Consider the following 57,434-nt stretch of genomic DNA (forward strand, 5'->3'; position numbering starts at 1 on the left):
GGTGCGCGCCCAGTGGTCGACCGCCCGTACCGCCACGGCCCCGCCGAGCAGCATCAGGACGACGGCGAGGGCTTCCCGCAGATGGGCGACGGACAGCTCGGGGAGGAACTGCGCGACGGCCAGACCGCCGGCGACCAGGGCCAGGGCGGTACGGATCCAGGCCAGGAAGGTCCGTTCGTTGGCCAGCGAGAACCGGTAGTCCGGCGCGGTACCCACCCGCCGGGTCTGGCTGGGATCGAACCATTGGCGCAGCGCACTCCACACCTGGCTGATTATCGACGACTAGACTCACCGACTGTGGCGGAGCTGACCGATGACGAGCGCAGCACTCTGAAGACCGGGGCCTTCGGCGCGGTCTACCTGGTGTCGAACGCCGATCCGGGGATCTTTTCGATGGTCCGGGAGAGCTTCGCCGCCTCGGACGCCTTCGCTGGCGCCAGCGGTCTGGTCAAGGACGTACTGACCAGTGGTGAGCTGCCGAAACTGCCCCGCGAAACGCCGGCGGCGGTGGAGGAGCTGGTGTTGCCGTTGCTGCGGCGCTCGGTGGCCATCCTCATCGCGAAGTCCCCGCACGACCTGGACGAGTACCGGTCGACGGTGCTCGGCGCGGTGGACCGGGTGGCGCAGGCCGCCTCCGGGGTCGACCCGGCGGAGCAGACGATGATCGACAGGATCACCCAGGCGTTGGCCGACCCCTCCTGACCTGTCCTCCGGCCCGGTCGGTGGTGCCGTTTCGCCCTTGGCTACTAGCGGGTAACATAGCTCGTGGGACATTCCACACCGCTGCTCGGTTGACCGATCGTTAAGGTAAGCGGCAGGCTGCGCCGAGAGCGGCAAACAGCACCACCTACAGGAGGGGTGTCGAAGCGCGATGAACATCGTCGTACTCGTCAAGCAGGTGCCCGATTCCGGCGCGGAACGCGCCCTACGTGGTGACGACAACACCGTCGACCGCGGCTCGGCCAACAACGTGATCAATGAGATGGACGAGTACGCGATCGAGGAGGCGCTGCGGCTGCGGGAGGCCAACGGTGGCGAGGTGACCATCCTCACCATGGGTCCGGACCGGGCGGCCGAGTCGATCCGCAAGGCGCTGTCGATGGGCCCGGACAAGGCGGTGCACGTCGTCGACGACGCACTCCACGGCTCCTGCGCTGTCGCCACGTCGAAGGTGCTCGCCGCCGCGCTGGCCAGCCTGAACGCCGACCTGATCCTCTGCGGCGCGGAGTCCACCGACGGGCGGGTGCAGGTCATGCCGCACATGCTCGCCGAGCGGCTAGGGATCGCCGCGCTCACCGGCGCCCGCAAACTGACCGTCGACGGCGGCACCCTCACCGTCGAGCGGCAGAGCGAGGAGGGCTACGAGGTGGTCCGCGCCGCCACCCCGGCGGTGGTGTCGGTCTGGGACACCATCAACGAGCCCCGTTACCCCTCGTTCAAGGGGATCATGGCCGCCAAGAAGAAGCCGGTACAGACCCTGTCCCTGGCCGATCTCGGCGTCGCCGCTAGCGAGGTCGGCTTCGACGGCGCCACCAGTGCGGTGGTCGACCACCACAAGCGTCCGCCGCGTTCGGCGGGGGAGAAGCTCGTCGACGACGGCGACGGCGGCGTACGGCTGGTCCAGTTCCTGGCGTCCGAGAAGTTCGTGTGAGCGGGGTGGATGAAATGGCAGAGGTTCTCGTCGTCGTCGAGGCCACCGGCGAATTCGGCGTCAAGAAGGTCACCCTCGAACTGCTGACCCTCGCCCGCCGACTCGGCGGTGAGGTCGCCGCAGTGGTGCTCGGCGGGCCCGGCGCGGCCGCCGCGATGACCGACAAACTCGGCGAGTACGGCGCCACCACGGTGTACGCCGCCGAGAGCGAGGAGATCGACGGCTACCTGGTCGCACCGAAGGTGACAGTGCTGGCCGAGCTGATCGGTCGGGTACAGCCGGCCGCCGTACTGCTCGCCTCCTCCCAGGAGGGCAAGGAGATCGCCGGGCGGCTCGCCGTACGGCTGGACAACGGCCTGCTGACCGACGTGGTCGACCTGGCGGCCGACGGCACCGCGACCCAGGTCGCGTTCGCCGGCTCCACCATCGTGACCTCGCGGGTGACCCGGGGGCTGCCGCTGGTGACGTTGCGGCCCAACTCGGTCGCCCCCGAGCCGGCCCCGACCACCCCGCAGGTCGAGCAGCTCACGGTGCAGGTCCCCGAGACCGACAAGCTCGCCACGGTCGTCGAGCGGGTCGCCGAGCAGTCCGGTTCCCGTCCGGAGCTCACCGAGGCGTCGGTGGTGGTCTCCGGCGGTCGCGGCGTCGGCAGCGGTGACAACTTCAAACTGGTCGAGGAGCTGGCCGACCTGCTCGGCGGCGCGGTGGGCGCCTCCCGGGCCGCGGTCGACTCCGGCTACTACCCGCACCAGTTCCAGGTGGGGCAGACCGGCAAGACGGTCTCCCCGCAGCTCTACGTCGCGCTCGGCATCTCCGGGGCGATCCAGCACCGGGCCGGCATGCAGACGTCGAAGACCATCGTCGCGGTCAACAAGGACGCCGAGGCACCGATCTTCGAACTCGCCGACTTCGGCGTGGTGGGCGACCTCAACAAGGTGGTCCCGCAGGCCGCCGAGGAGATCCGCAAGCGCAAGTGACACCGACGGTGCACACCGGGCCGGGACCCTCCTACAGGGTCCCGGCCCGGCCCGCGTACCCGGTTGCTCAGCCGGACAACGTGCCGCGCAGCAGGCTCTGCCCGGAGTGCGACGGATCGTTGTCGTACTCCTCGGCCGACACGTCGACCAGCCGGTAGGCGTCGAGATCGACGTTGGTCGGCAGCGGCATCAGCACGTCGGCGGCGTCGGCCAGCGTGCCGACCGGGAACATCTGCATCGTGTCCGGGTCGATCAGCCAGACCTGGTAGTAGCCGGCCGGCCGGGGCAGGCCGGCGACGTGCAGGTGCAGCCGGCCGTCGTCGAACACCCGGGCCTCACCGGCGGCGTCGGCCGGTGCGTCGCCGAACGCGGCGAGCGCGGCGCTGGCCACCACGTCGGACCCGGCCGGTGGCGGGGAGGCCAGCCGGACCACGGCCACCGTACCGACGACCCCGGCGATCGCGGCGGCGATCGCGGTGACGACCGGCAGCCACCGACGCGGCCAGCGCCGCGACCGGCGGCCGGTCCGCAACGGTACGACCGGTGCCGGTGCCGGTGCCGGTGCCGGTGCCGCTGCCGGTGCCGGTGTCGGTCCGGCGGGCGACTCGTGCACTTCCGATGTTGCCGGATCGCGGCCGGTCGCCGGCCCGTCGAGCTCCGCCACGATGCGCCGCCAGACGTGGTCGGCCGGTTCGGGCAGGTCGGCCAGGTCCTGGGCCTCCGCGCCGATCTGGCCGACGTAGCGGATCGTCTCCAGTTCCGTACGGCAGCGCGGGCAGTCGGAGAGGTGACCGGACTCGCCGGCGTCCGCCTCGGTCTCACCGAGTGCCAGAAAGACCAGCCGGTCGTGTTCCAGGTGCGGCACCGTCCACCTCCCAACGTCGTCGCAGAACCGCCATGCCACGGCGGATGTGGCTCTTGACCGTACCGAGCGGGACCCCGGTGACCGCCGCGATCTGCTGGTGGGTCAGGTCGTCGAAGAACGCCAGCTCGAGCATTCGGCGTTGCTCGGCGGGCAACCGTGCCAACTCGTCGGCGATCACCAGCCGGTCCACCACCCGCGCCGGATCCGGGCTGACTGCCGGCGTGACGGCGCTGGCCTGCCGGACCGAGTCGGTCACCCGGTTCTCGCGAGTCAACGCCCGGATCCGGTCGACCACCTTGCGCCGGGCGATACCGAGCAACCAGCCGAGCAGCGACCCCCGGGCCGGGTCGAACCCGTCACGCCCCAGCCAGGCGGCCACGAACGTGGCCTGCACCACGTCCTCCGCGTCGGCCCGGGCGGCCAGGGTGGCCGTCGCCAGGTGCAGCACCGCCCGGCCGTACCGGTCGTAGACCTGCCGCAACGCCTTCTCGTCGCCGGCAGCGAACCGCTGTGCCAGCAGTTCGTCGTCACCGACATCGGGTGGCGCCGGGTGACGGTCGGCACGGCGACCGCCGTCGGTGTCCCCGCTCACCCGGGACATCGCCATCTGTGGGGCATGCCTGACTGTAACTCCCACCGTTCTCGCTCCGACCGTGCCGCCCTGCCGGGAAATCCAGGTCACCACAGGGTTCGGCCGTCGGCCGTCGAACGGATGCACCCGGCCGATCCGGACCGCTCGTCCGGGGGCCCGGCGCGGTACGGCGGAAAAAGAATCCGGCCGTGCTGCATCCGGCTGCCCGAGCCCGGTCGAATCCCTCATCGCAAGGCCGACCGCCGAGGGCCCCGGCGCCGGAGCAGAGCTGCCAATCGTTTCCGAGGAGGAGAAATGCGCGCTACGTACTCTCGCCGGGCCGCTGCCGGCGCGGCTGCCGCCCTCGCCACGTTCGTCGGGCTCAGCGCCGTGACCGCCACTCCGGCGTTCGCCGCGACGTCCGACGTCTCGGTGGTGCACGGCATCCCGGGCACCCCGGTCGACGTGTACGTCAACGGTGAGCGGACCCTGGAGAACTTCCAGCCCGGTGACGTCGCCGGACCCCTCGAACTGCCGGAAGGGTCGTACGACCTGGCGCTGACCCGTCCCGGTGAGCCGGTCGCGGACGCGATCCTGACCGCCGACGACGCCGCCGTCCCCGGTGGCGCGAACATCAGCATCGTCGCCCACCTGGGTGCCGACGGCGCGCCGACGATCACCCCGTTCGTCAACGACGTCTCGGCGACCGACGCCGGGCAGGCCCGGCTGATCGTCCGGCACACGGCGGCGGCCCCCGGGGTCGACGTACGGGCCGGTGGTGAGCCGGTGTTCCGGAACCTGACCAACCCCAACGAGGAGTCGGCCGACCTGCCGGCCGGCACCGTCGCTGCGGACGTCGTGCTGACCGGTACCGACACGGTGGTGCTCGGCCCGACCGACCTGAACCTCAACGAAGGCACCGCGACGATCGTCTACGCCATCGGCTCGGCCGAGGAGGAGACCCTGAACGTGGTCGCCCAGACCATCTCCGGGCTGCACTCGGCGCCGGACGGGGTGCCCAGCGGCACCGGTGGCCTGGCCGACACCGGGTCGAACACCGCCTGGTACCTGGCCGCCACGGTCGGCGTCCTGCTCCTGGCCGGCGGCGGGCTGTTCGCGGTCCGTCGGCGGGCGGTGGCCGGGCCGGCAGCGCGTCGGTGACGGTTTCCACCAGAGGGGCGCTGGCGGCCGTGGCCGCCAGCGCCGCCGCCCTGCTGAGCGTCACGTTGGCCGCCTGCGGCACCGACTCCACCGTCGGTGCCGACGAGGTACGGCAGCTGGCCAGCCCGTCGACGTCGGCCACGGCACCGGCGTCGACCGCGACCGTACCGGTACGCCCCGGCGCGTTGCCCGACCCGGTCGCCGCGCTCGCCCCGACCCGACTGGCGATCCCGGCGATCGGTGTCGTCGCCCGGGTCGACCCGGTCGGCGTGGCCGACGACACCGGCGAGTTCGACGTGCCGCCCAGCGTCGACGAGGTCGGCTGGTACCGGTTCGGCCCCGGGCTGGAGGCGCGGTCCGGTTCGGTGGTGATCGCCGGGCACGTCGACGGCGCCGGTCAGGGACCGGGTGCCTTCTTCCGGCTGCGCGAGCTCGACGCCGGTGACCGGATCGAGGTGGCCGCCGGCGACCAGGTGCGCGAGTTCCGGGTGGTGGGCCGGGAGGAGTACGACAAGTCGGTGATCCCACTGGAGCGGTACTTCGCCCGCGACGGCGAGGTACGGCTGACCCTGATCACCTGCGGCGGGCCGTTCGACGAGGCGGCCCGGCGGTACCGCAACAACGTCGTGGTCACCGCCGTACCGGTCTGACCGCCACGCGTCACGGACCGGCACCGGTACGGCCGCCGCCGCTGCCGCGTCCGAACCGACGGATAGGCTTGTCGACGATGGCCTACCTCGACCACGCCGCGACCACGCCGATGCTCGACGAGGCGGTGGAGACCTACGTCGCCACCGCCCGTCGGGTCGGTAACGCGTCCTCGCTGCACGCCGCCGGTCGGGCGGCCCGGCGGACGGTCGAGGAGGCCCGGGAGCGGGTCGCCGCCGCGCTCGGCGCGCGACCGTCGGAAGTGATCTTCACAGCCGGTGGCACCGAGAGCGACAACCTCGCGGTCAAGGGCATCTTCTGGGCCCGGATCGCGGCCGCGCCACAGCGCCGCCGAATCCTGGCCAGCGCCGTCGAGCACCACGCCGTCCTCGACGCCGTACAGTGGCTCGCCACGCACGAACACGCGGAGGTGACCTGGCTCGCGGTCGACGCCGACGGGCGGGTCGCCGTCGACACCCTGCAGGCCGCCCTCGACACGGCTGCCGACACCACGGCGCTGGTCAGCGTCATGTGGGCGAACAACGAGGTGGGCACGGTCCAGCCGGTGGCTTCGTTCGCGGCACTGGCCGCCCGGTCCGGCGTACCACTGCACACCGACGCCGTCCAGGCGGTCGGTCAACTGCCGGTCGACTTCGCCGCCAGCGGCGCGGCCGCGCTCACCGTCAGCGGGCACAAGGTCGGTGGCCCGGCCGGTGTCGGCGCGTTGCTGCTCGGCCGCGACGTCGCCTGCACTCCGCTGCTGCACGGCGGCGGCCAGGAGCGCGACGTGCGTTCCGGCACCCTCGACACGGCCGGTATCGCCGCGTTCTCCGTCGCGGTCGAGGTCGCGGTGAAGCGGCAGGCCGAGCACGCGGCGCGGGTCGGCGCGCTCCGCGACGACCTGGTGGACCGGGTACGTGCGGTGGTGCCGGACGCGGTCTACAACGGTGACCCGGTCGACCGGCTGCCGGGGAACGCCCACTTCTCCTTCCCCGGGTGCGAGGGCGACGCGTTGCTGCTGCTGCTCGACGCGCAGGGCATCGCCTGCTCGACCGGCTCGGCCTGCTCAGCCGGCGTGGCCCAGCCGTCACACGTTCTGCTGGCGATGGCAGCCGACGACGACCGGGCCCGGTCGTCGCTGCGGTTCAGCCTGGGCCACGACTCGACCTCGGCCGAGGTGGACGCGCTGCTGGCGGCGTTGCCGGGCGCGGTGGACCGGGCCCGGCGGGCCGGCGCGGTCCGGGGCAGCCGATCGGTCACCGGCTAGGCTCGACAGCGAAGCGACAGCGGGCAGGAGTGGGTACGGTGCGGGTGCTGGCGGCGATGTCCGGCGGGGTCGATTCGGCGGTGGCCGCCGCGCGTGCGGCCGAGGCCGGGCACGATGTGACCGGGGTGCACCTGGCGTTGGCCCGCAACCCGCAGACGTACCGCACCGGGGCCCGGGGCTGCTGCACCGTCGAGGATGCCCGGGACGCCCGTCGGGCCGCCGACGTGATCGGCATTCCGTTCTACGTATGGGACATGGCCGACCAGTTCCACGCCGACGTGGTGGACGACTTCGTCGCCGAGTACGCCGCCGGGCGTACCCCGAATCCGTGCCTGCGCTGCAACGAGAAGATCAAGTTCGCGGCGGTGCTGGACCGGGCCGTGGCGCTGGGCTTCGACGCGGTGGTGACGGGCCACCACGCCCGGCTGGGCCCCGACGGTCTGCTGCGCCGCAGCGTCGACGCCGCCAAGGACCAGTCGTACGTGCTCGCGGTGCTGGACCGGGCGCAGCTGGACCGGGCGATGTTCCCGCTCGGCGACTCGACCAAGGCGCAGGTGCGCGTCGAGGCCGCTGAGCGTGGCCTGGCGGTGGCCGACAAGCCGGATTCGCACGACATCTGCTTCATCGCCGACGGCGACACCCGTCGGTTCCTCACCGAGCGGCTCGGCAGCGCCCCCGGTGACGTGGTCGACGCGGTCACCGGGGCGGTCGTCGGCGGCCACGACGGGGCCTACGGCTTCACCGTCGGGCAGCGCCGTGGCCTCGGCCTCGGTGCGCCGGCGCCGGACGGGCGGCCCCGCTACGTGCTGTCGATCACACCGGTCAGCAACACGGTGACCGTCGGCCCGGCCGAGGCCCTGGACGTCAGCACGGTGACCGGCGAGCGTCCGGTGTGGATCGGGGGACCCCGCCCCGACGGTCCGGTCGAGGCGATGCTGCAGGTCCGGGCGCACGGTTCGGTGGTGCCGGCGGTGGTCGAGGTGAGCGCCGACGGGATGCGGGCCGAGCTACGTCGACCGCTGCGGGCAGTCGCCGCCGGGCAGGCAATGGTCGTCTACCGGCCGGACCCGGCCGGTGACGTGGTGCTCGGCTCGGCCACCATCACCGGGTGACCTGCCCGCCGTTCTCACTTTTTCCCGACGATCTTGCAGTTATCGAGAGCATTCGCCCGAATTGTCAATCGATAAGTGCAAGATCGTCGGGATGTTGGGCGGTGGGCGGGCGTGAGTGGGTAGAGTTCGTGGCCGTGACCGATCCGAGTGCGCCGTGACCGATCCAAGTACGCAGAGCGAGCCCCGGCAGAGCGAGCTCGGTGCGCGGGGCGAGCTCGGTGCGCGGGGCGAGCTCAGTGGGTCCTGGCCGTGGCCGGCGGGTGCCGCCACCGGCATCGGCTCACTGCCCGGCACCGACGTCGCCGAAGCCCAGCGGATCGTGCTGGGTGAACTGCCGCAGCTGCCGCACCTGGCGGAGCTGCCGGCCAGGGGCCCAGGGGCCGAGCTGATCGGGCGCGGCGCGGCCTTCCTGGTCGACCTGCCGATCGAGCTGTACGCCGGCCGCTGGCGGGTCGCGGCCCGGCCGGGCCGCGATCTGCGACACGCCCTCGACCTGCGGGAACGCGACCTCGACCAGTTGACCGAGCAGGCCGACGGGTACGTCGGGCCGGTCAAACTGCAGGCCGCCGGGGTGTGGACACTCGCCGCCAACCTCGACGTCGGGCTTGGCGGTCGGCTGGTCCGCGACCACGGTGCGGTCCGTGACCTGGCCGCCTCCCTCGCTGAGGGGCTGCGGGCCCACGTCGCCGACGTGACCCGCCGGGTGCCCGGCGCGAAGGTGCTGCTGCAGCTCGACGAACCAGCGCTGCCCGCCGTACTGGCCGGAGCGGTGCGCACCGACAGCGGACTGCACACCTACCGGGCGGTGGCCGCCAGCGTCGCCCGGGACCTGCTCGCCGAGGTGATCGCCACGGTCGGCGTACCGGTGGTGGTGCACTGCTGCGCGCCAGCCGTGCCGCTGGCGTTGCTGCGGGCCGCCGGCGCGGTGGCGGTCGCCGTCGACCTCGACCTGGTCACCGACCTGGATCCGCTCGGTGAGGCGATCGACGCCGGGCTCGGACTGTTCGCCGGCGCCGTGCCGGGTACACCCCGGCAGCCGGGTGCCGCGCCGACCTCGGCGCAGGCGGCCGACGCCGTGCGTACCCTCTGGTCGAAGCTCGGTTTCCCGGCGCAGCGGGCCGCCGCGCAGGTCGTGGTGACGCCGGCCTGCGGGCTGGCCGGCGCGACCCCGGCGTACGCGCGGACCGCGCTCGCCGCCTGCCGCGACGCCGGCCGACGCCTCGCCGAGATGTAACGGCACCGAGGGAGCACCGGCGGATCGTCGCGCGTGGTCACTGCAGCGGTTACGGTTGGTGGTGATGAGCTATCACGATGACGGCATCGACGGCCCGCCGGAGCGCCCCGGCTGGTGGACGATGTACCGCGGGCTGATCGTCGCCATCGTCGCCGTGGTGTTCGTGCTCTGCTTCCTGTGGTGCGCCGGCGTGGCCGTGTTCAGCCTGGTGCAGGGCCGGTGACCGGGCGGTAGCCGGGCCTGGAGTGCCGAGCCGTGGACGGCTTCGGCGCCGGGCGGTGGTCGGACTTGTCGGTGCCGACCGATACGGTGCGCAGATAGATCCGATCACGGAGGTCAGCCGGTGTCCGAGGAAGCCGTCCCGCAGCAGGTCAGCGCCGCCCAGCAGGCGCAGGCGGGCCAGGAGCCAGACGCGGTGGCGCGGGAGCGGCACGCCACCCTGGCCGAGGAGATCGACCGGCACCAGTTCCGCTACCACGTGCTCGACTCCCCGGAGATCTCCGACGGCCAGTACGACCAGCTGATCCGCGAGCTGAACCAGCTGGAGGAGCGGTACCCGTCGCTGCGTACCCCGGATTCGCCCAGCCAGCGGGTCGGCTACGCCTACGCCGACCAGTTCGCGCCGGTGACCCACGCCGAGCGGATGATGAGCCTGGACAACGCCTTCGACGACGACGAGCTGTCGGCCTGGGCGGAGCGGGTCGAGCGCGACGCCGGCGGCCCGGTCAGCTACCTCTGCGAGTTGAAGGTCGACGGTCTGGCGGTCAACCTCACCTACGAGCGCGGCGTGCTGGTGCGGGCGGCGACCCGCGGCGACGGCCGGGTCGGCGAGGACATCACCCCGAACGTCCGGACCATCCGGCAGATCCCGGAGCGCCTGGCCGGCGAGGCCCCCGAGCTGCTCGAGGTGCGCGGCGAGATCTACTTCCCGGTGGCCGCGTTCGCCGAGCTCAACGCCAGCCTGGTCGCCCAGGAGAAGGCGCCGTTCGCCAACCCGCGCAACGCCGCCGCCGGCTCGCTGCGGCAGAAGGACCCGAGGATCACCGCCGGGCGCGGGCTGCGGATGGTCGTGCACGGCATCGGTGCCCGGCAGGGCTTCGAGGCGGTACGCCAGTCCGAGGCGTACCAGCGGCTGGCCGCCTGGGGGCTGCCGATCAGCCAGCGCTGGCAGGTGGTCGACGACCTGGCCGGGGTGCGAGAGGTCGTCGCCTACTTCGCCGCCCACCGGCACGAGGTCGAGCACGAGATCGACGGGGTGGTCGTCAAGGTCGACGAGGTGGCCATCCAGCGCCGGCTCGGCTCGACCAGCCGGGCCCCCCGCTGGGCGATCGCCTACAAGTACCCGCCGGAGGAGGTCAACACCCGGCTGCTCGACATCAAGGTCAACGTCGGGCGGACCGGCCGGGTCACCCCGTACGCGGTGCTCGACCCGGTCAAGGTCGCCGGGTCGACGGTCGGCTTCGCCACCCTGCACAACGCCGGCGAGGTGGCCCGCAAAGGGGTCCTGATCGGCGACATGGTGGTGATCCGCAAGGCCGGCGACGTGATCCCCGAGGTGGTCAGTCCCGTGGTCGATCTGCGGACCGGTGCCGAGCGGGAGTTCGTGATGCCGACCGACTGCCCGGAGTGCGGCACCGAGCTGCGGTACGAGAAGGAGGGCGACGCCGACATCCGGTGCCCGAATCTGGACTGCCCGGCACAGTTGACCCGAAAGCTCGAGTACATCGCCGGCCGTAGCGTGCTCGACATCGAGGCACTTGGCGAGCGGTCGGCGATCGCGCTGGTCGATTCCGGTGCGGTCACCAGCATCGGTGGCCTTTTCGAGTTGAACGCCGACCGGTTGTCGGCGGTGGAGTTCTTCCGTAATCAGAGCGGGGAGCTGACCGAGAACGCGAAGAAACTGCTGGCCAACCTCGACGAGGCCAAGCAACGTCCGCTGTGGCGGATCATCGTGGCGTTCTCCATCCGGCACGTCGGCCCGGTCGCCGCCCAGGCGCTGGCCCGTGAGTTCCGGTCGATCGACGCCATCGCCGCGGCTACCCGCGAGCAGTTGGTCGACGTCGACGGTGTCGGCCCGGTCATCGCTGCGGCCGCCGCCGACTGGTTCGCCGCCCCGCACGCCCAGGAGGTGGTGCGCCGCTGGCGCGACGCCGGGGTACGGATGGCCGACGACGCCGCCGACGACACGGCCCCGCGCCCCCTGGCCGGAGTGACCGTGGTCGTCACCGGATCGCTCGCCGGCTACTCCCGTGACGAGGCCGCCGAGGCGGTCCAGTCCCGGGGCGGCAAGATCAGCGGCTCGGTGTCCAAGAAGACCGGGTTCGTGGTGGTCGGCGACAACCCTGGCTCGAAGTACGACAAAGCGGTGTCGCTCGGCGTACCGGTCCTCGACGAGGAGGGCTTCGGTGTTCTGCTCGCCGACGGTCCGGCGGCGGCCGGGGCGCTCGCCCGCCCCGCGCCCGAGCCCGCCGAGCCGGCCGAGGGCGCCGTCTCCGAGCCCGCCGGGACGACCGCGCCCGAGCCCGCCGGGACGACCGCGCCCGAGCCCGCCGAGACCGCACCGCAGTGACAGCGGCGCCGTGAGCGGACCGGCCAGGGCGAATATCGTGCGCCGGCAACAATTGGTCTACGCCATTGCCGCCCGGACCGCAGTATTTCCCACCGGAAGCCGCTGACCGCGTCTCAAATCAATCACGACCGCGCTTCGGTCCTGACCCGGTCGCCGGGCGTCCCTAAGGTGTATGGCGTCGGCGCGATGCCCGACCGGGCGAGCCGGCAACGGCCGGCCAAGCGCGACGGGAGGGGCAGATGGAGGCCGCGGCACTGCGGAACTCCGTACCTCCGGAGCGTGCGCCCCTGTTCTTCGGATACGTCGGCGGGGTCACCGCGGCTGCGGTCGCTGTCTGCGCCGCACCGCTGATCACGCTGCCGGCGCAGGTCCCGCAGCTGCCGGCCGCGTTCTGGCTGATGGCCGCGCTCGCGGTGGTCGGCGACGCCCGGCCGTTCACCCCGCCGGGCCGCCGGCGGCGCTCCGAGGTCTTCCCGTCGGTCTGTTTCACCTTCGCGATCCTGCTCGCCTGGGGGCTCGGCCCGGCCGTCGCGGTGCAGGCGGTCGCGGTGACGGTCTTCGCCTGGCGGGCCCGGCACGTGCCGTGGCGGGCGCTGTTCAACAGCTCGCAGTACGCGCTGGCGCTCGCCGCCGCCGCGCTGGTCGCCGGGCTGGCCGGGCCGGGTGCCTTCGCCGGCACCACCGACCTGGGCTGGAGTGACGTGGCGGTGGCGGTCGGCGCGGCCGCCGCCTGGTCGGCGGTCAACTACAGCACCGTCACCCTGGCGATCCGACTGCGCTTCGGCGGCCGGTGGTGGCGGGCGGCGCAGCGCGGTGTCGGGTTCGAACTGCTCTCCACCGGGTCGTTGCTGCTGCTCGGGCCGGTCCTGGTGGTGGCCGCACAGGCCGATCCGGCATTGATCCCGCTGGTCCTGGTGCCGCTGTACGCGGTGTACCGGATGGCCGCGCTCGCCAGTGAGCAGGAACGCTCGGCCCGGCTGGACCCGCTGACCGGGCTGGCCAACCGCAAGGCGCTGATCGTCGAGATCGCCGACCAGGTGCCGGTGCACGCCGAGGCACGTCGACGTGGCGCCACCGACGCGCAGATGGCACTGCTGCTTCTCGACCTGGACCGCTTCAAACACGTCAACGACGCACTGGGCCATCTGGTCGGGGACCGGTTGCTCGTCGAGGTGGGGCTGCGGCTGGCGATGGTGGTCCGGCCGCAGGACCTGGTGGTACGCCTCGGCGGTGACGAGTTCGCGATTCTCGCCACCCGGCTGACTGGCGCCGACCAGGCCCGCGACATCGCCGACCAGGTGGTGACCGCCCTGGCGGAGCCGGTCGCCCTTGACGGGTTGCCACTGGACGTGGGCGGCTCGGTCGGCATCGCCCTCTACCCGGAGCACGGCGAGGACTTCGCCACCCTGCTGCAGCACGCCGACGTGGCCATGTACGACGCGAAGGACACCGGCGACGGCACCGCCGTCTACGCCGCCGAGTCCGACCACAACTCCCCGGAACGGCTCAGCCTGCTGGCCGACCTGCGCCGGGTGCTCGACGTCAACGGCGCGCACGCCGCCGACCCCGGCCGGGAGGTCGACGACGTCGGTGAGATCACGATGTACTACCAGCCACAGGTGGAGGTCGCCACCGGCGAGGTGGTCGGGGTCGAGGCGCTGCTGCGCTGGCGGCACCCCCGCCGGGGCATGGTCGACCCCGAGGAGCTGATCAAGGTGGCCGAGCAGAGCGCGGTGATGCGTCTGCTCACCCGCCGGGTCGTCGACGACGTCGTCGAGCAGGTCGCCAAATGGGCGGCGACCGGGATCTCGCTGCGCGCCGCAGTCAACGTCAGCGTCCGCGACCTGCACACCGGGGAGATCGCCGACCAGATCGCCGACCGGTTGACCCGCTACAACCTCCCGCCCGACCAGTTGCAGCTGGAGATCACCGAAGGGGCGTTGATGGCCGACCCACGTCGGGTGCTGGCCACCATCTCCCGGCTCGACGCCATCGGGGTGGCGATCGCGCTGGACGACTTCGGCACCGGCTACTCGTCGATGCAGCACCTGCGCCGGCTGCCGCTGTCGGAGGTCAAGGTGGACCGGTCGTTCGTACTCGGGATGTCGACCGACACCGACGACGCGGCGATCGTCCAGTCGGTGATCGAGCTGGCCCGCGCACTGGGACTGCGGGTGGTCGCCGAAGGCGTGGAGGACGAGGCGTCCTGGCGACGGTTGCACGCCCTCGGCTGCCACGTCGCCCAGGGCTGGTTCTACGCCCGGCCGATGCCGGCCGACGAACTGGTCAGCTGGCTTGCCCGCTACCGGCCGCTGGCACCCGGCCCGCGCAACGACCCCACCGGCCCGCGCAACGACCCAGGCGACCCGCCGGACCCGCCCGCCGAGGCGCAGGGTGCGACGTCGGCCGACCCGCCCGACCCGCCCGATGAGCCGACCGGTGTGGCCGAGAAATAGACTCGTCGGGTCCGGTGCCGGCAGGCCACGCCGCGCGACGATCCGGGACGACCGTTCCACCACCGTACGAAGGGGGCGCAGATGGCCGCCATCTCCCGCGAGGAGGTCGCGCACCTGGCGCGACTGTCGCGGCTGGCCGTGACCGAGGACGAACTGGCGACGTTCGCCGGCCAGCTCGACGTCATCCTGCAGTCCGTGGCGCGGGTCGGCGAGGTCGCCGCCGACGACATCCCGCCCACCTCGCACTCGGTGCCGCTGACCAACGTACTGCGTGAGGACGTCGTCGTCCCCGGCCTGGACCGCGACGCCGCGCTCGCCGCCGCCCCCGACGCCGAGGACGGCCGGTTCCGGGTGCCGCGCATCTTGGACGAGGAGGTCTGAGCCATGTCCGAACTCACCAGGATGACCGCCGCGCAGCTCGCCGGCCTGATCGCCGACGGCAGTACCTCCGCCGTCGAGGTCACCCGCGCCCACCTGGACCGGATCACCGGTGTCGACGAGCGGGTCCACGCCTACCTGCACGTCGACTCCGAGGGTGCGCTCGCCGCCGCGCAGGCCGTCGACGCCGCCCGCGCGGCCGGTCAGCCACTCGGCCCGCTGGCCGGGGTGCCGATCGCGGTCAAGGACGTCGTCACCACCAAGGGCGTGCCGACCACCGCCGGGTCGAAGATCCTCGACGGCTGGCGGCCGCCGTACGACGCCACGATCGTCGCCCGGCTGCGCGCCGCCGGGATGCCGATCCTCGGCAAGACCAACATGGACGAGTTCGCGATGGGTTCGTCGACCGAGTATTCGGCGTACGGGCCGACGTACAACCCGTGGGACCTGACCCGGATCCCCGGCGGATCCGGCGGCGGCAGCGCGGCCGCGATCGCCGCGTACACCGCGCCGCTGGCGATCGGCACCGACACCGGCGGCTCGATCCGCCAGCCGGGCGCGGTCACCGGTACGGTCGGTGCCAAGCCGACGTACGGCGGCACCTCCCGGTACGGGCTGATCGCCTTCTCCTCCTCGCTGGACACCCCCGGCCCGTGCGCCCGGACCGTGCTCGACGCCGCGCTGCTGCACGAGGCGATCGCCGGGCACGACCCGCGTGACTCCACCTCCATCCCGGCTGCCGTGCCACCGGTCGTCGCCGCCGCCCGCGCCGGTGCCTCCGGTGACCTGACCGGGGTCCGTCTCGGCCTGGTCACCCAGTTCGCCACCGGCGAGGGCGTCGAGCCGGGCGTGCAGGCCGCGTTCCGTGACGCCGTCGACGCGTTGACCAAGCTCGGGGCCGAGGTCGTCGAGGTCTCCTGCCCGCACTTCGGCTACGCGCTGCCGGCGTACTACCTGATCGCGCCGAGCGAGTGCTCGTCCAACCTGGCCCGCTACGACGGCGTCCGGTACGGGCTGCGCAGCGGCGACGACGGCAACCGGTCACTGGAAGAGGTCATGTCGCTGACCCGTGACCAGGGCTTCGGCCCCGAGGTCAAGCGGCGGATCATGCTCGGCACGTACGCGCTGTCCAGCGGCTACTACGACGCCTACTACGGGCAGGCGCAGAAGGTCCGTACCCTGATCACCCGCGACTTCACCGCCGCGTTCGAGCAGGTCGACGTACTGATCTCGCCGACGACGCCGTTCGTGGCGTTCCCGCTCGGGGCACGCACCGCCGACCCGTACCAGATGTACCTGGCCGACCTGTTCACCATCCCGACCAACCTGTACGGCGGCCCGGCGATCTCGGTGCCGTGCGGGTTGGCCGACGGGCTGCCGGTCGGGTTGCAGGTGATGGCGCCGACGATGGCCGACGACCGGATGTACCGGGTCGCGGCCGCCCTGGAGTCGGCGGTCGGCACCCTCACCCCGCCGGAGCTCTGAGCCGCGACGTGCCGACCTGCGATCGAGAGTTGGAGCTGTGAGATGAGCACGACCGCGTTGCCCACGTACGAGGACGTCGTCGCCCGCTACGAGCCGGTGATCGGCCTGGAGACGCACGTCGAGCTGGGCACCAACACCAAGATGTTCTGCGGCTGCCCGACCGGGTTCGGCGCCGAGCCGAACACCCAGGTCTGCCCGGTCTGCCTCGGGCTGCCCGGCTCGTTGCCGGTGGCGAACAAGGCGGCGATCGAGGCGACGATCCGCATCGGGCTGGCACTCAACTGCTCGATCGCTGACTGGTGCCGGTTCGCCAGGAAGAACTACTTCTACCCGGACATGCCGAAGAACTACCAGATCAGCCAGTACGACGAGCCGCTGTGCGTGGACGGCTGGCTCGACGTCGAGGTCGACGGCGAGATCGTGCGGATCGGCATCGAACGGGTGCACCTGGAGGAGGACACCGGCAAGACGCTGCACGTCGGCGGCGCGACCGGCCGCATCCACGGCGCGACCGAGTCGCTGGTCGACTACAACCGGGCCGGCATCCCGCTGGTGGAGATCGTCACCAAGCCGATCCCCGGCACCGGTGACCGGGCACCCCAGGTGGCCCGCGCGTACGTCACCGAGCTGCGGGACGTGATCCGCTCGCTGGGCGTCTCCGACGTACGGATGGAGCAGGGTTCGCTGCGCTGCGACGTCAACACGTCGCTGACCCCGGTCGGGCAGACCGAGTGGGGCACCCGCACCGAGACCAAGAACGTCAACTCGCTGCGGTCGGTGGAGCGGGCGGTACGCGCGGAGATGCTGCGCCAGGCGTCGGTGCTCGACGCCGGTGGCCGGATCGTGCAGGAGACCCGGCACTTCCACGAGGACAGCGGCGACACCACGTCGGGCCGGTCCAAGGAGACCGCCACCGACTACCGCTACTTCCCAGAGCCGGACCTGGTGCCGCTCGCCCCGGACGCCGCCTGGGTGGCCGAGTTGAAGGCGGCCCTGCCGGAGCTGCCCCGGGTGCACCGCAAGCGGCTGCAGGAGCAGTGGGGGCTGACCGACCACGACATGCAGTCGGTGGTCAACGCCGGCGCGGTCGAGCTGATCGAGCAGACCGTCGCGGCCGGCACCACCCCGGCCGGTGCCCGCAAGTGGTGGCTGGGTGAGCTGGCCCGCCGGGCCAACGAGTCCGGTGTGGAGCTGGGCGCGCTCGGGGTCACCCCGGCACACGTCGCCGAGCTGCAGGGCCTGGTCGACTCGGGCAAGCTCAACGACAAGCTGGCCCGTACGGTCCTGGAGGCGGTGGTCGCCGGAGAAGGCACGCCGACCGAGGTGATGACCGCGAAGGGTCTGGGTGTCGTCTCCGACACCGGTGCGTTGACCGCCGCCGTCGACGAGGCGATCGCCGCCAACCCGGACATCGCGGCGAAGGTACGCGACGGAAAGGTCGCGGCGGCCGGTGCCCTGGTGGGCGCGGTGATGAAGACGACCAAGGGCCAGGCGGACGCCCGTACGGTCCGGGAGCTGATCCTGTCCCGCCTCGGCGCGCAGGGCTGAGGCGAGCCGCGCGCCTGCTACCGCTGACGAGCCGCGTCGGGCACTGCCCGACGCGGCTCGGGTCGGCTATCGGGCGGTGTGGCTGACGAAGGTCTGCCAGGCGGTGGGGGTGAAGGCAAGGGTGCCGCCGGTGCGGTCCTTGCTGTCGCGGACCAGGACCCGGCCGGGCAGGTTGTCGGCGACTTCGACACAGTTGCCGCCGGTGCCGTTGCTGCGGCTGCTGGTCCGCCAGGCCGGTCGAGGATCGGTGGTCACGCCCATCTGTCTGCCGCCTCCTGCATCAACGCCACGGACTGCTCGCTGGGCAGAGCGTACTCCCGCAGCGACTCCCAGGCATGCTCCAGTCTGGTCAGATCGGCCTCCAACTCGATGGTCTGGCCCTCCAGCGGCCCGTCGATGAAGCCCGCCGCCCGAGCCTCCAGGCTGGCCAGGGTGAACGGGCCGTTCAGCCCCGGGTAGGCGCCGACCCCGGTCGGCACCACCTGGAGCGAGATGTTGGGCCGGTCGCAGGCGGCGATCAGCGCCAGGATCTGCTCGCGCATCACCGCCGGGCCGCCGACCGCCCGGGTCAGCACCGCCTCGTCGATCACCCCGACGAAGCGGCACGGCCGCTCGGCCCGGTGCAGGATCTCCTGGCGGCTGAGCCGGTCGCCGACCGTGGTGTCGACGTCGTCGATCGCCACCCCGGCCTGGGTGAGCACGACGCGGGCGTACGCCTCGGTCTGCAGCAGGCCGGGCACCAGCATCGGCTCGTACCAGCGCAGGATGATCGCCTCCCGTTCGTGCTCCAGCCACGGGCGCAGCCAGACCGGGGCCCGCTCGGCCCGCAGCAGCAGCGCGTAGAGGGTGCTGTAGTCGCAGTTGAAGACCCGGTCGATGGCGGCGAGGTAGTCGAGCCGGATCGGCCGGACGCCGCGCTCGATCGAGCTGACGTGCTGGGCCGACCAGTGCAGGGCTGCCCCCCACTGCTCCTGGGTGAGCCCGGCCAACTCGCGTCGGCGGCGCAGTTCCGCTACCAGGTAAGCGCTTGCGGGTCCAGACATTCGCTTCCTCCATCTTCGCTACAGAATTGCTTTGCGGTGGGCAGGACTCACCCGGGCCCGGATGCGGGCGGTACGGGTGTGCTGCCCATCTTCCATTGCGGGGGTGGCGGAGTCCAGGGTGGAGGTGTGGCGAATTCGAGAAGGCGTCCATCGTTGTCCCGATGGGGGATTCATGGCGCAAGGAAGAATGGCAAAGATCAATTGCGGCCGACCGGAGTGGTGAGTCAGCCCGGTGCGGTACGCCGGCACGGCGTACTCGGCTGGATGTCGGTGCCGACCGGCAGCGCCGTGCCCGGCTACGTCGACCACCCGGTGATCGCCCGAGCCCGACACCTGGCCGCGATACACCTGCCCGACCCGATCACCGGATGTCCACGCTGCGGCACGATCGTCTGTCCGGCGCTACGGCTCGCAGTGGCCTATCTGGACCGGTACGACCGCGACGCCGCTCGGACCATCCGCCGGCTGCTGGACTCGGTCGGCATCTGGCTCACCGACAGCCCGACGATCGGGGCAGGTGGCGATGACTGAGCCGCTTACCCCGCCGCTGGTGCAACCGTGGGACATCATCGAGATCGGCGCGGCCGACTATCTCAACGGCGACGGAATGCTGCGACTCCGCGTCATTCACGTCCGAGCGGAAGCCGATCACCCGAGGATCGAATGGATTCATCTGCTCGGCAATCGGCTGCACGGCGACCGCGAAGGACAGATGATGATGGTGACCGTACGGGCATCGGCGCTACGCCGCCCCGGCGCGGTCAGCCGGCCGGCGCGCCACGATCGGGCGATCTAGAAGGATCGTGGTCGATATACCGGCCAGATCCTTCTAGACCGCGGTGGGGCGCTGGCCCGGGCGGGCCGGGCCGGGCATTGGTCAGGGCGGCTGAGTGCCGGTCAGGACGGGCTGGGTACCGGTGGACCGGGGACCGGGCTGGCCGGCCCGGGGCCGGCCGGGTCCGTGGTGGGCGTCGCGGACGGGTCGACCGGGTCGACCGGTGCGGCGATCACGTGCCGCTCCAGGGTGACCTGCGCCTGACCGGTGCCGCCGACCCGGATGTCGTCGTGCGCCTGCAACTGATCCTCGGCACCGAAGTAGAGCACCGACATGGCCAGCGGGGTCGGCTCCTCACCCTCCAGCCCGCGCAGCCCGGCCCCGCCGGTCGAGCCCTCCACCATCAGCAGGGTCGACTGCTCGCCCGGCACCTCGGCGAGCCGGCGGACCTCCCGGTTGTGGGTGTGCCCGGCCAGCACCAGCGGGGTGACGCCGGAGAGCGGGCCGGCCGACACCGGGTCGTGGACCAGGGCGATGTCCACCGGCTCATCGGCTGCCCGGATCGTCGCGGCGAGCTGCTCGCCGACCCCGATGACCTGCTCGGCCGCCGGCTTGGACAACCCGCCGTCGGCCGGGCTGGTCTGCTTGTCCGGGGTGAACCGGGGGTCGCCGATCCCGGCGATCCGCAGCCCGGCGACCTCGGTGATCTCGTTGTCCAGCACGATCGCGTTCGACTGGCCGGCCACCGCCTCCTGGGTACGGACCGAGTCGTGGTTGCCGCGGATGAACACGTACGGCACCTCCAGCAGGCCGATCGAGGCGACGTAGTTGGCCTCCGGCTCGCTGCCCCAGTCGGTGATGTCGCCGGTGTCGATGACGACGTCGATGTTGAACTGCTCGACGACGGTCCGGATCATCGACCAGCCGGTCGGGTTGAGGTGCATGTCGGAGACGTGCAGCACCCGGGTGGTGCCCTCGGCGGCCTCGTAGACCGGCAGCGTCGACACCGTCGTGTAGATCCGGCTGACGTTGGTGACGATGTGCTGCAGCTGCTCGGCGTACCGGTTGTAGTTGCTGGCGATCTGCTGCACGTCACCGACCACCGCCGGGGCGTTGACCAGCAGACCTTCGTACCGGGGCTCCTCGATCGCCTCCGGACGCAGGGTGAGCGCGGCGACCCCGACGCTGCCGCCGGTGACCAGCAGCGCCAGCGTGCCGGACCAGGCCACCCGGCGGGTGTCGCGGAAGACCAGCGCGGCGAGGATCAGGGTGGCCAGCACCGCCACCGCCAGGGTTCGGATGCCGAGCCGCAGCACCCCCTCGGTGACGTCGCTGACCACGGTCTGGCTGGCCCGGGTGATCGCCGCCGGGTCGTCGAGCAGCGCCAGGGTACGGCCCTGGTCGAGTGAGCCGAGCCGGATGGACAGCTGCACCGGCCCTTCGTGGCTGTCCAGATGCAGCGCGCCGAGCGGTGGGATCGCCACGGTGGTGCCGCCGTCGACCGCCGGGGTGACCGCCATCTCGGCCCGGAACGGCCCGACGTCGACCTCCGTACGGGCCCCGAGCAGGATGCCGATGGCGATGCCGGCCAGGCTGACCGCGACCACGGCCAGCGCGGTACCGGCCCGCCGGGTCGGCCGGGACCGGGCGGCCCGGCCGAGTTGGCGGGCCACGGCCCGGGCGAAGGGTCCGAGCCGCCGCACGGCGCGCCGTGGCCGGCCGCCGGCCGTACGGGAGTCGGTTGGTTGCTCGTCACTCATTGTCGAATCATGCCTGCCTGCTGGGGAGGGAAACGGCGGCCCGGTCAGCTGCGGCCGGCTCCGCCGTCGGCGAAGACCAGCCGGAGGATCCGGTCGTCCTCCGGAGCCGGTTCGCCCCGGCCGTCGGTGTTCGAGGTGGTCACCCAGACCGAGCCGTCAGGTGCCTGCACGACGGTACGCAGCCGACCGTACTCCTCGGTGAGCAGCGCGCGGGGCTGCCCGAACACGGTGCCGTCGTCGGTCATCTCGACCAGCCACAGCCGTTCGCCGCGCAGGCAGGCGGCGACGAGGACCCGCTCGACCATGGCCGCCCCCGAGCAGGAGGACTCCTCGGTCGGCCAGACGACCAGCGGATCGACGTACCGGTCGTCGTCGCCGGTGCCCTCGACCTGCGGCCAGCCGTAGTTGCCGCCCGGCTCGATCAGGTTGATCTCGTCCCAGGTGCTCTGGCCGAACTCGGTGGCGTACAGCCGGTCCTGGGTATCCCAGGCGATGCCCTGCACGTTGCGGTGCCCGAGCGACCAGACCAGTGAGTCGGCCGTCGGGTTGCCCGGTGCCGGCTCGCCGTCCGGCGTCATCCGCAGGATCTTGCCGCCGAGGCTCTCCGGATCCTGGGACAGCCCGGTGTCGGAGGCGTCGCCGGTGGTGGCGTAGAGGTACCCGTCGGGGCCGAAGGCGAGTCGGCCGCCGTTGTGGATGCCGGACACCGGGATGCCGGTGACGATCGGCTCCGGTTCGCCGCCGAGGGTGAGCCGGGCGATGCGGTTGTCCTGCGCCGTGGAGTAGTAGATGAACACGGTCTCGTCGGTGGCGTAGTCGGGGGAGACCGCGATGCCGAGCAGCCCGCCTTCACCGCCGCTGTCGGCCTGGTCGATCGTCTGCACCTCGGTGACGTCCAGCCCGTCGGTGCTGGAACCGGGCCCGACCTGCAGGATTCGGGCGCTGTCGCGCTCGGTGACCAGCGCCGCCCCGTCCGGCAGGAACGCCACCCCCCACGGCACCGCCAGCCCGCTGGCCAGCACGGTGACCGCGATCTGCTGGTCCACGCCGCCGCCGGTCGGGGTCGCCGTGGGGGCGGGGAAGGTGGGGGGCGCCCCAGCCTGGTCCGGCTCCGGCTCGCCGAACGTGCAGCCGCCGGCGAGCAGCAGGGCGGTCAGGCTGGCGGCGACGGTCGCGGTGGTCGTGCGGCGCGACAGACGGCGGTACGGCGACCAGCGGTACGACTGGCGGCGCGACGGCAGACGGGCGTTCACCCGCACCAGACTAGCCCGCTGCCCCATATCCGCATCCGACGGTGCCCCCGGAACGGTCAGGTAAGGGTAACCAAATTGCATCACCTTGCCTTAGGTAAGGATAGCCAAAATTATCGTTGTTCGGCTTAGGTAAGGGTTTCCGAAATTGCAACAATTGAATAAGGGCCCTATATTCGGTCGTAGTGGAATACGGTTTCATCACAGCGGCGAGGCCGCCGCTGCCGGATGCCGCCGAGCTAGGAGGACCACGATGACCGCGATGATGGAGATGCCCCGCGTGCAGGAGTGCACCGCCGTGGAGTGTGCGTACAACCAGCACGAAGGCTGTCACGCCTTCGCGATCACCATCGGCACCGAGGCGGACAGCGCCAGCTGCACCACCTTCTTCGACATCTCCGCCAAGGGAGGACTGGACGCCGTGATCGCCCAGGTCGGTGCCTGCAAGCGTGCCGACTGCCGGTTCAACGCCGAACTGGAGTGCCGGGCCCCGTCGATCCGGGTCGGACCCAGCCGGGACATGGCCGACTGCATGACCTACGAGCCGGCCTGACCTGCCCACGGACAACCGGCCGGGCCACCGGCACCGGCACCGGCCCGGTCGGGCTCAGTCCACGACCGGGCTGCGCCGTTCCAGCAGCACCACGTCCCGCCAGCGGCCGTCACGTCGACCGATCCGCTGCCGGGTCCCGACCGTACGGAAACCGGCGCGGGTGTGCACCGCCAGGCTCGCGCCGTTCTCCGGAAAGATCCCGGCCTGGACCGTCCAGATCCCGGCCGACTCGGTCGACGAGATCACCGCGTCGAGCAGCCGGGTGCCGACGCCGCGTCCCTGGGCCGCCGGGGCGACGTACACCGAGTTCTCCACCACGCCGGCGTACACCGGCCGGCTGGAGACCGCGCTGACCGCGGCCCAGCCCAGCAGGGATCCGTCCGCGTCGTCGACGGCCACCCACCGGTGTCCCGCCAGCCGACCGGCGTCGAACGTCGCCCAGTCCGGGGCGGTCGTCTCGAAGCTGGCCAGCCCGGTGTCCAGGCCCGCCTGGTAGATGCCGAGCACCTCGGCCGCGTCGGCGGGGCGCATCGCCCGCACCCGTACCGTCGCCGTCGCGTCATCGGTCCACATGGCAGCCAACCTAGTACCGCTGACCGGGGTCGGTCACCCTGGTGCCGGGGTGGTGGGCCGCCCGGCGCCGGCCGGGGGACACACCGAGGCGCTTGCCAGGTGACGAGGCAGAGCCCGGCAGCAGGTTACGGCGGCCGGGTCCCGGCGGCCCGCTATCGTCGGAGCGGTGAAGGTCTGGATCCCCCACCGGCAAGGTCGGGAACTGCTCGGCCCGCTGCCCGACGAGGTGACCGTCGAGGTCGTCGCCGACCCCGCCGAGCTGCCCTCGTCGCCGGCCGGTGTGCGGTTCTGGGTGCCGCCGTTCCTGGCCCGACCGAAGGCCGCCGAGCTGGTCGGCAGGATGCCGGACCTGCAGGTGGTCCAGCTGCTCTCCGCCGGCGCCGACGCCTGGGCGGGCCGGCTGCCCGATCAGGTCACCCTCTGTGACGCCCGTGGGGTGCACGACTCGTCGACGGCGGAGTGGATCGTGGCGGCGATCCTCACCCACCTGCGCGACTTCGCCGGCTTCATCCGGGCGCAGGACCGCCGGGAATGGTCGTACGACAGGTTCGCCCCCACCGACGAGCTGGCCGGCAAGCGGGTGCTCATCGTCGGTGCCGGCTCGATCGGTGCGGCGCTGCGGGCGCGGCTGACGCCGTTCGAGGTGGAGTTCACCCTGGTGGCCCGGACCGCACGGCCTCAGGAGCAGGTGTACGGCGTCGACGAGCTGCCCGCGCTGCTGCCGCAGGCGGACATCGTGGTGCTGGTCGTGCCGTTGACCCCGCAGACCCGGGGGATGGTCGACGCCGCGACGCTGGCGGCGATGCGCGACGGGGCGCTGCTGGTCAACGCCGCCCGTGGCCCGGTGGTGGACACCGACGCGCTCACCGCCGAACTGGCCGCCGGCCGGATCCACGCCGTACTCGACGTGACCGATCCCGAGCCGCTGCCCCCCGAACATCCACTGTGGGGGCTGCCGAACGTCGTGATCAGCCCGCACATCGCCGGGTCGGTACGCGGACTGCGGGCGCGCGCCTACGCGCTGGCCGGGCGGCAGATCGGTCGGTTCGTCCGGGGTGAGCCGCTGGACAACGTGGTGGTGGACGGCTACTGATCCGTCGGGGTCGCTGCGGCGTCCGCCGGGCCGGCCGGTTCAGTCGCCGGGCCGGCCGGACCGAGTGGCTGTCCGCTGGCGGCGATCAGCCGGGGCAGGTCCCCGGCGCGGACCGCCGGCAGCGGTACGCGGTGCCCGTCGGTGAGCCGGGCCACCGCCCGACCGTGCGGGTCTGCGGTCAGCTCGGCAACGCGCGACCAGGGGATCCGCCGCTGGCCGAGCAGGGCCCGCACGTGCAGGCCGTCGGCGTCGGCGTCGGTGCCGGCGCGGACCGCCCAGAGCGCGATCGCCAGTGGCACCAGCAGGATCGGCAGGAAGTACCAGCGGGTGCTGGCCAGCGGCAGCGATCCGACGAAGGCGAGGATCGCCGCCAACATGATCGCCTGGTGGGGCCGGAACCGGACGATGACCCTGCGACTCATCCGACAATCCTGGCATCCCGCTGGTGAGCGCCGGTGCGCGGGTGTGGTCGCCGGTGGTCGGGTCGGCCACACCGACCGCTGTGGAAAAATCTCGTACGGTCGACCCGTAACCCGATCGCCACCTGTCTCGTTGCTCTCGGCACAGGTCGGCCGCCGGGTGTGCGTGCCGCCTGCCCCCGACCCCTTCCGTGGAGGCGATGGCCGCCTTGCCTGAAGCATCCCCTCAGCTGCCACGCGCGCAGCTGCGTCACCACCGGGCGGCCGACGGCGGTCTGCTGCTACCTGCATCGGTCCTGTTCGCCGTGGCCTTGCTCGTCGCCGGTGGCACCGGCCTCGTCGCCGCCCCGCACGCGCTGCTCGGCGCGATGATGTTCGGCGTCTGCGGTCCTGGTTGGCGGTTGATACGCACCGCCCGCGTCGCCCGTGCCCGCTCCGGGGACTTCCGTGCCTGCCGGTGTGCCGGGGTGCTCGTCGGGGCGACCGTGGTCGGGGTCGGTGCGGTCTGCGTCGCGGCGGTCGCTCCGGCGACGGTACGGGCCGAGGTGGCGGTGGCCGGGCTGGTCCCGACACTGGCCGGGCACCTGGTCGCGATCCTGTTGCTACCGGGCGTCGCGGAGACCTGGTCGTTGCGGTGGCGGCGGCTGTTCGACGGACTGAGCATGGCGACCAGTCTGATCTTCGCCGGCTGGCTGCTCTCCCCGGCCAGCGGGGTGCCGGCGACCGTGCTGGTCGCCCAGCTCGGGGTGATCGGCGTCGGGGCGGTCATCGCGGTGACGGTGTTGAGTGTGCGGGGCCAGCTGTCGTCGGTGCCGTTCTGCGGTGGTGGTTCGATCGCCCTACTGGTCGGCCTGGCGGCCCTGACGGTCTGCTTCGCGTACGGCACCGACGACCGGCTCTGGTGCCTGGCGGCGGCCCCGGTGGTCGGCGGCATGCTGCTGCTGGCGGTCGGTGCGTGGCGTGCCCTGCGCGCCGGCGGAGTCCGGGTCGTCCCGCTGCGCGGGCGGCTGTCGGCGTACCCGCTGTTGACGGTGCCGGCGGTGGTGGCGACCGCGGCGGCCGGCTACCACCTGGCGGTGCAGGGCTCGTTCGACCGTACGTCGATCCTGCTCGGCCTGGCGGTGATCCCGACGCTGGTGGTCCGCGAGGTGATGGCCGCCGCCGACGTGCGCGCCTACGCCCGTCGGCTCTCGGAGCAGGAGGCGCACTTCCGGTCCCTGGTCTCCGGTGGCAACGATCTCACCCTGATCCTCGGTGACGACCTGCTGGTCCGCTGGCAGTCACCGGCCGCCGCCCGGCTGTTCGGGCTGGCCGATGCGGATGTGCTCGGCCGGCCCTTCACCGACCTGATGCACCCGGAGGACGCCGCCGAGGTGATGCTCATCCTGACCGGGGTGTCGACCGGCCGGCTGCCCCGCTCCGGACGCGTGCCGCTGGTGACCGCCCGGCTGCGCGACGGTCACGGTCGGTGGCGCGACACCGAGTCGACCGTCACCGACCAGCGCGACGTCCCCGAGGTCCGGGCGCTCGTCGTCCACGTGCGTGACGTGGGGGAGCGGGTGCGTCTGGAGCGCCGGCTGCACAAACTGGGCTTCACCGACCAGCTGACCGGGTTGGCGAACCGTCGGGAACTGATGCGTCAGCTGGCCACGTCGCAGGAACTGCCCGGGCAGCCGGGGGCGTTGCTCATCATCGACCTGCACGGCCTGACCAGTGTCAACGAGCAGTACGGCCGGGAGACCGGGGACGCGGTGCTGATCGAGGCGGGTCGCCGGCTGCGCGACACGGTGGGTCCGGACGACGTGGTGGCCCGGCTCGGCGGCGACGAGTTCGCGGTCGTCACGGTGGCCGGGCCGATGCTGGCCTACGGCGTCGGTGCCCGGCTGATCTCGGTGCTGCGGGAGCCGTGGCAACTGCCCGGTGTCCTGGTCCATCTGCAGGCCAGCATCGGCATGGCCGACCTCGGCGGCGGCGACGGGGTGGACGACGTCCTGCGCCGGGCGGACCTGGCCCGGCGACGGGCCCGCCAGCTCGGCCGGAACCGGGTCGAGTGGTACGACTCCTATCTCGAGGAGCAGCTGGTCCGTCGGCTGGATCTGGAGCGTGAGCTGCCCGGCGCCGCCGAGCGCGGCGAGCTGGACGTCGTCTACCAGCCGATCATCGATCTCACCGACGGCCAACCGGTCGGGGTGGAGGCGTTGTTGCGCTGGCGCAGCCCGGTGCTGGGCACCGTGCTGCCGGCGGAGCTGCTGCTGGTCGCCACCGACCTGTCGTTGCTGCCGCAGATCGGCCGGTGGCTGCGGGCTACCGCCTGTCGTCAGCTGGCGTCCTGGGCACGGGAGGGCCATCAGCTGTGGCTGTCGGTCAACGTCGCCCCGGTCGAGCTGGCCGCACCGGGGTTCGCGGCCGACCTGGTGGCGGTGCTGCAGACCAACGGAATGACGCCGGAACAGTTGATCGTCGAGGTCGCCGAGTCGTTGGCCGCCGATCAGCAGCAGGAGATCATCGTCCAGCTGGCGGAGCTGCGGGCCCGGGGCGTGCGGATCGCGTTGGACGACTTCGGCGCCGGGCAGGCGGCGATCGGCCAGCTCCGCCGACTGCCGCTGGACTTCGTCAAGATCGACCGGTCCCTGGTGACCGACTCGACCAGCCGGTCCGACCCGGCCCGACCGGTGCTGGACGTGGTGGCGGAGCTGGGCCGCCGGTTCGGCCTGGAGATCATCGCCGAGGGGTTGGAGACGGCCCAGCAGGTCGGCCAGGCTCAGGCCGCCGGCTGCCGGTTCGGTCAGGGGTACGCCCTGGCCCGCCCCGCTCCTGCGGAGCGGACCGAGGCGTACATCGCCGATTTCCCCACCCCGTCGTACTGACCACGACCGGCCGGCCGACCGGTAGGGACGTCCCGACCTGGTCAGGCCGGTGCGTAGCCGGGCATCGGGTAACCGGCAAGCAGGTCGGCGACCTCACCGGCGATCCGGTCCAGCGCGGCGTCGTCGTCCTTGACGGCGGCGGTGACCGCGTCGTCCATCCAGGCCGCGACCTGCGGCATCTGGGCCTCGGTCAGCCCACGGGTGGTGAGCGCGGCGGTGCCCAGCCGGATCCCGGACGGGTCGAACGGCTTGCGCGGGTCGTACGGCACGGTGTTGTAGTTGAGCTCGATGCCGGCCCGGTCCAGGGCCTGCGCCGCCGGCTTGCCGGCGACGCCCTTGCCGGTCAGGTCGGCCAGGATCAGGTGGTTGTCGGTGCCCCCGGAGATCAGGTCGAAGCCCCGCTCGGCCAGCGCGGCGGCCAGCGCCTTCGCATTGGCGACCACCTGGTGGGCGTACCGGCGGAAGTCGTCGGTGTCGGCCTCGCGCAACGCGACCGCGATACCGGCGGTGGTGTGGTTGTGCGGGCCGCCCTGCAGGCCGGGGAAGACCGCCTTGTCGATCGCGGCGGCGTGCTGTTCGGTGGTGAGGATCATCGCGCCGCGCGGGCCGCGCAGCGTCTTGTGGGTGGTCGTGGTGATCACGTCGGCGTGCCCGACCGGTGAAGGGTGCGCGCCGCCAGCGACCAGGCCGGCGATGTGCGCGATGTCCGCGACCAGGACCGCGTCGACCTCGCGGGCGATCTCGGCGAAGGCGGGGAAATCGATGGTACGGGGCACTGCCGTGCCGCCGCAGAAGATGACCTTCGGGCGCTCGCGGCGGGCCACGTCGCGGACCTCGTCGAAGTCGATGCGGCCGGTGTCGCGGGAAACGGTGTAGCGCACCGAGTTGAACCACTTTCCGGTGGCCGAGACCGACCAGCCGTGGGTGAGGTGCCCGCCCATCGGCAGCGACATCCCCAGCACGGTGTCACCGGGGGAGAGGAAGGCCAGGTAGACGGCGAGGTTGGCGGGGGAGCCGGAGTACGGCTGGACGTTGGCGTGCGCGACGCCGAACAGCGACTTCGCCCGGTCGATCGCGAGGGTCTCGATCGGGTCGACGAACTGCTGGCCCTCGTAGTAGCGCCGGCCCGGGTAGCCCTCGGAGTACTTGTTGGTCAGCACCGTGCCGCTGGCCTCCAGTACGGCGGTGGAGACGTAGTTCTCCGAGGCGATCATCCGGAGCTTGTCGTGCTGGCGACGGGCCTCGCCCTCGACGAGCGCGGCGAGCTGGGGATCGGCGGCGGTCAGGTACGGAATCTGCGGTACGTGCACGACGTGCCCTCCTGGGTGTCGGTGCGGCGCCGTCGCCCCCGGGCAGTGCCGGGCACGGCGGTGCCGTCGACGGTGCACCCAGGCGCGCGGCGCACGTCAGTGGTCGCTCCCCGGTGGTCGGTTCCACCTTCGCTGCGCCAGTCGCGTGACCGGATCGAGGATAACCCGTGCCGGGTTCGCGCAGCGACGAGACCCGGCGCTGGCAACGGTACGTCGGCTGACCGGTTTGTGGCAGTTGACCGATGGGCAACTTAATCGGTTCAGTAATCCGGTGGTCGCTCAGGGTCGAGGCGGGGCGGTGCTGCCCCGCGGCGTCAGCCGGGGCGTGTCGTCCTGGAAGGTCTGTGCCGGACCGCCGGCGATGGTGGCGAGCAACTGGCGGGCCGCGCGGGCGCCGTACGCCGGGATGTCCCGGCCCAGCGCGGTCAGCGGCGGGTGCACCAGTCGGCACAGTGGCGAATCGTCCCAGGCCACGATCGACAGGTCGCCCGGCACCGTCAGCCCCATCTCCTGGGCGACGGAGAGGCCGGCGATCGCCATCACGTCGTTGTCGTAGATCATCGCGGTGGGCCGGGTCGGCGTGCTGAGCAGCCGCCGGGTGGCCCTTGCGCCCTCCTCGCCGGTGTAGTCCGACGGCACCGTGACGCACTGGTCCAGGCCCAACGTGCGGCAGGCGTCGGTGAACGCGGTCGCCCGGATCTCGGCGTGCAGCAGGCCGGGCAGCCCGCCGACCCGGGCGATCCGTCGGTGCCCGAGGGCGACCAGGTACTCCACGGTCTCGACCAGGGCGGTCGCGTCGTCGGACCAGACGCTGGACAGCGAGCCGGTGCGCCCCGGTCCGCCGATCACCACCGCCGGCAGTTGCAGGGCCTCCAGTGCCGGCACCCGACCGTCGTCGACGCGCAGGTCACAGACGAGCACCCCGTCCACCCGCCGTTCGCCCCACCAGCGTCGGTAGACGGCGATCTCGGCCTCGGTGTCCGCCACCACCTGCAGGGTCAGCGCGTACGACCGGGCCGACAGCTCTGCCTCGACGCCGCTGATCAGCTCCATGAAGAACGGCTCGATGCCGAGGATCCGCGCCGGTCGGCTGAGCGCCAGTCCGACGGCGTTCGCGGTGGCTCCGGAGAGGGCGCGGGCGGCGCTGTTGGGGTTGAAGCCGATCTCCGCCGCGATGGCCAGGATCCGCTGGCGGGTGGCCTCGGAGACGCCCGGCTGGCCGTTGAGCGCGTACGACACCGCGCCCTTGGATACGCCTGCTCGGCGGGCGATGTCGGCGATGGTCGGCCGTTTCACCGGCGGCGCTCCTTCGGTTCGGTGCCTGCTGCACGTGGTCGGTTGCCCGGGTGGTCGGTTGCCCGGGGCGGTCGGTCGTTCCGGCTGGTCGCTTGCGGTGACGGTGACACCCTGTGCCCCGGTCGTCCGATCTTGCCCGGTTAAGTTGCCTTCTCGAAACGATAACCGGCCCGCCCGCCAGGTGTCAGGGGCCCGTCCGGCGAGACCCGCCGTGCGCTCGGAAGCGTTGCTGGACCCTCTGTCACACCCGATCCTGCAGGTGATCCACATCACGAAGATTACGGGTTGGCCACGGGGTTAACACGCCATTGACAGTCGCGAAGCGCGCTCGTACCGTGGCCTCACTTATCCGGTTCAGTCAACGTTCCTCAATGTTGGGAGCGTTTCCAATCTTCGGAGGATGGCATGGAACGGCGTTGGACCCCTTGGGTGCGGACGGCGGCCGTCGGGGCCGCCGGCGCGCTCCTGCTCGCCGGCTGCAGTGGTGAACCCGGTGGTGGCGGCGACGACGGCAAGACCACCCTGACCATCGCGTTCTGGGGCGACTTCGGCCTGGGCGACCTCAAGGCCCAGTACGAAGCCGACAACCCGAACGTCCGGATCAACCTCAACGCGGGCGAGTACAACGCCCAGCACGAGGACCTGCAGAAGAAGCTGATCGCCGGCTCCGGTGCCGCCGACATCGCCGCCATCGACGAGGGCTTCGTCGTGCAGTTCCGTGAGCAGGCCGACAAGTTCGTCAACCTGCTGGACAAGGGTGCGGGCCAGTACGAGGACCGCTACCTCGAGTGGAAGTGGCGCCAGACGCTCTCCGTCGATGGATCCACCCAGATCGGCCTCGGCACCGACGTCGGCGGGCTGGCCATGTGCTACCGCACCGACCTGTTCGAGGCCGCCGGCCTGCCCACCGACCGCGAGCAGGTCTCCGCGCTCTGGCCGGACTGGGATTCCTTCATCGCCACCGGCGAGGACTACGTCGCCGCCAGCGGCAAGAAGTTCGTCGACTCGGCCACCAACATCTTCAACCCGGTGCTCGGCCAGCAGCCGGTCGGACTCTTCGACACCAGCGACAACCTGGCCATGGAGGGCGGCCCGAAGGTCGCCTTCGACACCGCCGCCGCCGTCGTCGCCGCCGGGCTCTCCGCCAACCTCGCGGCCTTCTCCCCGGAGTGGAACAACGGCTTCGTCAACGGCGACTTCGCCGTACTGGCCTGCCCGGCCTGGATGATGGGGCACATCCAGAACACCGCGCCGGACACCGCCGGCAAATGGGACGTCGCCGCCATCCCCGGCGGTGGTGGCAACTGGGGCGGCTCGTTCCTGACCATTCCGGCGCAGGGCAAGAACGTCGACGAGGCGTACAAGTTCCTCGAGTGGCTGATCCAGCCGGAGCAGCAGATCGAGATCTTCAAGAAGGTCGGCAACCTGCCGTCGCAGCCGGCGCTCTACGAGGACCCGGCGATCGTCGAGTTCTCCAACCCGTTCTTCAGCGACGCCCCGGTCGGCCAGATCTTCTCCGACACCGCAGCGAACCTCACCCCGCAGTACCTCGGCCGCAAGAACGGCCCGGTCCGGGTCGCGGTGGAAAACGTACTCAACCGCCTGCAGAGCGGTGACCTCGAAGGCAAGCCCGCCGAGGCATGGACCGAAGCCCTCGCAGAAGCCGAGAAGGCGGCCAACGCGTAACCACATCGCGGGCCGCGTACCGCGTGGCCGGGGTGGGCGACGTCCGGACCGGACGCACCGTCCACCCCCCGCCACATGGCCGGCCGCCGCACGGCTACCCCTGGAGGCAACCATGTCCGCAACGCGCGCCGCACCGCCGTCGCCGCGCAACCGCGCCGGGGCGCACACCCGTGCGGCCGACCCCGATCCGCGGGCCAATCCGACCTGGCGCAACCGCATGCACCGCTTCGACATGCGGTACATGCCCTACATCCTGATCTCCCCGTTCTTCCTTCTCTTCGTCGTCTTCGGGCTCTTCCCGATCATCTTCAACGGCGTGGTGGCGCTGCGGCACTGGCGACTCGACAACGCCGAGCTGACCGGCTGGGCCGGACTGGCGAACTTCGAGCGGCTGCTCGGCGACGACCGGTTCTGGAACGCGCTGTACAACACGTTCGGCATCTTCATCCTCTCCACCGTGCCGCAGCTGTTCCTGGCCCTGATCATCGCGTCGTTGCTGAACCGCAAACTGCGCGCCCAGACCTGGTTCCGGGTCGGCATCCTGCTGCCGTACATCACCCCGATCACCGCGTCGACCCTGCTGTTCGCGGTCTTCTTCGCCCGTGACTTCGGCATCGCCAACTGGGCGTTGGACGTGCTCGGACTGCGCGGCGAGGCGCCGATCGACTGGCGCTCCACCAAGACCGCCTCCTGGGTCGCGATCGCCACGATGGTCAACTGGAAGTGGATCGGCTACAACGCGCTGATCTACCTGGCCGCGATGCAGTCGATCCCCCGCGACATCTACGAGGCCGCGGCCGTCGACGGAGCCGGCCCGTGGCGTCAGCTCTGGCAGATCACCGTACCGATGATCCGGCCGGTGGTGGTCTTCACCGTGATCCTGTCGACCATCGGCGGTCTGCAGCTGTTCACCGAGCCGATGCTGTTCGAGCAGAACTCGCAGGCGGCCACCGGCGGATCCAACGGCCAGTTCCAGACCATCGCCCAGCTGATCTACAAGGTCGGCTGGAAGGACCTCAACCTCGGGTACGCCGCCGCGATGTCCTGGGCGCTGTTCCTGATCATCGTGATCATCGCGGTCGTCAACGCGCTGGTCGCCAACCGCCTGGGAGGGGGTCGCAAGTGAGCGTCGACACCGCACCCCGCCCACCCGCCGAACGCACCGGTGCCACCGGCGGCGGCAAACCGCCGAACCGGCGGCGGCGCAACGCCGCGTTGATGGGCCGGGCCCCGGCCAGTACGCCGGGCAGCTTCTGGAACTACCTGTTCCTCAGCCTGGTCATCCTCTTCTCGGCGTTCCCGCTCTACTGGATGCTGGTCATCGCCACCGGCACCGACGCCGACCTGGCGAAGATCCCACCGCAGATGCTGCCCGGCGGGCAGCTGCTCACCAACCTCAACGAGGTCTTCACCCTCGAGGACGTCTACTTCGCCCAGTCGTTGGTGAACAGCTTCATCGTCTCGTCGGTCGTGACGTTCTCGGTGCTGTTCTTCTGCTCCCTGGCCGGCTTCGCCTTCGCCAAGCTGCGCTTCAAGGGCCGCAACGTGCTGATGGTGATCGTGGTGCTCACCCTGACCGTGCCCAACCAGCTCGGCGTGGTCGCGCTCTACATCCTGATGGGCGAGCTCGGCTGGAACGGTCAGCTGATCGCGGTCATCGTGCCCGGCCTGGTCACCGCGTTCGGTGTGTTCTACATGCGGCAGTTCATCCTCGAAGCCGTGCCGGACGAGCTGATCGAAGCCGGCCGCATCGACGGTGCCACCACGATGCGGATCTACTGGAGCGTGGTGCTGCCCGCGGTACGCCCGGCGATGGCCGTCCTCGGCCTGCTCACCTTCGTGGCCACCTGGAACGACTTCCAGTGGCCGCTGATCACCCTCGGCGGCACCTACTACCCGACGTCGATGGTGGCCCTGTCCGACCTGGCCAGCGGCAACTACGTGCTGTACCGGCGGGTGCTCGCCGGTGCGTTCGTCGCGACCATCCCGCTGCTGATCATGCTCTTCATCGGCGGTCGCCAGATCGTCCGGGGAATCATGGAAGGCGCAGTCAAGAACTGACCCGGTGCCGACGTGGGGGTGTGGACGGCCGTGGCCCGCCGTCCACACCCCCCGCTGCGGCGACCGCGGCACCCGACCCGGCACATCGAGCACGAGCGAGGAACCAGATGAACACCGTACGACCGCTCCACGAGGGCTGGACCGTGCGACCCGCTGACGGGTTCGACGTACCCGACGGCATCGCTGACCGGCCCGTCGGCGCGACCGTACCCGGCTGCGTCCACACCGATCTGCTCGCCGCCGGACTCATCCCCGACCCGTACCTCGACGACAACGAGACCCGGCTGAGCTGGATCGGCCGGACCGACTGGATCTACGAGACCACCTTCGACTGGGCGGACCCGGACGACGCCCGGGTCGACCTGGTCTGTGCCGGCCTGGACACCGTCGCCACGCTCACCCTCAACGGCGTCGAGGTCGGCCGCACCGCGAACATGCACCGTGGCTACCGGTTCGACGCCCGGACGGCCCTGCACACCGGGCGCAACACCCTGCAGGTGCGGTTCGACTCCGCGTACCGGCACGCCGAGGCGGTACGGGACCAGCTCGGCGAGCTGCCCAACGCGTACCCGGAGCCGTTCAACTTCATCCGCAAGATGGCCTGCAACTTCGGCTGGGACTGGGGCCCGAACCTGGTGACCGCCGGCATCTGGCAGGAGATCGGCCTGCACACCTGGACCGACGCCCGGTTGGCCACCGTCCGGCCGCTGGTCACCGTGGACCACACCGCCGGTGCCGCCACCGGCCGGGTCGAGGTGCACGTCGACGTCGACCGCGCCGACGACCACGACGGGCCGCTCACCGTGGTCGCCGCCGTCGCCGGCGTCCGCGCCGAGGCGGTCGTCCCCGCCGGGCAGCGCGCTGCCGTCGTGACCCTCACCGTTGCCGACCCCGCGCTGTGGTGGCCCCGGGGGTACGGCGAACCCGCCCGCCACACCCTCGACGTCACCCTGCACCGGGCCGACGGTGCCAGACTCGACACCTGGGCGCGGCGGATCGGGTTCCGGTCGGTCCGCCTGGATACCAGCGCCGACCGCGACGGCACCGCCTTCACCCTGGTCGTCAACGAGGTGCCGGTCTTCGTCCGGGGCGTCAACTGGATCCCCGACGACGCGTTCCCGACCCGGGTCGACCGGGCCCGCTACGCCCACCGGCTCGGTCAGGCGGCCGACGCCGGCGTCAACTTCCTGCGAATCTGGGGCGGCGGGCGCTACGAGTCGGAGGACTTCTACGATCTCGCCGACGAGCGGGGGCTGCTGGTCGGGCAGGACTTCCTGTTCGCCTGCGCCGCGTACCCCGAGGAGGAGCCGCTGGCCGGCGAGGTCGACGCCGAGGCCCGCTACCAGGTCGCCCGGCTCACCCCGCACCCCAGCCTGGTGCTGTGGACCGGCAACAACGAGAACATCTGGGGCTGGCACGACTGGGGCTGGCAGGAGGTCCTCGACGGCCGGACCTGGGGGCTCGGCTACTACCTCGACGTGCTGCCCGGCATCGTCGCCGAGCTGGACCCGACCCGCCCGTACTGGCCGGGCAGCCCGTACTCGGGCCGCGACGACCTGCACCCCAACGACCCGGCGCACGGCACCATGCACATCTGGGACGTGTGGAACACCGACGACTACCTGAAGTACCGGCAGTACGTGCCCCGGTTCCTCGCCGAGTTCGGCTACCAGGGTCCACCGGCGTACGCCACGCTGCGCCGCGCGATCAGCGACGATCCGCTCGCTCCCGACTCGCCCGGCATGGCCCACCACCAGAAGGCGACCGACGGCGACCTGAAACTGCAACGTGGCCTGGACGCACACCTGCCCGCCCCGCGTGACTTCGACGACTGGCACTACCTGACCCAGCTCAACCAGGCCCGCGCGATCGCCGTCGGTGTGGCGCACTTCCGGTCCCACCGGGGCGTCTGCATGGGCACCATCCTGTGGCAGCTCAACGACTGCTGGCCGGTCACCTCGTGGGCAGCGATCGACGGCGACGGACGCCGCAAACCCCTGTGGTACGCGCTGCGCCACAGCTACGCCGACCGGCTGCTCACCATCGAACCGCGCGACGACGGACTAGCCCTGGTCGCGGTCAACGACACCGGTACGCAGTGGCGGCCGACCGTCGACGTCACCCGGCTCACCCTGGCCGGCGAACCACTGGCCAAGGTCGGACACGAGCTGACGGTGCCGGCGCACGCGGCGGTCACCGTACCGCTGGACACCGGGCTGGCCGCCAGCGGCGACCCGCGCCGCGAACTGCTGCTCGCCGCCGCCGGCGACCAGCGGGCCTGGTGGTTCTTCGCCGAGGACCGGGAGGTCGACTACCCGGCGGCCGGGTACGACGCGACGGTCGAGCCGACCGACGGCGGGCTGCGGGTGACCGTCACCGCCCGGACGATCCTGCGCGACCTGACCCTGTACGCGGACCGGCTCGACCCGGCGGCCGAGGTGGACCAGGCGATGGTCACGCTGCTGCCCGGCGAGTCGGCCCGGTTCGTGGTCCGTACCGGCGTCGACCTGGACCCGACGGCGCTGACCCGCCGCCCGGTGCTGCGCTGCGTCAACGACATCACGGCCGGCTCCGACATCGCGGCGGGCTCCGGCGTCGCGGCGGGCTCCGACATCGCGGCCGGCTCCGGCGCGGCGGTCGACGCGTGAGCGGCGGCGCCGTACTGGCGGTCGACGTCGGCGGCACCAAACTGGCCGCCGCCGTCGTCGAACCCGACGGCCGCATCGCCGTCCGTGGCGCCGTGCCGACCCCGGCCGGCGCGGACGCCGCGACCGTCACCGCCGCCCTGCACCGGGTGGTCCACCAGGTCGTCGACGGCCGGGACCCGGCCACACTGGCCGGGCTGGGGGTCGGCTCGGCCGGCCCGCTCGACCCGGCGGCCGGCACGGTCAGCCCGGTCAACATCGTCGCCTGGCGCGACTTCGGCATCCTCGACTCGCTGCGGTCGGTGCTGCCCGGCCGCCCGGCGGTGCTCGCCGGTGACGGGCACTGCATGGCCCTCGGCGAACACTGGCGCGGCGGCTACCCCGGTCGGGCCCTGCTCGGCATGGTCGTCTCCACCGGCGTCGGCGGCGGACTGGTCATCGACGGCCGGATCCACCCGGGCAGCAGCGGCAACGCCGGCCACATCGGACACATCGTCGTCGACATGACCGGCCCGCCCTGCCCGTGTGGCGGGCGCGGCTGCGTCGAGGCGATCGCCAGCGGTCCGGCGATGGTCCGGTGGGCCGTCGAGCAGGGCTGGACGCCGGGGCAGCGCCCGGGCGACGCCCGTACCCTCGCTGCCGACGCGCGGGCCGGCGTACCGGTCGCCGCCGCCGCCTTCACACGCGGCGCGACCGCCCTGGCCGCCGCGGTGGTCTCCGCCACCGCGCTGATCGACCTCGACGACGTCGTCATCGGCGGCGGGGTCGCCGCCGCCGGTGACGTGCTCTTCGCTCCGCTGCGCGCGGCCGCCGCGGAGCTGGCGGGCCTCGACTTCGTCCGTCGGGTCCGGATCCACACCAGCAGTCTCGGCAACGACGCAGGACTGCTCGGTGCCGCCGCACTCGCCCTGGAGGCCGCCGCGCGCCAGTGACCTCCACCGCTCCACGGTCAAGGAGACCCCCGATGCGCCCACGCTCCGCCGGCCTGCTGCTGGCCCTGGCCGGACTGCTGCTCACCGTAGCGGCAGTCCCGGCCCAGGCCGCACCGCCGGCCCATCACCCCGGCCATCCCGGCCATCCCGGTACGCCCGGTACGCCGACCGCCGGATTCGTCACCCGGCACGGCGACGACCTCAAACTCGACGGCAGGAAGTTCCGGTTCGCCGGCAGCAACAACTACTACCTGATGTACAAGTCGCCGACGATGGTCGACGACGTCTTCGACGACGCGAAGTCTGCCGGGTTCACCGTGCTGCGTACCTGGGGATTTCTCGACATCGGCAACGCCGACGGCTCGAACTCGGTCGCCGGCCCCGCCGACGGCGTCTACTTCCAGTACTTCGACGGCGACCGGCCGGCGTACCACGACGGCCCGGACGGTCTGGAACGCCTCGACCACGTCCTGGCCGCCGCCCGCGAAGCCGGCATCAAACTGGTGATCCCGCTGACCAACAACTGGCGCGACTTCGGCGGCATGGACCAGTACGTGCGGTGGCGCGGCGGGCAGTACCACGACGACTTCTACACCGACCCGGTGATCCGTGGCTGGTACAAAGACTGGATCAGTCACGTGCTCAACCGCACCAACACCATCACCGGGGTCAAGTACCGCGACGATCCGACGGTGATGACCTGGGAGTTGGGCAACGAACCCCGCTGCAAGGGCTCCGGGGTGTATCCGGCGTCACCGGACTGCACCACCGAGACGCTGACCGCGTGGGCCGACGAGATGAGCCGGCACGTCACGGCGAACGCGCCCCGGCAGTTGGTCAGCGTCGGTGACGAGGGCTTCTTCTGTGACGACCCGACCAGCGGTGACTGGACCACCAACTGCGGCGAAGGCGTCGACAGCGTCGCGCTGAGCAGGCTGCCGGCGATCGACGTGATCTCGTACCACCTCTACCCGGACCACTGGGGCAAGGACGCCGCCTGGGGCAACGAGTGGATCGCCCGGCACGCCAAGGCCGCCAGGAAGGCCGGCAAGCCGGTGATGCTCGGCGAGTTCGGGATCCACGACAAGTCGACCCGCAACGTCGTCTACCGGCAGTGGACCGACACCGCGATCGCCGGCGGCACCGCCGGGTTCCTCTACTGGATCCTCTCCGGCGTGCAGGACGACGGCAGCCTTTACCCGGACTACGACGGATACACCGTCTACTGCCCGAGCCCGGTCTGCACCACGCTGTCGAACGCGGGAGCGGCGGTGCGGGGCGACAAGCGGCCGTGGCCGCCGGTCGCCGACCACGACACGGCCACCGTCGAGTTCGGCCAGGTCGCGACGCTGCGGCCGGCGGCCAACGACATCGCCCACCGGGGTACGGTGCGCGCCGCCACCATCGACCTCGATCCGACGGTACGCGGCCAGCAGCGCCGGGTCGGCGTCGACGGCGGTGAGTTCGCCCTCGGCGACGACGGGGTCGTCACCTTCACCCCGGCGGACGGCTTCGCCGGCCGGGCCACCGCCCACTACACGGTGCGCGACCGCGCCTGGCGTACGTCGAACGTCGCCGACCTGGTGGTGACCGTCAAGCCGGACCCGGCCGGGGTGCAGACGCTGTTCTCGTTCGAGACCGGCACCGACGGGTGGGGGCCGCCGTCGTGGGAGCCGGGTGTCGGCACCGTGGCGCAGTCGGACGCGTTCGCCACCGACGGGGCGTACGGGTTGCGGGTCGACTCGGTCACCGGCGGCTGGTTCGGCGCGTCGTTCGCCGAGCCGGTGGACCTGTCCGGCCGGGTCACCCTGAAGTACGACCTGCGTACCGACCCGTCGGTGGGAACCAACGCGGCGATCGCCGTGCAGACCGGGCCGGGCTACACCTGGTGCCAGTCGACGTTCACCTGGCTGAACCAGGGTTGGACCGGCACCGCCGAGATCGACCTGCTGACCGAGATGTCGTGTGACGCGGCGGCGCTCGCCGACGTGCGCGAGTTCTACGTCTACGTCAACCCCGGCAGCGTGCACCTGGACAACATCCGGGTCGAGTAGTCAGATCGCTCCGAACGCGCGAACCCTGGCCCCGAACAACTCGGGGCCAGGGTTCGTCACGTCGGTCGCTTGCTGATCGGTGGGTCAGCGCAGCGTGGCTGCTCCGGTGACGAAGGAGCGCCAGGCAGTCGGGTCGAAGGTCAGCGCCGGTCCGGTCTGGTCCTTGCTGTCCCGGACCAGGACGCGACCGGGGAGGTTGTCCGCCACCTCGACGCAGTCGCTTCCGTTGCTGTTGCTGCGGCTGGACTTGCGCCACATCGGCTCGGTCATAGTTCCTTCACCAACTTCAAGATCATGTCCCGCGACTGGGCGCGCGGCAACGCCACACCGCTCAGAGCCTGCCAGGCCTGTTCCAGCGCGGCAACCCGCTTCGGGTCGGTCACCACGCGGCCCTCCAACTGGTCGTCGACGTATCCGACGTTGCCGCCGGTCTCAGCCATGCTGGCGAGCATGAACGGCCCGTTCTGCCCGGGATGCCAACCTGCTGATACTGGCGTCACCTGCACCAGGACCCGGGACCGGGTGCTCATTTCGGCGATGTGCTCCAGCTGCTCCTTCATGATCACTGGGTCCCCTCGGCGGAGCCCGTCCTCATCGATGATGAATTGGCACACCGGTGGCTCCTCGCGCTCGAACACGGCGGTCTGCCGGGCCAGCCTGATGCTCAGATAATCGTCGGCTTTCGCCGGTGTGAGCAGACCGCTGTGCAGGATGGCGCGGGCGTACGCCTCCGTCTGCAGCAGCCCAGGGATGATCTGGCACTCGTACCGCCGGATCGCCGACGCCTCCTGCTCCAGCTCGGGTAACGGCTGGAACCAGTCTGGCGGGATGGCCTTGCGGGCCTTGTTGGCCAGCTCCTTGACCAGCGGCGCGCTGCTGAACACCCGGTCGATGTGATCAGCGGTGTCGGGCATCGGTATCTGGCGGCCGGTCTCGAACTTGGCGATCAGGGACGCCGAGACGCTGAGCCGCTGGGCCAATTGTTCCTGCGTCATACCGCCGTTGAGCGAACGAAGAAACCTGAGCACCTGGGGGATGCCATTGTTACTCGTCATTACCGATCCTTCCGGCCCGTCTCGGGGCAGCGTCCTGCCCGAAACAACTGTGTTGCGTTCCGGCCATCCTCTCTCGTGACGTCCGCACAGTCCAGGGTGGAGGTCGGCAGATTCTTCGCTGGTTGCTCCGGAACTGTGGAATCTCTGATCCAGAGATCGCCTTATTGATCAAAAAGTGTGCGGTCGAGCCAGGCGGCCATCTGGTCGGCGTACTGCTGGCTGATGGCAGCCTCGGCGGCCCGGTTGTCGCCGACGGCCGGGTCCACGTCGGAGCCTTCGCGCATCAGCAGATGGTCGTGGCCGGCGACGCGGTGCACGGTCAGCTCCGCCGACGACGATCTGTGCCACGCCGCGATGCTGTCGTCGATCGGCATCCAGCTGTCGGTCTCGCCGTAGAACAGCAGCGTCGGGCAGCGCACCCCGGCGAAGATCCCGGTCGGATCCAGGTCCATGTCCCGCCAGCCGCCGCCGGCAGCCGGCAACTCGCGGGGAAGTACGCCAGCGGGAACCAGGGGCGGTCCGCGTACCGGTCGACGAGCGCCTGCGCCGTCGGACGGTCCAGCTGCCCCCGCTGGTACGCCTCCCACCCGGCGCGCAGCTCGGCCAACCCGGCCAACTCGGTGTCGCCGTACCCGTGCCGGCGCAGCTGCTCGGCCGTGCCGTGGCGCATCTGCGCCGCCGGTGACACCCCGCACGAGGACACCAGGATCTGGAAGGCGAACAGTTCCGGATGGTATGCGGCGGCCATCGGCGCAGCCCAGGCACCCTGGCTCAACCCCCACAGACCGAGTCGCGCATCGCCGCCGACGATCTCGCGCACCGTCCGGGCCGCAGCCGCCGCGTCGGCGGCCTGCAACCGCAGCGGTACGTCGCGACCGGGCTCCAACGGTGCCCGGCGGTCGTAGCGCAGCACCGCCACACCGTGTGCGGTGAGCACCCGGCCGACGTGGGTGTAGCAGAAGTAGGACCGGTGACCGGCCGCCGATCCGTGCACCACGACCACCGCTGCGCGGACCGGGCCGGCGGGCAGGTCGACAGTGCCGGGCAACTCGCCGTCGTCGGTCGGGACGACACACCCGGCCGCGATGATCTAGATCCACTCGTTGTTCCGCCGCGAGCCGGTCGCGGGGCTCGCCGCCGTTCAGGCCTGCGGCCTGCGCCTGTCGCGGGTTTGTAAGAGGTAGCTAACCGCATCGCAACATTCACGGCTCGTTGGCTGTAACACGCCGTCCCTAGGGTCTTCTCTAGTCTATAGAAAAGGGAGTGAGATGACCGCGATGCCAAGCGTGACCCTCGCCCAACCGGTCGACACCGCCGGGGCCGGGGCCGGGGCACCAGCTGCCCCCGACCTCGCGCCGATGGTGTCGATCGTCGACCTGCACAAGCAGTACCGGACCCCCGAGGGCGACGTGCACGCCGTCCGGGGGATCAGCTTCGACATCGCCCGGGGCGAGTTCGTGACGTTGCTCGGCCCGAGCGGCTGTGGCAAGACCACGATCCTGCGCTCGGTCGCCGGACTGGAGACCCCCACCTCCGGCGAGATATCCATCGGCGGTCGGGTCGTCTACTCGTCCGAGCGCCGCATCCGCCTGACACCGGCCCGACGCCAGATCGGGATGGTGTTCCAGTCGTACGCGATCTGGCCGCACATGTCCGTCTTCGACAACGTCGCCTACCCGCTACGGCGCCGCCGACTGCCCAAGCCCGAGATCACTGCCCGGACCACCGAAGTGCTGGAGCAGCTCGGGCTCGCCCACGCCGCGCGGCGCTCGGCTACCAAGCTCAGCGGTGGGCAACAGCAGCGGGTGGCGGTCGCTCGCGCGCTCGTGTCGCGCTCCGAACTGATCCTGTTCGACGAACCGCTGTCCAACCTCGACGCCAAACTCCGCAAGGAAGTCCGCCAGGAGATCCGCGACCTGCAGCAAAGGCTCGGGATCACGGTCCTCTACGTCACCCACGACCAGGAGGAGGCGATGGCGGTCTCGGACCGGATCCTGGTCCTCGAAAGCGGCGAGATCAAGGACCAGGGCACGCCGGCCCGGGTCTACTCACGCCCCGCCGACGTGTTCGCCGCCAACTTCGTCGGCGAGAGCGAGACCCTCGACGGCCGCATCGTCGAGGCCGACGACGACCACTGGCTGGTGCAGACCCAGATCGGCCGGCTGCACGTGGCACGACAGCCGCACGACGCCGCGCGGATCTCCGAGCCGGTCATGCTCACCGTACGCCCGGAGCACCTGCAACTGCGGGAACCGACCCCGGAGACGGCGGCACAGACCATCGCCGGCGTGGTCCGGTCCACCTCGTTCCTCGGCCCGTTCGCCGAACTGGTCGTCGAGCTGGAGTCCGGCCACCTGGTCACGGCCCGGGTGAGCGGCAGCGCGGGCGCCGCCCCGGGCACCCGGGTCCACGTGCGGATCGAGCCGCACCACATCGTTCTGCTGCCCCACCGCGCGCCCGCCGCCAGCGCCGCCTGAGCAACGCGCCGCCTGAGTGACGCGCCGCCTGAGTGACGCGATCCGACCCATCAAGGAGAGAGACACATGACGTACAACCAGGTGCACCCGAAGAGCCACGCCGTCGAGGTCATCGACCGCACCGAGACGTTGACCAGGCTCAACGACGCACTGGAGATCGACTTCACGAAGACCGCCGTCGTGCAGATCGACATGCACGTACGGCAGATCGACAAGGACTGGTCGTCGTTCCCGCAGAACGTGGCCGACCGGATCCTGCCGAACGCCGCCGCCTTCCTGGACGCCGGCCGCGAGCTCGGGCTGCCGGTCATCCACATCATGGTCTACCAGCGCCTGGTCGAGCGTGGCATGCAGCCGCGTACCGCGATCGTGCAGAGCACCGGGCGGCCCGGCACCCCGTACGGCCTGGCCCCCCGGCCCGGCTACCACCCCGACGCGCCCGAAGGCTACTTCGAGTGGGACGTGATGCCGATCCTCGGCCCCAAGCCGGGCGACTACATCATCAACACCAAGCGGCAGATGACCAGCAGTTTCCTGTCGACCGACGTGGAGCACCTGATCCGCTGCCTCGGCGTGGACACGTTCTTCGTCGTCGGCATCAACACCAACAACTGCGTCTCCAACTTCTCGTTCGACGCCTACAACCGGATGTGGACGCCGGTCATCGTCACCGACGCGGTCGGTTCCACCCACGGCAAGGACCTGCACGAGTTCGCGCTGCAGAACTACCCCCGCACGATCGGCCTGGCGATGTCCTCCGCCGAGGCCGTCGAGCGGCTCACCGCCGCCAAAGCCGCCGCCGGGGCACCCGTGACGGCCGGCGTCTGACGCCCAGCCTGCTGCGCGCCAGCTGACTTCCACTTCTCGAAAGGGACTGCCCCATGCTTACCGGACCTACCATCGACGTCTACGACCGGGCGGAATTCCTCCAAGTCATCAACGACGCCGTCCCGATCGTCCCGGCCCGGTCCGCGGTCGTGACGGTCGAGATGACCCAACGCCGACTGACCCCCACCGCGCCGTTCCCGCCCGGTGTCCGCGACGAACTGCTCGCCAACACCGAGCAACTGCTGACGCTGGCCCGCGAGAGCGGGGTGGCGGTGATCCACGTGCTGTCCGCGCTGCGGCCGGTGGAGACCGAGGCCCGCGCGGCCATGCGGGTCCACCGGGCGTGGGCCGCGATCGGCGAGTCGCCGAGCCCGTACGGCCCGGTGCCCGACGAGTCGGTCGACGTGCAGGACGGCACGTTCCAGCCCGACTTCGCGGTCCCGGTCGCCGACAGCGACTACATCATCAAGACCAAGAAGTCGCTGAGCGCCTTCTACCAGACCGACCTGGAATGGCTCACCAAGGCGCTCGGCGTCGACACGCTGATCCTCGCCGGCGCGAACACCAACGCCGACATCCAGTCCACCGCCTACGACGCGAGCTGCAAGGCGTACAAGGTGATCACCGTCGCCGAGTGCGTCGCCACCTGGTTCGGCGAGGACCTGCAGGAGCTGGGTCTCCAGCAGCTCGGGCGCTGCCAGGGCTGGGTCCTGCGACTGCCGGAACTCGCCGCCAAGCTCGCCTCGGCGACCGCCGCGACGGAGGTGCCGACATGAGACGTCGCACCACGACCACCGTACGGATCGGCGCGCCCCTGGCTGCGCTGTCGCTCGCCCTGGCCGCCTGCGGCGGCGGGGCCGACGAGGCGGCGGCGACGGCACTACCCGAGGAACTCGCGGTGGCGTCGACGGTGGACATGACAGACGAGGAGTACGCCACCTACCTGGCCGATCTGGCAGAGGCGTCGAAGGCGGAGGGCGGTCAGCTCAACTACTACTTCAGCGCCCCGGCCGCCGCCGCCGAGAAGCAGATCGACCTGTTCATCGAGGAGTACCCGTGGGTGAAGCTGGAGTACACCTCCGGCGGCACGCTCGAACTGATCGAGCGCATCATCACCGAGAACGCGGCCGGTCGGCCCAGCGCGGACATCATCCAGGGCGGCCCGTTGGAGGACAACACCCTCTGCCGTGACGAGGGCCTGTGCCTGGCGTACGACCCGCGCGGGGAAGGCGGCCTGCCGGCGGACCGGGCCTACCCGGACTGTGTCTGCTCGGTGGCCGACTTCTTCACCTTCCACATCGTCTACAACACCGACAAGGTCACCGCGGCGGAGGCCCCCGCCACCTACGAGGACCTGACCGACCCGAAGTGGAAGGGCCGGTTCGGCATCAACATCGACCAGCTCGACTGGTTCGCCGGGATGCTCGCGCACCTGGGCGAGGAGCCCGGCCTGGAGCTGATGGAGGCGATCGCCGCCAACGAACCCGTCGTCTACTCCGGCGCCGACGGCCTGGAGAAACTCGCGGCCGGTGAGTTCGACGTCGCACTCCCGCAGACCGCGACCCGCACGATCCGGGACCTGATCGTCGCCGGGGCACCGATCGACATCGTCACCACGCCGGTGACCATCGCCCAGCCGGACATGTACTTCGCGCTGGCGGACGCGCCGCACCCGGCCACCGCCCGGCTGTACATGGAGTGGCTCATGAGCGACGACTGGCAGAACACGGTCGGCGAGGCCGTGGTGAAGATCCCGATCAAGCCGGGAGCGCCGATCCCCTCGTCGGCCGAGGGCATCCTGCAGAGCGAGCTGTTCTTCGAGACCACCGACAACTTCGGTGACTACGACACACGCGTCGAGCAGCATCAGTCGATCTTCGTGACGGGCTGACCGACATGGTGACCCTTGTGGAAGGCCGTACCCGGCGCGTCATCGGCCTGGTCGACAGCTTCCGCGCCCTGCGGGGGGCGTTGTCCCCCCGCGGGGTGGTCTACGGGCTGGTCCTGGTCATCCTGCTGGCGCAGGTGGCGCTGCCGATCGCCATCCTGCTGTACACCAGCGTGAAGGACGCCCGGCCGACCGACGCCGACTTCTTCTCCCTCGAGTTCACCCTCGACAACTTCCGGGACGCGTTCGCGTCCGGCCGGCTGCTCAGCGTCACCTGGACCACGGTGCAGTTCGCGGTCGGCTCCACGCTCGTGGCCCTCGCGCTGGGCACCTTCCTGGCCTGGATCGTCGCCCGGACGAACGTGCCGTTCCGCAACGTGGTGGGCGTGCTCACGGTCGTTCAGATGGCGGTCCCCGGAATCCTCATCCCGGTGGCCTGGACCTTCCTGGCCAGCCCGAACATCGGTGCCATCAACGTGGCCTGGCGCGACCTCACCGGCACCGACGGCACCCTGTTCAACGTCTACTCCATGGAGGGCCTGATCCTGGTCAACGGGCTCACCATGGTGCCGATGGTCTACCTGTTCGTGGTCACCGTCTTCTCCTCGATGAACTCGTCGCTGGAGGAGGCCGCCGAGGTGTCCGGGGCCTCGAAGCTGCGGGCGGTGCGGGACATCTCGCTGCCGCTCGCCGCACCCGGCATCGCCGCCGTCGCGATCATGGCGTTGATGCGGGCCTGGGAGGCGTTCGAGATCCCCTGGTTCCTCGGCGTCAACGAACGGATCTTCACCTACGCCTCGGAGATCTACCTTCGGACGAGTACGCCGCCGAGCAACGTCGGCCTGGTCAGCACCTACGCCGTCTTCATGCTGGTCGGTGCCGTGGTGATGATCTGGTGGTACGACCGGTTCAACCAGGCGGGGGAGCGGTACGCCGTGATCAGCGGCAAGAACTTCTCCTCGGTCCGGATGGACCTGGGCCGGTGGCGGCTGCCGGTGGCGGCGCTCACCTTCGTCGTGCTGACGCTGGTGATCCTGCTTCCGCTGCTGATGCTGCTGTGGATGTCACTCAATCCGTTCTTCCGGCAGGTCAGCTGGGAGTCGCTCACCTCGCTGTCGTTGGACTCCTACGTGGCCGCCCTGCGTACGCCCAACATCCTGCAGGGTTTCGCCAACAGTCTCCTGGTCGGCGTGCTCGCCAGCGCCGGCGTACTGGTCCTGTCGACCCTGGCGGCGTGGTTCTCCGCCCGGCGGATCGCCGGCGGCCGGCTGCTCTACCTGCTGACCTCGGTGCCGATGGCGCTGCCCAACGTCATCGTCGGCGTGAGCTTCCTGTGGATCTTCCTCATCACGCCGCTGCCGATCTACTCGACCCACTGGGCGCTGGTGATCGCGTACATCACCATCATCATCGCGGTGGTGTCGCGGCTGGTCAGCGCCCGGATGCTGCAGATCAGCTCCGAGCTGGAGGAGGCGGCGCAGGTGGCCGGGGCGAGCTTCGCCCGGGCGATCTGGACGATCGTCGTACCGCTGCTGTCACCGGCCCTGCTCGCGGGCGCCCTGATCACCATGGTGATGAGCTTCCGCGAACTGCAGACCACCCTCTACCTCGCGGGTCCGCAGACCCGCACCGCGGCGGTCGTCATGTTCGACATGGCCGGCGACGGACAGTTCTCCACCGTGGCGGCCTTCGGCATCGTCACCTTCGGTGTCCTGCTCGTCGGGCTCGTCGGCTACAACCGCCTCAACGCCCGGATGGGACTCGAGGGCGGCCTCTAGGCCGCCCTCGGGCCCCGGGCCCACCCCCTTCACCAACCCCCTTTGTGAGGACCTGTGACGACCATCGCTGCACAACCACTGACCGACCGCGACTACCCCCGGTTCTCCGATGCGGAGTTCGCCCGACGTGACGCTGCGGTTCGGGCCCGGATGGACGCCCTCGACCTGCAACTCGTCGTGGTGTGCGGCCGGGGCGGCCGCGACCCGAACGTGCTGTACCTCAGCGACTGGTGGTCGACCCGGGAGGCCTGGATCCTGTACCCCCGGCACGGCGATCCGACCATGCTGATCCAGTTGTCGAACCATCTGCCGCTGGCCCGGCGGATGGCCCGGTTCCCCGACGTACGGTTCGGCGGCTCGGCGCCGACCGGCTCGGTGGACACCGTCCCCACCCTGATCGAATGCCTGCGCGAGCGCGGCGTCACGACCGGCCGGGTGGGCCTGGCCGGCACCATCACCTGGCGGGACCACGCCCGGCTCACCGAGGCGCTGCCCGGGGTCGAATGGGTCGAGTTCGGCGGCCAGCTGGTGGACCAGCGCCAGATCAAGAGCGACGAGGAGATGCAGCGGCTGACCGCCTCGGCGCGGATGTGCGACGCCTCCGCGTTGGCGATCGCCGAGCAGGCCCGGCCCGGCATGACCGAACACGAGGTGGCCCGGATCATCGAGGACAGCTACCTGGCCGACGGTGGGATCAACGGCATCCACTTCATGGTCGCGACCCAGATGTCCGATCCGCGCGGCGGTGTGCCCTGCCAGCACCAGGCCGACCGTCGACTGCAGGTCGGTGACGCCCTCGTCGCGGAGCTCAGCACGAACTACGCCGGCTACTCCGCCCAGGTCCTGCGCAGCTACACGATCGGCGCGCACCCGACACCGCTGTACGCCCGACTGCACGACGTCGCGCTCGAGGTCTTCGACGCCGTCTGCGCGGCGATCCGGCCCGGTGCGACGGTGTCGGACATCCTCGACGCGGCGGAGGTCGCCCAACGGCAGGGCTTCACCATCTACGACGACCTGGTGCACGGCTGCGCCCAACTGCCGGCCATCGTCCGTACCCGGCAGACCTACCGGGGCGAACCCGAGGGCTTCGTGTACCAGGAGGGGATGTGCCTGGTCGTGCAGCCCAACGTGGTGACGCCGGACGGCCTCGCCGGGGTCCAGTACGGCGAGATGTTCCGGGTCACCGCGTCCGGACTCGAATCGTTGCACGCGGTGCCGCGCGAGTTCTTCCGGTGCGGCTGACCGCGTGACCACCACCGACAGCCAGGACCGGACGCAGCGCAGGTCCCTGCGCCAGCGTCTGGTCATCGACATCACCCCGCTGCGCGAGTCGCCCGACTTCCGGCGGCTGTGGACCGGACACGCCGTGGCGATCCTCGGCACCCAGATGACCCGGGTCGCCGTGCCGTACCAGGTCTACGTGCTGACCGACTCCACCCTCATGGTGGGTCTGGCCAGCCTGGCCCAGCTCATTCCGCTGATGGTCTGCTCGCTGCTGGGCGGTTCGGTCGCCGACGCCGTCGACCGTCGCCGCCTGCTGGTGGCCACCGAGAGCATGTTGGCAGTCGTCGTCGGCGGCCTGGCCCTGCTGGCCCTGCTCGACCGGCCACCGATCTGGGCCATCTTCGTCCTGGTGGCGGTCTCGGCCGGCCTGTCGGCGTTGGAGAGCCCGGCGCGCAGCGCCGCAGTGGCCGGCCTGGTCCGCCGGGAGGTGCTGCCGTCGGCGTTCGCGCTGAACCAGACCCTCACCCAGGTCGGCGCGATCGTCGGGCCGGCCGTCGCCGGCGTGATCATCGCCGGGCTCGGGCTGTCCAGCACGTACGCGCTGAACGTCGCCACGTTCCTGGTCTCCATCGCGGTGCTCAGCCGGATGCGGCCGATGCCACCGGCGCACGCCGTCACCAAGCCGGGGATCCGCTCGGTGATCGAGGGCCTGACCTACCTGCGGAGCAAGCCCGCGGTGCTGGGCTGCTTCCTCGCCGACCTCAACGCCATGTTCTTCGGTATGCCCCGGGCGCTGTTCCCAGCGATCGCCCTCGGCCAGCTCGGCGGCGACGCGGTGACCGTCGGGCTGCTGCACGCCGCCCCGGGCGCGGGGGCCCTCATCGGTGCCCTCACCTCGGGCTGGGTCGTCGCGGTGACAAGACAGGGCCGGGCGGTGATCGTATCGATCACCGTGTGGGGTCTGGCGATCGCCGGGTTCGGCCTGTCGCACTGGCTGCCGCTGACCCTGGCCCTGCTCATGGTCGCTGGCGCCGCCGACGTCGTCTCGGCGGTGTTCCGCCAGACCGTCCTGCAGCTCAGCGTGCCGGACCATCTGCGGGGCCGGCTCTCGTCGGTCCACATCGGCGTGGTGACCGGGGGGCCGTTGCTCGGCGACGCGCGGGCCGGTGCGACGGCGAGCCTCACCAGTCCGGCGTTCGCGATGGTCTCCGGTGGTCTGGCCTGCGCGGTGATCATGGCGTTCCTCGGTTGGCGGCTGACGGCGCTGCGCCGGTGGACGCTCGCCGACGCCGAGATCGACCGTCGGGAGAACGGGAGCTGACGCATGACGACGTACCCGCACGATCGCCACGCCACCCGGTCGCCTCGATTCTGTAGAATCGAAGCGTTGCCGGGTGTGCCGAGGGGCGCGCTCCAGGGGGAGAATCGAGGGCAGGACCGTGTCGTTCGCGGACCACGGGACCACGTCGTTCGCCGGAATCTCGGGGACCGTGCACGAGCGCGTCCGGGACTGGATGCGCTCGGCGATCGTCGACGGCACCCTCAAACCGGGATCACGGATCGTCCAGACCGAGATCGCGCAGCTGCTGGGCGTCAGCCCCACCCCGGTCCGCGAAGCGATGCGCGACCTGGCCGCCGAAGGGCTGATCAAGGTCCATGCCCGGAAGGTGGCCACCGTCACCGCCATCGACGCCGCCGAGCTGCGCGACATCCGGCTGCTGCGCGAGACCCTCGAAGGGCTGGCGGCCCGGCTCTGCGCCGAACGGATCACCGAGGCGGAGCTGAACAAGGCCGAACGGATGCAGGAAGAAATGGAACGCGACCCGGACCTCGGCAAGTACGTCGAGCTCAACCGGGCGTTCCACCTCTACCTGTACGACGCCGCCCGGTCACCCCGGCTCACCCAGATGCTGCTGTCGCTGCGGACCGCCACACCGGGGATGCTCTCGGTCGCCTTCATGCGGTCCAAGGAACGCCGCCTCGACGGCCTCGACGAGCACCGACGTTTCCTCAAAGCCTGCCGCGACCGGGACCTCGACGCCGCCGAGGCCATCTTCCGGACCCACTCGTCCGCCGCCTTCCACGAAATGGAAGCCTTCCTGGAACACCGACCGATCGACTGAGCCACCGGCGGGCCCACCATCCGGGGGCCGACCGGTGAGCGACCCGGACCGCCGCCCGGCCCGGACCCGGCTGGCCGGCGCCGTACCCCCGCTGTTGGTCTTCTTCAACCCACTCACCCAGCTCGCGTACATTCCGATCTCGGTCGGCCTGGGACGCAGCCTCGATCTCAGCCCGGCCCAGATCGGCATCACCATCGGCGCGCACAGCGTCGCCACCGCGGCCGCCGGCGTCTTCACCGGACCGCTGCTCGACCTCGTCCCGGTACGCCGGATCCTGCTCCCCGGCATGCTCGTCAACGCGGTCGTGTCGATCCTGCTGTGCCTGTACCAGAGCTACGCCGTCCTCACCGCCGGCCGGCTGCTCACCGGATTCGCCAGCGGCGCGGTCGCGCTCTGCGGCCAGGCACTCGTCGCCGACCTGACCCAGGGTGACCCGAAGGCCCGCGACCGGGGCTACTCACTGCTGCAGACCTTCGTCAGCATGGGCGCCGCCTCGGCGCTCGCGCTCGGCGCGTTCGCCGCCTCCCTGGACCGACCGGTCCTCGTCTTCGCCGTCGGCGCGGTCTACGCGACCGTCCTGCTCGGCGTGGTGGTGGCAGCCCGACTCGGCCGCGACCGCCCACCCGCCGCCCACGCACCCGACCTGCCGGTACGCCGCCGGATCGGGCTGACCCTGCGGTCGATCGGCCGGATGCTGGCGCAGCACCGGCGGCGCTGGCTGATCCTGTCCAGCATCGGGATCGGGCTGGTGATGCAGGGCAGCCACTTCGGTGTCAGCGTGCTGCTCGACCGGCTCGCCGACGATCTGAGCACGCTGGAGCGGGTCGGGGTGTCGATCCTCATTCCCTGTGGCGTCTTCACCGGCAGCTTCATCAACCGGATGTCGCTGCGGCGGATCACCCGCGAGCAGTTGTTCACCCGCCTCTACCTGGTCATTCCGTTCGCGGCAGCCGCCTACGCGGCGGTCGCGCTCGCGGCACTGCACGTCGGGGCCGTCGCGCTGACTCTCGTCCTGCTCGGCACCTGCCTGGGTGCCCTGATGCCGCTGTCCATGGCGATCAGCGTCAACTGGAACCCGGAGCTGCGCGCGACAGCCGCCGCCACCGAAGCCCTCTCCCGCAGCGTCGGGCAGACCACCGGCCCGATCGCGGTCGGCGCGCTGGTCGCCGTCGGCGGTGTCGGCACCGTCGGCGTGGTGGTCTTCGGCGCGACCCTGCTCGGGCTCGCAGCCTCCCGCTACATCTTCACCGCCCGGCCCGCTCCACCCGGCTGATCCAGGCGGACCACTACTGCGGCAGAGCAGTGTTCCTCCAGGGAATAGTTATTCCCTGGAGGAACACTGTCCGGACCGGTTCACCGGCCCACCCGACGCTTGACAGATTCTGACCCGTGCGCGCCGAAAAGTTGTTGGTCCACGGCTGACCGCGTCCTCCAGCACACCTCCGGCCCTTTGGTCGGCAGGTGACGTGAGGCGAGGTGGCGAGATGATCTACACGAGTTCCGGTGTCGGGTCGGCGCGGCGGTGGATCCGGTGGTGGCCGGCGGCGACGGCCGTCGCTGCGGTGGCCCTGGGCGGGCTGCTGCTGTTGGCATTGGTTGCCTGCGGCTCCGGCACCGGCCGGCTCAGCGGACATCCGGACGCTGATGACGCGGCCGGGTCGGCCGGGCTCGGGGGCGCGCCGGCCGCGACCGGCTCCAGCGGTGCCGGCCCGGCCGACGGCGGTCCGGCCGGCTCCGGCGGCGACCATGGCGACGACGGCGGTGCGGAGCACGATCCGGGCGGCAGCGGCGGGAACGGCGGGAACGGGGACGACACCGGAGTCGAGGTGACGGCGGCTGCCGAGGACTGCGTCGGCTACGACCCGGCGAACCTCACCATCCAGCAGCAGGGTGACGCCTGGCTGATGCGCGACGGCAACCACGCCATCAAGAACTTCGCCACCAAGGCCGACGCCGAGGACGGGGTCAAGGTGGCCCGCAACTGGACGCGGATCTGCTACATCGGCCGGGGCAACGACCGCCCCGACCGGCACCGCTACATCGTCACCTACTTCCAAGGCCCGTCCGGCCTGCCGTTCGGGCTCGCCCCGCGCTTCGACTGCATCCCGTACGACCCGGTGGAGCTGGCGGTGCACGGACCCGACGGCGGCGGCTGGGAGCTACGGGCCGCGGCCACCCCGCTGCTGGTCCTGGCGAGCGCGGCCGATGCCGAACGGGCCCGGCTCGTCGCCGGCGGCAACCGCCAGCTCTGCGTGATCGGGCAGGGCAACGGCATGCCCGACCCGGCCCGCTACCAGCTGGAACATTGGCGACAGTAAACGTCGCCGCCTGGACCGTGCCGCCTAGCATCACCGGCATGGACGACCGGGCCGTCGTGGCCGCGCTGGTTGCCGGTGACCCGCGCGGCCTCGACAGCGCGTACCGGGCGTACGCCGACCGGCTGTACACGTACTGCCGGTTTCTGCTGCGCGACGCCGACGCGGCGGCCGACGCGGTGCACGACACGTTCGTCCTGGCCGGGCAGCGAGCGGCGCAGCTGCGCGACCCGGACCGGCTGCGCCCGTGGCTGTACGCCATCGCCCGTAACGAGTGCCTGCGGGTGATGCGTGGCCGGCTACGTCACCTGCCGTTGGAGGAGGCCGGCCAGCTGCCGGCCGTGTCGGTCGACCCGGTCACCGGGCTGGGTGCCGAGCAGATCCGCGAGCTGGTCTGGGCCGCCGCAGTCGGACTCAACCCCGGCGACCGGCAGGTGTTCGAGCTGGCCGTGCGGCACGAACTCTCCGCCGCCGAGGTCGGTGCGGTGCTCGGCGTCTCGGACAGTCACGCGCACGCCCGGCTGTCCCGGGTGCGGGCTCAACTCGAACGGGCCGTCGGCGCACTGTTGGTGGCCCGGACCGGCACCGCCGACTGCGCCGATCTGGCCGGGCTGCTGCGCGGCTGGGACGGCACCCTCACGGTGCTGTTGCGCAAACGGGTCAGCCGGCACATCGACGGCTGTACCACCTGTACCGACCGGCGCCGGCAGCAGGTGCACCCGGCGGCGCTGTTCTCCGCGTACGCGACGCTGCCGCTGCTCGCCGTACCGGCAGATCTCTGGCCCCGGCTGGTGTCGACCCACACCGATCCGGCCGAGGCGGCGGCCCGTGCCCGGATCGACCGCCGGGCCGCCCGATTCGACCCTTTGACCGGGTTTCCCCGCCGGTCGCCCGGGTCACCTGGCCGGCGGACGACCGCGGTCGCGGCGGCGGCCGGAGTGCTGGCGTTGCTGCTCGGCGGTGCCGTCATGGTTCCCCGGCTCGGCGCGGTCGACGACACTGCCCGGCCAGCACCTGAGCCGCCACCGACGCTGGCCGCTCCGGTGTCGGCGGCGCCGACCCGCACCGCCGGGCCGACCAGTTCTTTGCCGCCGACGGCCTCGGTGCCGCCCACCACCCTGCCGCCGGGCGGCGATGCGCCCCCGTCGGACTCGCCGACACCAGCGCCGCCGTTGACCGTTCAGGCAGAGGCAACGGTCACCTGCACCGGATCCAGTCGGTACCGGCTGCGGGTGGTCGCCACTGTCACCGGCGGCCTTGCCGAGTCGGCGGTGCTCACCTGGACCGCTGGTGGGGGCCACCCGTCGCCGGACGCCGGCCCGACGACCGCACCGACGTCCGGGTCCGGTCCGGGTGGGCCCGGTGGCCTCGTCGCTCCGGGTTCGCAGCCCGCCCGAGGCGGCGAGGTGACGATGACCGTCACGGGCGGCACGATGACCGGCCAGGTCGAGCAGGTGGCCGTGGCGACGGTGACCTGGCGGGTCACCGTCGTCGACGCCGATGGGCGACGGGCCGGTGCCGGGCCGTACCCGGTCACCAACCCGTGCCCTGCGCCGGGCTGACCGGCCGCTGCGCCGGGCTGACCTCCCGTTACGCGGCGGCGAGCGCCAGTGTGCCGATCGCCTTGCCCAACGCTTCGGCCCGGTTGTCGTCGACGCCGTCCGCCCGGTTCATCAGCACCGCGACGGTGATGCCGGCGTCCGGATACATCTGCAGGTACGCGGTGGATCCGTCGGCGCCGCCGTTCTTGCCGATCCGCCGCTGACCGGCCTCGGAGTCGATGCTCCAGCCGTACGCGTAGCCCCAGCCGGTGTCGACCCACATCGCGTCCAGCGACTCCCCGCTCAGGATCTGCTCGTCGATCAGCTTGTCACCGAACACGGCCAGGTCCGACACCGAGGACTCCATTCCGCCGCCGAGCACCTTCCAGCTCACCTCGTCCGGGGCGAGTTCGTCGTTGGCCAGGTCGTAGAGGGTGGTCCGGCGTACCGACGTGTCGGAGACGTCCTCGGCGCGCAGCGTGCCCAGCCCGTACGGGCCGGTGAGCTCGTCGACCAGCAGATCGGCCACCGGCCGACCGGTGGCGCCTTCCAACGCCGCACCGAGGATGGTGTAGCCGTGGGTGCTGTAGTTGGCCGAGCCGACCGGGCAGACCAGGTCGCTTCCCCAGAACACCGGCGCGGCCGCGGTCGCCGAGGCGTACCAACTGCTGCCCAGGGTGGCGTCCTCGGCCTGCCACTGGGCCACGTCGGCGGGGTCGGCACCGTCGGCGGCCTCGGTGGCGGAGTAGTGCCGGACACAGCCCCGGTTGCTGACCACCTGCTCGACGCTGTACGTGTGGTGGGCGGGCAGACCGGCGATGGTGTCGGCGACCGGGTCGTCCCGGTCGATCACACCCTGCTCGTCCAGCCGTATGGTGAGCACTCCGGCGATGCCCTTGGCCACCGACGCGATCCGCATGACGTGCCGGGAGTCCAGCCACACGTCCTGGTCGACGTCGGCGTGCCCGAAGCCGCGCAGGTAGCGGACCTCCCCGTCCTGCATGACCGCGACGCTGATCCCGGGCATGTCGAGGCTGTCCAACTCGTCGGTGATCAGGGCGTCGACCATCCGGCGCGGTTTCCAGTGCGGCCGATCACTGTTCTGTCGCCAGACGCCGGCGTACCGCACCCCGTCGGCGGTGTCGTAGCGTTCGAAGTTGATCAGGCGGTAGCCCTCGTCGACGTACCGGTTCCACCAGTTCAGGTACTGCTGCCAGGTGAGGTCGCTGCGCACCCACCAGCCCCGGTGGTCGTTCTGTACCCAGATCCCGGCGTAGCGCTGGCCGTCGTCGGTCGACGCCGAGTCGACCACCAGGGAGCGCAGCGTCGACCGGTACGTCTCGACCTTGCCCTGGTAGTCGTCCCGGGTCAGCGTCCGGTGCAGCCGCCAGTCCAGCGACTCGGCGTTGTCGACCCAGATCAGCGCGTACCGGGTGCCGGCACCGGTCCGGTAGATGTCGACGTCGATCGGTAGGCGCAGCTTGCGCTGCTCCCGGTAGTAGGCGTCGAACTCGGCTTCGGTCAGCCCGTACCGCATCGACCAGCCGTACCACTCCAGGTTCTGCACCCAGACCGCAGCGTAGAAACGGGTGTCGTCGACGACGTAGGTCTCGAAGTCGACGATCCGCATCCGGTCCCGCTTCGCCTGGGCGAACTCACGGTCGAAGCGGTCGGAGTCCATCGCGACGCGGACCCGCCAGTCGCGGCCGTCGGTGTTGTACTGGAACACCGGCGCGAACCGTGCCCCGTTCGCGGTGACGTCGGCATCGATATCGATCACCATGAATCCGCCGTCGCGGTAGGTGTCGACCACGGCGTCGAAATCGGGTGCGGTCATGTTCTGCAGCGACGCCCACTCGACCTCGACCGGGTCGAAGGCCGCCGACGGCAGGCCGGGATGGGCGGCGGCTGGCGTACCGGCAAGAGCCGCTGCCGCTGCTGCCGTGACCAGCGCGGCGAGCAG

The 57,434-nt window shown here is 71.3% G+C and carries 51 protein-coding genes, 1 pseudogene and 1 riboswitch (2 of these 53 running past the window's edge); of the genes and pseudogenes, 36 read left to right on the forward strand and 16 right to left on the reverse strand.

The window, feature by feature from the left end:
- Positions 1 to 264, reverse strand: the 5' portion of a protein-coding gene (locus tag O7623_RS28805) for a DUF202 domain-containing protein (RefSeq protein ID WP_282226072.1). Its footprint begins 126 nt before the window's first position; 264 of the gene's 390 nt are visible here — the first part of the coding sequence; the start codon lies at positions 262 to 264; its stop codon lies off the left edge, out of view.
- Between the two features lie 33 nt (positions 265 to 297).
- Between O7623_RS28805 and O7623_RS28810 the strand changes: the two genes are divergently transcribed.
- From O7623_RS28810 to O7623_RS28820, 3 genes are all read left to right on the forward strand, one after another.
- Positions 298 to 702: a hypothetical protein gene (locus O7623_RS28810; protein WP_282226073.1), complete on the forward strand. Its 405-nt coding sequence runs from the start codon at positions 298 to 300 to the stop codon at positions 700 to 702.
- A gap of 169 nt (positions 703 to 871) precedes the next feature.
- A complete protein-coding gene (locus tag O7623_RS28815; protein WP_282226074.1) occupies positions 872 to 1,651 on the forward strand; it encodes an electron transfer flavoprotein subunit beta/FixA family protein in 780 nt (259 codons plus the stop codon).
- Between the two features lie 14 nt (positions 1,652 to 1,665).
- Positions 1,666 to 2,628 carry an electron transfer flavoprotein subunit alpha/FixB family protein gene (locus O7623_RS28820; RefSeq protein ID WP_282226075.1) on the forward strand — a complete coding sequence of 321 codons (963 nt, stop codon included), beginning with the start codon at positions 1,666 to 1,668 and terminating at the stop codon, positions 2,626 to 2,628.
- Between the two features lie 67 nt (positions 2,629 to 2,695).
- Here the strand turns inward: O7623_RS28820 and O7623_RS28825 are convergent, their stop codons facing one another.
- Positions 2,696 to 3,493 carry an anti-sigma factor gene (locus tag O7623_RS28825; protein ID WP_282226076.1) on the reverse strand — a complete coding sequence of 266 codons (798 nt, stop codon included), beginning with the start codon at positions 3,491 to 3,493 and terminating at the stop codon, positions 2,696 to 2,698.
- On the reverse strand, positions 3,447 to 4,094 hold the full coding sequence (locus tag O7623_RS28830) for an RNA polymerase sigma factor (protein WP_282229631.1): 648 nt from the start codon (positions 4,092 to 4,094) through the stop codon (positions 3,447 to 3,449). Before O7623_RS28830 ends, O7623_RS28825 begins: the two co-directional genes overlap by 47 nt.
- A 285-nt stretch (positions 4,095 to 4,379) precedes the next feature.
- Between O7623_RS28830 and O7623_RS28835 the strand changes: the two genes are divergently transcribed.
- From O7623_RS28835 to gatB, 11 genes are all read left to right on the forward strand, one after another.
- Positions 4,380 to 5,225, forward strand: coding sequence for a DUF4397 domain-containing protein (locus O7623_RS28835; protein WP_282226077.1), 846 nt, complete (start codon positions 4,380 to 4,382; stop codon positions 5,223 to 5,225).
- The gene (locus tag O7623_RS28840; RefSeq protein ID WP_282226078.1) at positions 5,222 to 5,875 is read left to right on the forward strand and encodes a class F sortase; all 654 of its coding nucleotides are present in this window, start codon (positions 5,222 to 5,224) and stop codon (positions 5,873 to 5,875) included. The genes O7623_RS28835 and O7623_RS28840 overlap by 4 nt, the downstream gene beginning before the upstream one ends.
- A 77-nt stretch (positions 5,876 to 5,952) precedes the next feature.
- Positions 5,953 to 7,140 carry a cysteine desulfurase family protein gene (locus O7623_RS28845; protein WP_282226079.1) on the forward strand — a complete coding sequence of 396 codons (1,188 nt, stop codon included), beginning with the start codon at positions 5,953 to 5,955 and terminating at the stop codon, positions 7,138 to 7,140.
- Positions 7,141 to 7,178: 38 nt separating this feature from the next.
- On the forward strand, positions 7,179 to 8,252 hold the full coding sequence (mnmA, locus tag O7623_RS28850) for a tRNA 2-thiouridine(34) synthase MnmA (RefSeq protein WP_282226080.1): 1,074 nt from the start codon (positions 7,179 to 7,181) through the stop codon (positions 8,250 to 8,252).
- A 274-nt stretch (positions 8,253 to 8,526) separates the two neighbouring features.
- Positions 8,527 to 9,486 (forward strand): methionine synthase, encoded by a 960-nt coding sequence (locus tag O7623_RS28855; RefSeq protein ID WP_282229632.1) that lies wholly within the window; start codon positions 8,527 to 8,529, stop codon positions 9,484 to 9,486.
- Positions 9,487 to 9,550: 64 nt separating this feature from the next.
- Positions 9,551 to 9,709 carry a hypothetical protein gene (locus tag O7623_RS28860; protein ID WP_282226081.1) on the forward strand — a complete coding sequence of 53 codons (159 nt, stop codon included), beginning with the start codon at positions 9,551 to 9,553 and terminating at the stop codon, positions 9,707 to 9,709.
- Positions 9,710 to 9,829: 120 nt separating this feature from the next.
- Positions 9,830 to 12,055 (forward strand): NAD-dependent DNA ligase LigA, encoded by a 2,226-nt coding sequence (gene ligA, locus O7623_RS28865; RefSeq protein ID WP_282226082.1) that lies wholly within the window; start codon positions 9,830 to 9,832, stop codon positions 12,053 to 12,055.
- Between the two features lie 239 nt (positions 12,056 to 12,294).
- A complete protein-coding gene (locus tag O7623_RS28870) occupies positions 12,295 to 14,511 on the forward strand; it encodes an EAL domain-containing protein (RefSeq protein ID WP_282226083.1) in 2,217 nt (738 codons plus the stop codon).
- A gap of 81 nt (positions 14,512 to 14,592) precedes the next feature.
- A complete protein-coding gene (gatC, locus tag O7623_RS28875; RefSeq protein ID WP_282226084.1) occupies positions 14,593 to 14,892 on the forward strand; it encodes an Asp-tRNA(Asn)/Glu-tRNA(Gln) amidotransferase subunit GatC in 300 nt (99 codons plus the stop codon).
- Positions 14,893 to 14,895: 3 nt separating this feature from the next.
- On the forward strand, positions 14,896 to 16,374 hold the full coding sequence (gatA, locus tag O7623_RS28880) for an Asp-tRNA(Asn)/Glu-tRNA(Gln) amidotransferase subunit GatA (RefSeq protein ID WP_282226085.1): 1,479 nt from the start codon (positions 14,896 to 14,898) through the stop codon (positions 16,372 to 16,374).
- A 42-nt stretch (positions 16,375 to 16,416) separates the two neighbouring features.
- Positions 16,417 to 17,922, forward strand: coding sequence for an Asp-tRNA(Asn)/Glu-tRNA(Gln) amidotransferase subunit GatB (gatB, locus tag O7623_RS28885; protein ID WP_282226086.1), 1,506 nt, complete (start codon positions 16,417 to 16,419; stop codon positions 17,920 to 17,922).
- Between the two features lie 66 nt (positions 17,923 to 17,988).
- On the opposite strand, the gene O7623_RS28890 is transcribed toward gatB, so the two are convergent.
- Both O7623_RS28890 and O7623_RS28895 read right to left on the reverse strand, forming a co-directional pair.
- Positions 17,989 to 18,183 carry a DUF397 domain-containing protein gene (locus O7623_RS28890; protein WP_282226087.1) on the reverse strand — a complete coding sequence of 65 codons (195 nt, stop codon included), beginning with the start codon at positions 18,181 to 18,183 and terminating at the stop codon, positions 17,989 to 17,991.
- Entirely contained in the window at positions 18,174 to 18,965 is a 792-nt protein-coding gene (locus O7623_RS28895) for a helix-turn-helix transcriptional regulator (protein WP_282226088.1), read from the reverse strand. The genes O7623_RS28890 and O7623_RS28895 overlap by 10 nt, the downstream gene beginning before the upstream one ends.
- A 219-nt stretch (positions 18,966 to 19,184) precedes the next feature.
- Between O7623_RS28895 and O7623_RS28900 the strand changes: the two genes are divergently transcribed.
- Entirely contained in the window at positions 19,185 to 19,496 is a 312-nt protein-coding gene (locus O7623_RS28900) for a hypothetical protein (protein WP_282226089.1), read from the forward strand.
- Positions 19,489 to 19,761 (forward strand): hypothetical protein, encoded by a 273-nt coding sequence (locus tag O7623_RS28905; protein WP_282226090.1) that lies wholly within the window; start codon positions 19,489 to 19,491, stop codon positions 19,759 to 19,761. The genes O7623_RS28900 and O7623_RS28905 overlap by 8 nt, the downstream gene beginning before the upstream one ends.
- Before the next feature lie 101 nt (positions 19,762 to 19,862).
- Here O7623_RS28905 and O7623_RS28910 read toward each other — a convergent pair whose 3' ends face one another.
- The gene (locus tag O7623_RS28910; RefSeq protein ID WP_282226091.1) at positions 19,863 to 21,500 is read right to left on the reverse strand and encodes a metallophosphoesterase; all 1,638 of its coding nucleotides are present in this window, start codon (positions 21,498 to 21,500) and stop codon (positions 19,863 to 19,865) included.
- A 44-nt stretch (positions 21,501 to 21,544) separates the two neighbouring features.
- Positions 21,545 to 22,780, reverse strand: coding sequence for a PQQ-dependent sugar dehydrogenase (locus O7623_RS28915; RefSeq protein ID WP_282226092.1), 1,236 nt, complete (start codon positions 22,778 to 22,780; stop codon positions 21,545 to 21,547).
- 223 nt (positions 22,781 to 23,003) lie between these two features.
- On the opposite strand from O7623_RS28915, the gene O7623_RS28920 reads away from it, so the two are divergent.
- Entirely contained in the window at positions 23,004 to 23,303 is a 300-nt protein-coding gene (locus tag O7623_RS28920) for a DUF1540 domain-containing protein (RefSeq protein ID WP_282226093.1), read from the forward strand.
- Between the two features lie 54 nt (positions 23,304 to 23,357).
- Here O7623_RS28920 and O7623_RS28925 read toward each other — a convergent pair whose 3' ends face one another.
- Complete coding sequence (locus O7623_RS28925) at positions 23,358 to 23,834, reverse strand: GNAT family N-acetyltransferase (protein ID WP_282229633.1); 477 nt, start codon at positions 23,832 to 23,834, stop codon at positions 23,358 to 23,360.
- A 208-nt stretch (positions 23,835 to 24,042) separates the two neighbouring features.
- On the opposite strand from O7623_RS28925, the gene O7623_RS28930 reads away from it, so the two are divergent.
- The gene (locus tag O7623_RS28930; RefSeq protein ID WP_282226094.1) at positions 24,043 to 24,969 is read left to right on the forward strand and encodes a 2-hydroxyacid dehydrogenase; all 927 of its coding nucleotides are present in this window, start codon (positions 24,043 to 24,045) and stop codon (positions 24,967 to 24,969) included.
- Here the strand turns inward: O7623_RS28930 and O7623_RS28935 are convergent.
- Entirely contained in the window at positions 24,963 to 25,391 is a 429-nt protein-coding gene (locus tag O7623_RS28935) for a PH domain-containing protein (RefSeq protein WP_282226095.1), read from the reverse strand. The two genes, O7623_RS28930 and O7623_RS28935, sit on opposite strands and share 7 nt — an antisense overlap.
- 197 nt (positions 25,392 to 25,588) lie before the next feature.
- Here O7623_RS28935 and O7623_RS28940 point away from each other — a divergent pair, with 197 nt between their 5' ends.
- Positions 25,589 to 28,255: a GGDEF domain-containing phosphodiesterase gene (locus O7623_RS28940; RefSeq protein ID WP_282226096.1), complete on the forward strand. Its 2,667-nt coding sequence runs from the start codon at positions 25,589 to 25,591 to the stop codon at positions 28,253 to 28,255.
- 41 nt (positions 28,256 to 28,296) lie between these two features.
- Here O7623_RS28940 and glyA read toward each other — a convergent pair whose 3' ends face one another.
- Together glyA and O7623_RS28950 are read right to left on the reverse strand one after the other, a co-directional pair.
- Complete coding sequence (gene glyA / locus O7623_RS28945) at positions 28,297 to 29,565, reverse strand: serine hydroxymethyltransferase (RefSeq protein ID WP_282226097.1); 1,269 nt, start codon at positions 29,563 to 29,565, stop codon at positions 28,297 to 28,299.
- Between the two features lie 69 nt (positions 29,566 to 29,634).
- Positions 29,635 to 29,720: riboswitch (ZMP/ZTP riboswitch) on the reverse strand.
- A gap of 124 nt (positions 29,721 to 29,844) precedes the next feature.
- Positions 29,845 to 30,861, reverse strand: a complete 1,017-nt coding sequence (locus tag O7623_RS28950; protein ID WP_282226098.1) for a LacI family DNA-binding transcriptional regulator — start codon at positions 30,859 to 30,861, stop codon at positions 29,845 to 29,847.
- 405 nt (positions 30,862 to 31,266) lie between these two features.
- On the opposite strand from O7623_RS28950, the gene O7623_RS28955 reads away from it, so the two are divergent.
- The 6 genes from O7623_RS28955 (at position 31,267) to O7623_RS28980 (ending at position 40,239) form a co-directional block, all read left to right on the forward strand.
- Entirely contained in the window at positions 31,267 to 32,547 is a 1,281-nt protein-coding gene (locus O7623_RS28955) for an extracellular solute-binding protein (protein WP_282226099.1), read from the forward strand.
- A gap of 112 nt (positions 32,548 to 32,659) precedes the next feature.
- Positions 32,660 to 33,673, forward strand: a complete 1,014-nt coding sequence (locus O7623_RS28960; protein WP_282226100.1) for a sugar ABC transporter permease — start codon at positions 32,660 to 32,662, stop codon at positions 33,671 to 33,673.
- A gap of 92 nt (positions 33,674 to 33,765) precedes the next feature.
- On the forward strand, positions 33,766 to 34,608 hold the full coding sequence (locus O7623_RS28965) for a carbohydrate ABC transporter permease (protein ID WP_282229634.1): 843 nt from the start codon (positions 33,766 to 33,768) through the stop codon (positions 34,606 to 34,608).
- A 107-nt stretch (positions 34,609 to 34,715) separates the two neighbouring features.
- Positions 34,716 to 37,256 carry a glycoside hydrolase family 2 protein gene (locus O7623_RS28970; RefSeq protein ID WP_282226101.1) on the forward strand — a complete coding sequence of 847 codons (2,541 nt, stop codon included), beginning with the start codon at positions 34,716 to 34,718 and terminating at the stop codon, positions 37,254 to 37,256.
- Positions 37,253 to 38,185: an ROK family protein gene (locus O7623_RS28975; protein WP_282226102.1), complete on the forward strand. Its 933-nt coding sequence runs from the start codon at positions 37,253 to 37,255 to the stop codon at positions 38,183 to 38,185. The genes O7623_RS28970 and O7623_RS28975 overlap by 4 nt, the downstream gene beginning before the upstream one ends.
- Before the next feature lie 32 nt (positions 38,186 to 38,217).
- Positions 38,218 to 40,239 (forward strand): cellulase family glycosylhydrolase, encoded by a 2,022-nt coding sequence (locus O7623_RS28980; protein WP_282226103.1) that lies wholly within the window; start codon positions 38,218 to 38,220, stop codon positions 40,237 to 40,239.
- 84 nt (positions 40,240 to 40,323) lie between these two features.
- Here O7623_RS28980 and O7623_RS28985 read toward each other — a convergent pair whose 3' ends face one another.
- The 4 genes and pseudogenes from O7623_RS28985 to O7623_RS29000 form a co-directional block, all read right to left on the reverse strand.
- Entirely contained in the window at positions 40,324 to 40,509 is a 186-nt protein-coding gene (locus O7623_RS28985) for a DUF397 domain-containing protein (RefSeq protein WP_282226104.1), read from the reverse strand.
- Positions 40,506 to 41,294: a helix-turn-helix transcriptional regulator gene (locus O7623_RS28990; protein ID WP_282226105.1), complete on the reverse strand. Its 789-nt coding sequence runs from the start codon at positions 41,292 to 41,294 to the stop codon at positions 40,506 to 40,508. The genes O7623_RS28985 and O7623_RS28990 overlap by 4 nt, the downstream gene beginning before the upstream one ends.
- 161 nt (positions 41,295 to 41,455) lie before the next feature.
- Positions 41,456 to 41,746 (reverse strand): hypothetical protein, encoded by a 291-nt coding sequence (locus O7623_RS28995; RefSeq protein ID WP_282229709.1) that lies wholly within the window; start codon positions 41,744 to 41,746, stop codon positions 41,456 to 41,458.
- A gap of 113 nt (positions 41,747 to 41,859) precedes the next feature.
- Positions 41,860 to 42,297: pseudogene (locus O7623_RS29000) on the reverse strand (alpha/beta fold hydrolase); the annotation flags it as partial.
- Between the two features lie 265 nt (positions 42,298 to 42,562).
- Between O7623_RS29000 and O7623_RS29005 the strand changes: the two are divergent.
- From O7623_RS29005 to O7623_RS29055, 11 genes are all read left to right on the forward strand, one after another.
- On the forward strand, positions 42,563 to 43,771 hold the full coding sequence (locus O7623_RS29005) for an ABC transporter ATP-binding protein (RefSeq protein WP_282226106.1): 1,209 nt from the start codon (positions 42,563 to 42,565) through the stop codon (positions 43,769 to 43,771).
- Between the two features lie 66 nt (positions 43,772 to 43,837).
- Positions 43,838 to 44,599: an isochorismatase family cysteine hydrolase gene (locus O7623_RS29010; protein ID WP_282226107.1), complete on the forward strand. Its 762-nt coding sequence runs from the start codon at positions 43,838 to 43,840 to the stop codon at positions 44,597 to 44,599.
- A gap of 53 nt (positions 44,600 to 44,652) precedes the next feature.
- A complete protein-coding gene (locus O7623_RS29015; protein ID WP_282226108.1) occupies positions 44,653 to 45,375 on the forward strand; it encodes a cysteine hydrolase in 723 nt (240 codons plus the stop codon).
- Entirely contained in the window at positions 45,372 to 46,490 is a 1,119-nt protein-coding gene (locus tag O7623_RS29020) for an extracellular solute-binding protein (RefSeq protein WP_282226109.1), read from the forward strand. Before O7623_RS29015 ends, O7623_RS29020 begins: the two co-directional genes overlap by 4 nt.
- A gap of 5 nt (positions 46,491 to 46,495) precedes the next feature.
- Complete coding sequence (locus O7623_RS29025; protein WP_282226110.1) at positions 46,496 to 48,265, forward strand: iron ABC transporter permease; 1,770 nt, start codon at positions 46,496 to 46,498, stop codon at positions 48,263 to 48,265.
- 54 nt (positions 48,266 to 48,319) lie between these two features.
- A complete protein-coding gene (locus O7623_RS29030) occupies positions 48,320 to 49,510 on the forward strand; it encodes a M24 family metallopeptidase (RefSeq protein ID WP_282226111.1) in 1,191 nt (396 codons plus the stop codon).
- Positions 49,511 to 49,514: 4 nt separating this feature from the next.
- Positions 49,515 to 50,813 (forward strand): MFS transporter, encoded by a 1,299-nt coding sequence (locus O7623_RS29035; RefSeq protein ID WP_282226112.1) that lies wholly within the window; start codon positions 49,515 to 49,517, stop codon positions 50,811 to 50,813.
- Between the two features lie 118 nt (positions 50,814 to 50,931).
- A complete protein-coding gene (locus O7623_RS29040; RefSeq protein ID WP_282226113.1) occupies positions 50,932 to 51,615 on the forward strand; it encodes a GntR family transcriptional regulator in 684 nt (227 codons plus the stop codon).
- Between the two features lie 34 nt (positions 51,616 to 51,649).
- Positions 51,650 to 52,888: an MFS transporter gene (locus O7623_RS29045; RefSeq protein WP_282226114.1), complete on the forward strand. Its 1,239-nt coding sequence runs from the start codon at positions 51,650 to 51,652 to the stop codon at positions 52,886 to 52,888.
- Between the two features lie 211 nt (positions 52,889 to 53,099).
- Positions 53,100 to 53,933, forward strand: a complete 834-nt coding sequence (locus O7623_RS29050) for a hypothetical protein (protein WP_282226115.1) — start codon at positions 53,100 to 53,102, stop codon at positions 53,931 to 53,933.
- A gap of 38 nt (positions 53,934 to 53,971) precedes the next feature.
- Complete coding sequence (locus O7623_RS29055; RefSeq protein ID WP_282226116.1) at positions 53,972 to 55,492, forward strand: sigma-70 family RNA polymerase sigma factor; 1,521 nt, start codon at positions 53,972 to 53,974, stop codon at positions 55,490 to 55,492.
- 28 nt (positions 55,493 to 55,520) lie between these two features.
- Here the strand turns inward: O7623_RS29055 and O7623_RS29060 are convergent, their stop codons facing one another.
- Positions 55,521 to 57,434, reverse strand: the 3' portion of a protein-coding gene (locus O7623_RS29060; protein WP_282226117.1) for a serine hydrolase. It continues 21 nt past the right edge of the window; 1,914 of the gene's 1,935 nt are visible here — the last part of the coding sequence; its start codon lies off the right edge, out of view; it ends in the stop codon at positions 55,521 to 55,523.

The organism is Solwaraspora sp. WMMD791 (assembly GCF_029581195.1).
Classification (GTDB): Bacteria; Actinomycetota; Actinomycetes; order Mycobacteriales; family Micromonosporaceae; genus Micromonospora_E.

Excerpts from the sequence above, each read along its gene's own strand:
- O7623_RS28915 (WP_282226092.1), bottom strand. The coding sequence starts at position 22,780 with ATGGGGCAGCGGGCTAGTCTGGTGCGGGTGAACGCCCGTCTGCCGTCG.
- O7623_RS29005 (WP_282226106.1), top strand. The coding sequence starts at position 42,563 with ATGACCGCGATGCCAAGCGTGACCCTCGCCCAACCGGTCGACACCGCC.
- gatC (WP_282226084.1), top strand. The coding sequence starts at position 14,593 with ATGGCCGCCATCTCCCGCGAGGAGGTCGCGCACCTGGCGCGACTGTCG.
- O7623_RS28980 (WP_282226103.1), top strand. The coding sequence starts at position 38,218 with ATGCGCCCACGCTCCGCCGGCCTGCTGCTGGCCCTGGCCGGACTGCTG.
- O7623_RS28965 (WP_282229634.1), top strand. The coding sequence starts at position 33,766 with ATGGGCCGGGCCCCGGCCAGTACGCCGGGCAGCTTCTGGAACTACCTG.
- O7623_RS28835 (WP_282226077.1), top strand. The coding sequence starts at position 4,380 with ATGCGCGCTACGTACTCTCGCCGGGCCGCTGCCGGCGCGGCTGCCGCC.
- O7623_RS28935 (WP_282226095.1), bottom strand. The coding sequence starts at position 25,391 with ATGAGTCGCAGGGTCATCGTCCGGTTCCGGCCCCACCAGGCGATCATG.
- O7623_RS28820 (WP_282226075.1), top strand. The coding sequence starts at position 1,666 with ATGGCAGAGGTTCTCGTCGTCGTCGAGGCCACCGGCGAATTCGGCGTC.
- O7623_RS28830 (WP_282229631.1), bottom strand. The coding sequence starts at position 4,094 with ATGTCCCGGGTGAGCGGGGACACCGACGGCGGTCGCCGTGCCGACCGT.
- O7623_RS28845 (WP_282226079.1), top strand. The coding sequence starts at position 5,953 with ATGGCCTACCTCGACCACGCCGCGACCACGCCGATGCTCGACGAGGCG.
- O7623_RS28815 (WP_282226074.1), top strand. The coding sequence starts at position 872 with ATGAACATCGTCGTACTCGTCAAGCAGGTGCCCGATTCCGGCGCGGAA.
- O7623_RS29055 (WP_282226116.1), top strand. The coding sequence starts at position 53,972 with ATGGACGACCGGGCCGTCGTGGCCGCGCTGGTTGCCGGTGACCCGCGC.
- O7623_RS28960 (WP_282226100.1), top strand. The coding sequence starts at position 32,660 with ATGTCCGCAACGCGCGCCGCACCGCCGTCGCCGCGCAACCGCGCCGGG.
- O7623_RS28990 (WP_282226105.1), bottom strand. The coding sequence starts at position 41,294 with ATGACGAGTAACAATGGCATCCCCCAGGTGCTCAGGTTTCTTCGTTCG.
- O7623_RS29020 (WP_282226109.1), top strand. The coding sequence starts at position 45,372 with ATGAGACGTCGCACCACGACCACCGTACGGATCGGCGCGCCCCTGGCT.
- O7623_RS28860 (WP_282226081.1), top strand. The coding sequence starts at position 9,551 with ATGAGCTATCACGATGACGGCATCGACGGCCCGCCGGAGCGCCCCGGC.
- O7623_RS28870 (WP_282226083.1), top strand. The coding sequence starts at position 12,295 with ATGGAGGCCGCGGCACTGCGGAACTCCGTACCTCCGGAGCGTGCGCCC.
- O7623_RS29015 (WP_282226108.1), top strand. The coding sequence starts at position 44,653 with ATGCTTACCGGACCTACCATCGACGTCTACGACCGGGCGGAATTCCTC.
- gatB (WP_282226086.1), top strand. The coding sequence starts at position 16,417 with ATGAGCACGACCGCGTTGCCCACGTACGAGGACGTCGTCGCCCGCTAC.
- O7623_RS28920 (WP_282226093.1), top strand. The coding sequence starts at position 23,004 with ATGACCGCGATGATGGAGATGCCCCGCGTGCAGGAGTGCACCGCCGTG.
- O7623_RS29025 (WP_282226110.1), top strand. The coding sequence starts at position 46,496 with ATGGTGACCCTTGTGGAAGGCCGTACCCGGCGCGTCATCGGCCTGGTC.
- O7623_RS28890 (WP_282226087.1), bottom strand. The coding sequence starts at position 18,183 with ATGGGCGTGACCACCGATCCTCGACCGGCCTGGCGGACCAGCAGCCGC.
- gatA (WP_282226085.1), top strand. The coding sequence starts at position 14,896 with ATGTCCGAACTCACCAGGATGACCGCCGCGCAGCTCGCCGGCCTGATC.
- O7623_RS28925 (WP_282229633.1), bottom strand. The coding sequence starts at position 23,834 with ATGCGCCCCGCCGACGCGGCCGAGGTGCTCGGCATCTACCAGGCGGGC.
- O7623_RS28940 (WP_282226096.1), top strand. The coding sequence starts at position 25,589 with ATGGCCGCCTTGCCTGAAGCATCCCCTCAGCTGCCACGCGCGCAGCTG.
- O7623_RS29050 (WP_282226115.1), top strand. The coding sequence starts at position 53,100 with ATGATCTACACGAGTTCCGGTGTCGGGTCGGCGCGGCGGTGGATCCGG.
- O7623_RS29010 (WP_282226107.1), top strand. The coding sequence starts at position 43,838 with ATGACGTACAACCAGGTGCACCCGAAGAGCCACGCCGTCGAGGTCATC.
- O7623_RS28895 (WP_282226088.1), bottom strand. The coding sequence starts at position 18,965 with ATGTCTGGACCCGCAAGCGCTTACCTGGTAGCGGAACTGCGCCGCCGA.
- O7623_RS28970 (WP_282226101.1), top strand. The coding sequence starts at position 34,716 with ATGAACACCGTACGACCGCTCCACGAGGGCTGGACCGTGCGACCCGCT.
- O7623_RS28955 (WP_282226099.1), top strand. The coding sequence starts at position 31,267 with ATGGAACGGCGTTGGACCCCTTGGGTGCGGACGGCGGCCGTCGGGGCC.
- O7623_RS28905 (WP_282226090.1), top strand. The coding sequence starts at position 19,489 with ATGACTGAGCCGCTTACCCCGCCGCTGGTGCAACCGTGGGACATCATC.
- O7623_RS28985 (WP_282226104.1), bottom strand. The coding sequence starts at position 40,509 with ATGACCGAGCCGATGTGGCGCAAGTCCAGCCGCAGCAACAGCAACGGA.
- O7623_RS28995 (WP_282229709.1), bottom strand. The coding sequence starts at position 41,746 with ATGGACCTGGATCCGACCGGGATCTTCGCCGGGGTGCGCTGCCCGACG.
- O7623_RS28910 (WP_282226091.1), bottom strand. The coding sequence starts at position 21,500 with ATGAGTGACGAGCAACCAACCGACTCCCGTACGGCCGGCGGCCGGCCA.